This is a genomic window from Aciditerrimonas ferrireducens, from assembly GCF_023130475.1.
Lineage (GTDB): Bacteria > Actinomycetota > Acidimicrobiia > Acidimicrobiales > UBA8190 > Aciditerrimonas > Aciditerrimonas ferrireducens.
This window is the reverse complement of record NZ_JAKHEX010000010.1, coordinates 20,832-77,370: the sequence shown is the minus strand read 5'-3', so window position 1 is coordinate 77,370 and position 56,539 is coordinate 20,832. Positions and strand designations below refer to the sequence as shown.

Sequence of the window (56,539 nt, the reverse complement as noted above, 5' to 3'; positions counted from 1 at the left end):
CTCGGTATCGACGGCGAGACATTGTCCAAAAGCGCGGGTATCGGCTTGGCCGATTCTGCTCTCGCGGCACCCCAAGCGTCGTTCGGCGGCGTCGAGTTCTATCCAGCGTTCGAGCAGAAGGTCGCCGTGCTGCTCGAGCACCTCGTCAAGAATCACCCGTTACCCAACGGGAACAAGCGTGCGGCTTACGCGACCATGTGGTGATTCGTCGTCATCAATGGTCGAAGATGGACCCTGGAAGACCCCGACGAGATCGTCTCGATGATGGTCCGTGTCGCTACCGGGGAAGTCAGCACCGCGGAGCTGGCGGCGCGGGTCGCCCTGCACATCGAGGAGTGACGACGACGAGGCGCCGACTGGACCTGCAACGTGCCTGGGCACGTCTGAAAGCACGAGAGGGGAGCCGCCCACCGGGCGACTCCCCTCTTCAGCCTCCCTCCTCGAGGATCCCTCGCTCCTTCTGCAAAACTCGCAAACCGAAACGGGGAAACCGGCAAGAGGCTCAGCTCAGCTGCACCCGCTGGTGGTGCCGCAGCTCGAGCAGACGTAGCAGGAGCCGGCCCGCTGCATGACCATGCCGCACTGGTAGCAGATCGGGGCGTCCCGCTGCTCGGGCCGGGCCTGGACCCCGGGGGCCCCGGGGACCGGCCGGGCCGTCGCCGGGGAGGGGGGCACGGGGCTGACCCCGCTGTCGTCCACCAGGGGCTGGTTCACCGTCGCCGCCTCGTCCAGACCGGGGAGGGGCGGCTGGGTGCGTTCGGTGGTGGAGAGCACCCCGAGCTCCTCGCGCTCCTCCCGGCTCAGGTAGTCGAGGGCCAGCCGGCGGAAGATGTAGTCGACCAGGCTGGTGGCGATCCGCAGGTCCGGGTCGTCGGTGATGCCGGCCGGCTCGAAGCGCATGTTCGTGTACTTCCGGACGTAGGTCGACAGCGGCACGCCGTGCTGGAGGCCCAGGCTGACCGAGATGGAGAAGGCGTCCATGATCCCCGCCAGGGTCGACCCCTGCTTCGAGACCTTCATGAACACCTCGCCGGGCCGCCCGTCCTCGTACTCCCCGACGGTCACGTAGCCCTCGCAGTCGGCCACCCGGAAGGCGAAGGTGCTCGAGCGCCGCCGCCGGGGCAGCCGTTCCCGGACCGCCCCGACCACCACCGGCTCCACCTGCCCGCCCTTCGCCGCCGCCAGGGCCGCTTCCAGCTCGGCCAGCCGGCGCCGCAGCTCGGCGGTCTCCGGGACCGTCGACGCCGGGGCCTCGGCGCCCTCCTTCTTCGTGGTCTGCAGGGGCTGGGCCACCTTGCAGTTGTCCCGGTAGATGGCCACGGCCTTGATGCCCATCCGCCAGGCGTCCAGGTAGAGCTGCTCGACGTCCTCGACCGTCACGTCCTCGGGCATGTTGACCGTCTTCGAGATGGCGCCCGAGATGAACGGCTGGACGGCCGCCATCATCCGGACATGGCCCAGGTAGTGGATGGTGTTGTCCCCCATCGAGCAAGCGAAGACCGGCAGGTGCTCGGCCTTCAGGTGCGGGGCGCCCACGATGGACTTGTGCTGGTCCACGTAGGCCACGATGGCCTCCACCTGCTCCGGCCCGTACCCCAGGCGCCGCAGGGCCCGGGGGACGGTCTGGTTCACGATGGCCATCGTTCCCCCGCCCACCAGCTTCTTCGTCTTCACCAGGCTCAGGTCGGGCTCGACCCCCGTGGTGTCGCAGTCCATCAGCAGGCCGATGGTGCCCGTCGGGGCGAGCACCGACGCCTGCGCGTTGCGCACCCCGTGCTCCTCGGCCAGCTCGACCGCCTCGTCCCAGGCCTGCTGGGCGGCCCCGAGCAGCTCAGGGGGCACCAGGTCCTCGTCGATCTCCGCGGCCTTCGCCCGGTGCATCCGCAGCACCCCGAGCATCGCCTCGGCGTCCTGGTGGAAACCGGCGAAGGGCCCCATGCGGGCCGCGATCCGGGCCGAGGTGGCGTACGCCCGCCCCGTGAGCAGCGCAGTGACCGCCCCGGCCCAGGCCCGCCCCTCGTCCGAGTCGTAGGGCAGCCCCTGGGCCATGAGCAGGGCCCCCAGGTTGGCGTAGCCGATGCCCAGCTGCCGGTAGCGCCGGCTGGTCTCGGCGATCCGCTCCGTCGGGTAGTCGGCGTTGCCCACCAGGATCTCCTGGGCGGTGAAGACCACCTCCACCGCGGCCTGGAACCCCTCGACGTCGAACACCCCGTCCTCCCCCAGGAAGGCCAGCAGGTTCAGCGACGCCAGATTGCAAGCCGAGTTGTCCAGGTGCATGTACTCGGAGCAGTTCCGCACGACGACGCCGTCCACGATGTAGGAGTGGTTCCGCGGCTCGCTCAAGTTGAAGGTGAGCTCGACCCCCTCGTCAGTCCGCTCGACGAGACGCGCCGTGCGCCGAACCTCGTACCACTGGGTCCCGCCGACCAGATCGGCCAGGAGCTCCTGCTTGCGGCTGAGGGTGAAGCCGATGTGCTTCGCGAATCCCTCGATGGACTTCGAGGTGATCCGGAGGTCGTACAGGGGCGACGAGCCGTACTTCCGCAGCTCTCCGCTGCGGGTGACGTACGAGAAGCGCCCCTCGCTCTCTGGGCCCCTGGTCTGGTAGATGCGACTCGAGACGCCGAAGGTCGTCAACAGCTTCTGGACGCCCCGCAGCAGCGTCACCGACGACGAGCCGAGACCGACATAGGACCCCATGCTCTGGTTGACCACCACGCACCCGTCCGCGTCGAACAAGCCACGCAGGAACGCAGCGACAGCAGGAGCCGGGGCCTGCTCGATCGCCCACGGGACCGCCTTCTGCGGTCCTTTCACGCTCTTGACGCCGAGGGCCTCGAGGAACCGCTTGAACTGCCGGCGGCCCAGGCGCAGCTGGACAGTACCGTTTTGCTGCTCGGAGACTTTGAGTGGACGACCGCAGTTGATTCGCTCGATCAGCTCCTGGTGACGGGGAAGGATCTCGCTGCGGTCATCGGGTGAGCCATAGATCGTGGCAACGGTGGAACCGCTGGTGCTCCCGTCGCCGACGAGCCAGCCGAGGTAGTGGGCGAACTCCTCGCTCCACGTCTCGGGGAAGCTGAGCGGTTCGCCGTGGTCGCCTTTGGCTCGGTAGTGATCATGATCCGTCGGGACCGGCAAGACCAGGTCAGCGTCGACGGCCGGAGCCTCGACGTCGAGCAGCTGCACCTCGTCGTCCGTCGTCAGCTGGCTGGCTTCCACGAATCCGCGATTGACCGTGAAGATCCGATGGCCTGGCGTGCATCGCAGCTCGGCCCCGTTGTCGAAACGAAGGCGAACGATCGGGTTGTAGCCGGTGATCATGAACGCTTCGGGCGAGGTGAGCTCCACCCGCGACGCTGGTTCCTGCTCGTTCGTGGCGTCGTGGGTATAGACGAGGAACTGCTCCCCCTCTGCCACCCGGCGGACCAGCTCGACGAAGGGCACCAGGCCCTTGTTCGTGTGGACCCGCGCCGAGCCCGGGAAACACGGGTTGGACCCGTTGATCCGGCCCGCGTTCGGAGCGGTGTGCCACCGGTTGATCGTCGTGTCGTACTGCAGCCCCGGGTCGGCGCACTCCCAGGCGGCCTGGGCGATCTGCCGGAACAGGTCCCGGGCCCGCAGGGTCTTCACCACCTCACCGGTGGTCCTCGCCCGCAGCTGCCACTCCCGGTCCTCGACCACCGCCTGCATGAACTCGTCGGTCACCCGCACCGAGTTGTTCGCGTTCTGGTACTGGATCGAGAAGCTGTCCTTGCCGTCGAGGTCCATGTCGAACCCGGCGTCCCGCAGCACCCGGGCCTTGCGCTCCTCGACCGCCTTGCACCAGATGAAGTCCTCCACGTCGGGGTGGTCGACGTCGAGGATCACCATCTTCGCCGCCCGGCGGGTCTTGCCGCCCGACTTGATCGTGCCGGCCGAGGCGTCGGCCCCCCGCATGAAGCTCACCGGCCCCGAGGCCGTGCCCCCGCCCTGGAGGGGCTCCATGGACCCCCGGATCCGAGAGAGGTTCACCCCGGCGCCCGAGCCGCCCTTGAAGATGATCCCCTCCTCCCGGTACCAGTTCAGGATCGAGTCCATCGAGTCCTCGACCGAGAGGATGAAGCAGGCCGAGGCCTGCTGGGGCACGCCCTTCACCCCGATGTTGAACCACACCGGCGAGTTGAACGCCGCTCGCTGGGTGACGATCAGGTACTTCAGTTCGTCCCGGAAGGCCTCGGCCTCGGCCCGGTCCTCGAAGTAGCCGTCCTGGACGCCCCAGGCGGTGATGGTGTCCACCACCCGGTCCACCACCTGCTTCAAGGACCGCTCCCGCTCCGGCGAACCCAGGGGCCCCCGGAAGTACTTCTGGGCCAGGATGTTCGTGGCGTTCAGGCTCCAGCTGGCCGGCACCTCGACGTCGGGCTGCTCGAAGGCCACCGTCCCGTCCCGCAGGTTCGTGATCCGGGCGTCCCGGCGCTCCCAGGCCACCAGGTCGTAGGGGTGGGTGCCCTCGGTGGTGAAGTGCCGTCGGATCCCCAGGGTGCTGCGCTGCGGCGCGATGGCCATCTCGTCCTCCTCGCTGCGGGCCTCGCCTCCCGGGCTCGCCTGCCGGCCTCGTCGGCCGGGGACAGGGCGCGGCCCCGACCACAACATCTTGTGGGTTGGGGCCGCCGAGCCACGAGATCTAGGGGCAATTACAGCATCGTCATTCGGCGGGGTCAACTATCGGGGCCGGACATCGGCCCAGGTCGGCCCCCGTTCGCGAAGGTTCGCACTCGTGCCCGGGGCGACGAGGGGGCCGGGCCCCCGACCCTAGGCGGCCGGCGAGCGGTCCGCCGCGCCTTCGCTGACCAGGGCCGCCGCCTTCTTCGCGTACTGGTCGACGTACTCCTGCCCGCTCAGCTGCTGGATCTCGAAGAGCAGGGCGTCGGTCAGCCGCCGATGGGCCAGGGGGCCGGCGGCCCCCGCGGTGGCCCGCCGCACGTCCAGCGGCGGGCCGAACCGGACCTCCACGGTCCGGAAGGGCCGCAGCAGGCGGGCCCCGACGGGCTGGACCTCCCGGGTGCCGCGGATGCCGACGGGCACGACCGGCACGCCGCACTCCAGGGCCAGCCGGGCCACCCCGGTGTGGCCCCGGTACAGCCGGCCGTCGGGCGAGCGGGTGCCCTCGGGGTAGATGCCGAGGACCCCACCGGCCCGCAGGACCTCCCGGGCGGCGGCGAGCGAGCGCTCTGCGGCCGAGCCCCCCTCGCGGTGCATCGGGATCTGCCCGACCGCCCGGAAGAACCAGGCCGTCTTCCAGGACTGGAAGTACTCGGCCTTGGCGACGAAGGTCACCCGTCGCCGGACGACGAGGGGCAGGAAGAGCGAGTCGCAGAACGAGATGTGGTTCGCGGCCAGGATGACCGGCCCCCGGGGCGGCACGAAGGCCGCGCCATTGACCTTGACCCGCCAGAGCAGGCGGAAGAGGGGCGTGAGGAGGACCTTGAGGGCCCAGTAGGCCACGGGCGGACGCTACCCCAGGGACGACGCCGGCTTCGGCCCCTCGACCTGGATCTCTCCCTGTGTTTCTGGGCGATTGCCGTCGGTGGCCGATGGTGGGTTGCGAGCCTCCGGGCGCCCCGGCCCCCTCGCGCTAGCCTCCCGGCGTGGCCCGACGCCTGACCGCCCGGGGAGAGCGGCGGCGGCGCCAGCTCATGGAGGTGGCGGCCGAGCGCTTCGCCGTCGCCGGCTACCACCCGACCTCCATCGCCGACATCGTCGACGCGGTGGGGGTCGGCAAGGGCGTCTTCTACTGGTACTTCGCCTCGAAGGAGGAGCTCTTCGAGCAGATCCTCGTCGAGGCCCAGCGGGACCTGCGGCGGACCCAGCGGGCCGCCATCGCCGACGAGCCCGATCCCCTTCGCCGCATCGAGGCCGGGGTGCGGGCCTCGGTGGCCTGGCTCGACGAGCACCGGCACCTCTTCACCCTCTTCGAGCTGGCCCGGGCCGACGAGCGCTTCGCCCCGGTGATCCGCCGGGGGGAGGAGCAGGCCGTGGCCGACACCCTGCCCCACGTCGTGGCTGGCATGGACGCCGACCTGATCCGCCGGGAGGACCCGTTGGTGGTGGCCTACGCCATCTTGGGGGTCGTGGACCGCCTGACCCGGGTGCTGGTCCTCGAGGAGGACCGCCCCGCTGAGGCGGTGGCCGACGCGGCGGTCGCCTTCTGCCTCCAGGGTCTGGTCTCCCCGGCAGCCGCCCGGGCCCGCCTGGCGTTCCGCTGAACGCCCCGCCCGGGCCGGGCGTCCCGGGGAGCCGGGACGGCTCAGAGCTTCGTCAAGGTCCGCCGCAGGTTCCGGACCGCCTGGCCGATGCGCTGCTCGTTCTCGATGAGGGCGAAGCGCACGTGCCCCTCCCCGCCCGGGCCGAAGCCCTCCCCGGGCGAGACTGCCACCTCGGCCTCCTCCACGAGGAAGCGGGCGAACTCCAGCGAGCTCAGCTCCCGGTAGGGCTCGGGGATGGGAGCCCAGAGGAACATGGTCCCCCGGGGCCGCTCCACCGGCCAGCCGATCCGGCCGAGGCCGTCGCAGAGGGCGTCCCGACGGGAGCGGTAGACCTCGTTCACCGCGGCCGGGTACTCGGGGGCCTCGTTCATGGCCACGATGGCCGCGATCTGGATGGGCTGGAAGGTGCCGTAGTCCAGGTAGCTCTTCAGCTTCGTGAGCGCCGCCACGATCTGGGGGTTGCCCACCAGGAAGGCCACCCGCCAGCCGGCCATGGAGAAGGACTTCGTCATGGAGTAGAGCTCCACGGCGCACTCCTTGGCCCCGGGCACCTCGAGGATGGAGGGGGGCCGGTAGCCGTCGAAGGCGATGTCGGCGTAGGCGAAGTCGTGCACCAGGACGATCCCGTGCTCCCGAGCGAAGTCCACGATCCGCTGCATCCAGGCCAGGTCCACGCAGGCCGTCGTGGGGTTGTGGGGGAACGAGAGGATGACCACCCGGGGCTTGGGCCAGGCCGACTCCCAGGCCTCCATGAGGTTGCCGAAGAAGACCTCCGAGGTGTCCCCGCCGCCTTCGGGGACCTCGCCCAGTCGGACGTGGCGGACCTCGGCCCCGGCGAAGAGCGGGGCGTAGATGTGGATCGGGTAGGAGGGCGAGGGCACGAGGGCCGAGTCCCCCGGGCCGAGCAGGACCCACATGAGGTGGGAGAGCCCTTCCTTCGCCCCGATGGTCGTCACCACCTCGGTCTCGGGGTCCAGGTCGACCCCGAAGCGCCGCTGGTAGAGGGCGGCGACCGCCTGGCGGAGCTTCGGGATGCCGCGGCTGGCCGAGTAGCGGTGGTTCCGGGGGTTGTGGACCGCTTCGGCCAACTTCTCCACCGCCACCTCGGGCGAGGGGATGTCCGGGTTGCCGAACGCGAAGTCCACGACGTCCCGACCAGCTCGCCGGGCGGCCAGCTTCAGCGCGTCGATCTCGGCGAAGACATACGGCGGCAGCCCGGTGATCCGTCGGAACTCCATCCCCGCAGGATACCGCCGGCGCCCCCCGCCCCCCGGTCCCCCAGCCGGCGTCCGCCGGCGCCGGGCTCAGTCGGCGAGGCGGGCGGCGGCGTCGACCAGGCCCGCCAGGTCGACCGGCCAGGTGGCCACGACCCAGCGGGCCCCGGCCCGGGCCAGCTCGGCCAGCTGGCGTCGCTGGGCCCTCGGGCCCGGCCGGAGGCTGCCCCCCCAGGTCACCGGGCCGGCCCGGGCCGCGTCGGCGACGGCCGCCGGGGGGGCGGCCCAGAGGTTCACGGTGAAGCCGGCGCGCCGGGCCAGCTCGACCGTGGCCGGGGCACCGGCCCCCACCCAGACCGGCAGGCCCCGGTCGGCGAGCCGGGCGCCGAGCGCGGCCAGGGACCGGCGCCGCTGAGCGGCCGAGCGAGCGGGCACGCCGTAGGCCCGGTGCTCCGCGGCGCTCTTCGCGTCCCCGGTGCCGAGGCCGGCCACGACCCGGCCGGGGGCCAGGTCCTCGAGGGCCGCGAAGCGCCCCTCGAGGACCGGGCCGGGCACCATGCCCACCCGGGCCACCAGCGGGCCGAGCACGAGACGTTCGGTGCGGGCGGCCAGGGCTCCGAGCACGGGGAACGCCGCGAGGGCCGGGCGCTCTGGTCGGCCCATGGGCCAGAGGTGGTCGTAGACGAACACCCCGTCCACCCCGGCCGCCTCGGCCTCGCTCGCCACCGTCAGGGCCAACTCGTCGTCCCGGAAGGTCGGCAGGGCCACCCCGACCCGGAGCCGGGCCGGGCGGTCCTCGGGCGCCCCGGGCCTCACGCGGGCTCCGCCGCCCGCTGCTCCCGGGGCAGGGCCGCCGCACCGAGGGCCCCGGCCAGGGGCCCGACGGCCGCCGCCACCACCTCCACGTCCAGACGACCCTCCCCGGCCACGAGCGGGTCCCGTAGGTGCCGGCGCACCGCGGCGAGGAGCGGCTCGCCGATGGCCACCACGCCGCCGCCGAGGACCACGAGGGCGCAGTCGAGGACCTCGGCCAGGTTGGCCACCCCGATGGCCAGCCAGCGGCCCAGCTCGTCCACGAGGGCCAGGGCGTCGGGGTCCCCGGCGGTGGCGGCCGCTCCCACCAGCTCCCCGGTCACCCGCTCGGGCCGCCCCCCGGCGGCCGCCAGGGGTCCGGGCAGCCGGCCGGCCCGGGCCGCCCGCCGGGCCATCCACCCGAGGGCGGTCCCCGAGGCGTAGCGCTCCCAGCAGCCCCGCCTGCCGCAGGGGCAGCGCCGGCCCCCGGCGTGGACCACCTGGTGGCCGGCCTCCCCGGCCGCCCCCCGGGCCCCCCGGGCCAGGCGACCCCCGACGACCAGCCCGGCGCCGATCCCGGTGCCCACGGTCACCACGACGACGTCGCTGGCCCCCCGGGCCGCCCCGAAGCGCCACTCGGCCAGGGTGGCGCAGGTGGCGTCGTTGTCGGCCGCCACCTCGGCGTCGCGCACCCCGACGGCCCCGAGGGCCCGCTCCAAGAGGTCGAGCACCGGGACCCCCTCGGCCGCCTGCAGGTTCGGGGCCCGCCGGAGCCGCCCGTCGGCCCCGACGATCCCCGGCAGGCCCAGCCCGGCGCCCCGCACCCCCTCGGGCCCGCCCAGCTGGCCGAGGAGGTCCTCCAGGACCGCCTGGACCCCGTCCTCGAGCCGCTGCGCCCCCCCGTGGTCCGGCCGGACCGGCCGGCGGGCGCTCGCCACCGCAGTGCCGTCCTCGGCCAGGGCGAGCCCCAGCAGCTTGGTCCCCCCGACGTCGACCCCGAGCCAGTAGGGACCCTCGCCCATCAGGCGGTGATCTGGGACTCGACCCGGCTCTTCAGCTCGGCCAGGGCGGCGTGCACGATCCGGCTCTGGGCCCGGCGCTTGATGAAGCCTGGCAGGGGCACCCGGAGGGCGACCTCGAGGCTGTAGGTCACCTCCGTCCCTCCCTCGGGCAGGGGCCGGAAGGTGTAGGAGCCGTCCATGCGGCTCGTCAGGTCCCCGTCGAGCTGGCTCCAGGAGTCGTAGCGCAGGCGGTAGCTGGTGCTCCGGCCGAAAGCCGCGGCCCGGAAGGCCACCACCGCCGGTCGGCCCTCCTCGTCCCGGGACTCCACCTGGACGGCCTTCACGTCGGCCACCCACTCCGGGTAGCGCTCCACGTCGGCCACCACGGCGAAGCAGGCCTCAGGATCGGCAGACACGACCATCCGCTGGACGGCTTGCTCGGCCACCTGCGCTCCTCCCGCTCCCTCGGCCCGAGGAGCCGGCCCGCCGGCCCCCGGGTCCCCCCTCGCTCCTGGCTGCCCGGCCGGGCGGCTGGCGCTCCCCGGCCGGAGGTCCTCAGCCGGGCTGGCTGAGCCGGGCGAGGGCCGCCCCAAGCCTACGTGCCAGCCGGTCGTAGTCGGCGAGCCGCTCCGCTCGGCGTCGGGCCGCGGCCCCCATGGCCGTCCGGCGGCAGGGGTCGACGAGGGCCCGGCGCAGGGCGGCAGCCACGGCGGCCGGGTCCCCGGGGCGGTCGACCACCCAGCCGGTCTCGCCGTCGGCCACGGCCTCGGGCGCACCGCCGCTGCGGCCCGCCACCTGGGGCACCCCGCAGGCCGCGGCCTCCAGGAAGACGATGCCGAACCCCTCCTGCTCCAGGCCGCCCCAGCGGTCCCGGCAGACCATGCAGAAGACGTCGGCCGCCCCGTAGAGGGCCGGCAGCTCCTCGTCGGCCAGCCGGCCGAGGAACCGCACCGGCGCGCCCCGGCGGGCCGCCAGGGCGGCCAGCCGCCGGCGGTCCCGCCCGTCCCCGGCAATGGCCACCTCCAGGTCCGGGAACCCCGCCGCGAGGCGGGCCGCCGCCTCGATCAGCACGTCCATGCCCTTCCGGGGCACCAGCCGGCTCACGCTCACCACCAGGGGACCCTCGGGGCGCAGCCCCAGGGCGGCCCGGGCCGCCGGCCGCTTCCCCGGCTCGAGGGGCGAGAACCGGGCCAGGTCCACCCCCGGGGGCACCTCGACCACCGGCGGCAGGGTCCGGCATGCCCGGCGGGCCTCCGCCAGGGGGTAGCCCCCGGCGGCCACCAGCAGGTCCGCGCCGGCCAGCACCCGGGCCAGGAGCCCCCGGGCCAGGGGCAGGCGGGCCGGCACGGTCACCTCGGCCCCGTGGAGGACCACGGCGTAGGGCAGGCCGAGGGCCGGGCCGAGGAGGCCCAGGGGGAGGGCCGGGTCGAGGACCACGGCCCGGGCCCCGCTCCGTCGGGCCACGCTGCGAACCAGCTCGGCGGTCCGGGGGGTCGGGAGGAGCACGGGGCCGGGGGCCCGAAGGACCCGGACCCCGCTGGCGGCGGCCTGCCGGTCGAAGGCAGCGGCCCCGGGGTGGGAGCTGGCGGTGAGCACCAGGAACTCGGCGGGGTCGAGGCGCCGCCAGAGCTCCCAGAGGTAGCTCTGGATGCCGCCCACCTTCGGGGGGAAGTCGTTCGTCACCAGCAGGTGGCGGGCCCGCCAACGCTCAGGCACCCGGTCATGCTGGCAGACCAGCCAGCTGGGCGCGCCAGCCTGCTCCTACCATGGCCGGGTGCCCGCACCGTTCGGCCGCCCCGTCCCCGGCCCGCCGGTCGCCCCCGAGGCCGACCCGCTCCTGCCCGACCGGCCGCCCCGGGAGGCCCGCTTCGCCGTGGTCGACGTGGAGACCACCGGGGGCTCGCCCAGCGAGGCGGCCCTCACCGAGATCGCCGTCGGGGTCTTCGTCGACGGCCACTGCCTGGAGCTCTACGAGCAGCTGATCGACCCCCAGGTGCCGATCCCGCCGTTCATCACCCAGCTGACCGGCATCTCGGCGGCCATGGTGGCCGGGGCCCCGCCGGTGGCGGCGGTGCTGCCCGAGGTGCTGCGGCGCCTGGAGGGCTGCGTCCTGGTCGGCCACAACCTGCCCTTCGACCTGTCTTTCCTCAACGCGGCCCTCACGGCCGTGCGGCACCCGCCGCTGCCCCACCCCCGCCTGGACACCTTGGTCCTGGCCCGCTGGGCCCTGGCCGGCCAGGTCCCGAACTTCCGCCTGGCCACGCTGGCCGAGGCCCTCGGTCTCGACCACCAGCCGGCCCACCGGGCGGCGAGCGACGTCCTGGCGACCGCCGAGCTGCTCTACCTCCTGCTGGATCGCCTGGCCGAGCACGGCGTGCGCACCCTTTCGGACCTCCAGCGCTCCCCAGCGTGGGCCCGGGCGGTCCGCTGGGGCCGGGCCGGCCGGCCGTCGCACCCCTAGGCTCGGGGCGTGCTCCACGCCTTCGTCCTGGTCCACGCCGACCCGCCGGACATCGCCCGGGTGGCCGAGCAGCTGGCCGAGGTGCCCGGGGTGACCGAGGTCTTCTCGGTGGCCGGCGGGGTCTGCGACGTCGTGGCCATCGTGCGGGTCCGGGCCCACGAGGAGCTGGTCGAGGTGGTGACCGGGCGGGTGACCGCTGTCCCGGGGGTCCGCCGGACCACCACCCTGGTCGCATTCCAGGCCTACAGCCGCCACGACCTCGAGGCCCTCTGGGACCTCGGCCCGGCCTGAGGGACCGAGCCGGCCCCGTGACCGGCCCAGGAGCCAGCCCCGTGGCCGGCCCAGTGGCCGGCTCAGTGGCCGGCGGCCGCTTCCCGGGTGGAGACCTCGACGAGGCGGTCCAAGGTGGCCGCTGCGGCCCCGCTGTCGACCGCCTCGGCGGCACGGGCCAGGCCGTCGGCGAGGTCGGCCACCTGGCCGGCGACGAGGAGGCCAGCGGCGGCGTTGAGGAGCACGACGTCCCGCCGGGGCCCTGGGGCGCCGGCCAGGACCTCCCGAGCGAAGCGGGCGTTCGTGGCCGGGTCCCCGCCCCGGAGGTCGGCGAGGCGGGCCGGGGCCAGCCCGAGGGCCGCCGGGTCGACCACGAGCGCCGTGGTCGACCCCCCGGGGGCGGCGTCGCGGTCATAGAAGAGGGCGTGGCTCGGCCCGGTGGTGGAGAGCTCGTCGAGGCCGTCGGCCCCGTGGACCACCATGGCCCGCCGGGCCCCGTTCGCCACGAGCACGGCCAGCATCCGTTCCGCGAGGGCCGGGTCGTTGACCCCGACGAGCTGCAGGCGGGCCCGGGCCGGGTTGGCCAGGGGGCCAAGCAGGTTGAAGACCGTCGCCACCCCGAGGTCCCGCCGGACCGGGGCGGCGTGCCGCATGGCCGGGTGGAAGCGGGGCGCGAAGCAGAAACCGATGGTGGCCTCGGCGACGCAGGCCTCGACCCCCTTCGGCCCGAGGTCGATGGCCACGCCGAGGGCCTCGAGGACGTCGGCCGAGCCGGTGGCCGAGGAGGCCGCCCGGCCGCCGTGCTTGCAGACCGGCTGGCCGCAGGCCGCGACGACCAGGGCGGCGAGGGTCGAGACGTTGATGGACGCGCTGCGGTCCCCGCCGGTGCCGCAGGTGTCGAGGACCTCCACCCCGAGCCGCAGGGGCTCGGCGTGGTCGAGCATGGCCCGGACCAGGCCGGTCATCTCCTCGGCGCTCTCCCCCTTGGCTCGCAGGGCGACGACGAACCCGGCGATCTGGGCCGGGGTGGCCTCGCCGCGGAGGACCTCCCCGAGGGCGACGGCCGCCTCCTCGGCCGAGAGGTCCTGGCGGGCCAGGAGCCGCCCGAGCACCCCGGGCCAGCCGCCCAGGTCGGCCATGCTCGGCGCGGCGCTCACTGCACCGGGCCCTTCGGGCGCCGCCGGATCAGTCCCACCAGAGGTCGCCGGCCAGGACCCCCCGGGCGATGAGGCCCAGCTGGACCTGGCTGGTGCCCTCCACGATGGTGAGCTGCCGGGCGTCCCGGTACCACTGCTCGGTGGGGTGGTCCTCCATGTAGCCGGCTGCGCCGAGCAGCTGGACCGCGAGCCCCGAGGCCCGGACGGCGAGCTCGGTGGCGTGGTACTTGGCCATGGAGAGGAACGGCACCCACTCCTTCGTGAACTTGCCTTGGTCGGCCAGCCAGGCCGCCCGGTAGGTCAGGAGGCGAGCCGCCTCGATCTCGACGGCGCACTTCGCGATCTCCCACTGGATCCTTCACGTAGCGGGTGGCGTACATGAGGGCCCCCTCGGCCAGCCCGATGCCCCGGGCGGCCACGATGGGCCGCATGGCGTTCAGGCCCAGCATGGCCAGCCGGAAGCCGCCGACCTCCCCGATGACGTTCTCCGGGGGCACCCGGACCTCGTCGAGGAGCAGCTCGCCGGTGTCGACCCCCCGGACCCCCATCTTCCGGTCGGTCCGCCCGACCGAGACCCCCGGCCAGGACCGCTCGACGATGAAGGCGGTGATGGCATCGTGGGCCCGGCTGGCCGGGTCCCCGGTCTTGGCGAACACCGTGTACCAGTCGGCTTCCCGCACCCCGGACATCCAGCACTTGGTGCCCGAGAGGATCCAGCCGCCGGGCCGGTCGGGGTCCGGCACGGCCCGGGTCCGCATCCCGGCCACGTCCGAGCCGGCCTGGGGCTCGGAGAGGCCGAAGGCCGCTCGGCTGATCCCCGCGGCGATGCCCGGCAGGTAGCGCTGCTTCTGCTCCTCGGAGCCGGCGATCATGACCGGCCCGGTGGGCAGGCGGGTGAGGAGCAGCATGAGGGCCGCGGTGTTCGAGTGCTTCGCCACCTCCTCGATGGCGATGGTCAGGCCCAGGATCCCCGCCCCCGAGCCCCCGTAGGCCTCGGGGATGCAGAGCCCGAGCAGCCCGGCGTCCCGGAAGACCTCGAAGAGGTCCTGGGGGTACTCGCCGGTCCGGTCGATCTCCCGGGCCCGGGGCGCCACCTTGTCCTGGGCCAGGCGCCGCACGGTCCGCTGCAGCTCGGCCAGCTCCGGGGTGAGCTCGAAGTCCATGGGCCCGAAGGCTATTGCCCCCGCCACCGGCCCTGCGAGGCTGGGTGGCCCCCGAGGCGAACGGACCCGCCGGTACGCTGGCCTCGTGGCAGGTCCCTCCGGTGCCCCCGAGCCCGCGCTGGTCGCCCCGGGCGGTGCCGGGCCCCGCTCGCTCCTCGGGAGCCCACCGGCCGACCTGCCGGACCCGGCCGAGGCGGCCGTCTGGGTGCGGGACCTCACCCGGCGCTTCAGCAGCTTCGAGGCGGTCCGGGGCATCCGCTTCGCCGTGGCCCCGGGTGAGACCTTCGGCTTCCTCGGGCCGAACGGGGCCGGGAAGTCCACGACCATCGCCATGCTCTGCACCCTCCTGCGGCCGACCTCGGGCACGGCGCTCGTGGGCGGCTACGACGTGGTGGCCGCCCGGGCCGAGGTCCGGCGGCGCATCGGCCTGGTGTTCCAGGACACCACCCTGGACGACTACCTGACCGCCGAGGAGAACCTGCGCTTCCACGCCGAGCTCTACGGCCTGCCCCGCCGGCAGGCCGCCGAGCGGCTGGACGCCGTGCTCGCCATGGTCGGCCTGGCCGACCGCCGCCGGAGCATCGTCCGGACCTTCTCCGGCGGCATGAAGCGCCGCCTGGAGATCGCCCGGGGCCTGCTCCACTCGCCCCGGGTGCTGTTCCTGGACGAGCCGACCGTGGGCCTCGACCCCCAGACCCGGGCCCACATCTGGGAGTACGTGGACCAGCTGCGCCAGGCCGAGGCCATCACCATGTTCCTGACCACCCACTACATGGACGAGGCCGAGCACTGCGACCGGATCGCCATCGTGGACCAGGGCCGGATCGTGGTCATGGACACCCCCGAGGCCCTGAAGGCCAGCGTCGGCCAGGACCGGGTGGAGATCCAGACCGCCGACGACGCCCGGGCCGCCGAGGCCCTGGCCGAGCGCTTCGGAATCCAGGCCGCCAGGGGCGGCGAGGGCCTGACCTTCCACGTGGCCGGCGGGGAGTCCTTCGTGCCCCGCCTCTTCGCCGAGCTGCCGGTGGCCATCGCCTCGGTCCGCATCGCCCGGCCCACCCTCGACGACGTCTTCATGGCCTACACCGGCCGGAGCATCCGGGACGCCGAGGCCTCCGCCGGGGAGCGCCTCGGCGCGTCCCCCTGGATTCGGGCCAGGCGCCGATGACCGAGCTCCGTCCGCCGCTGCCCCCGGCGGCCGTCCCGCCCGGCGAGGAGGTCGGTTCCCCTCGACTGGCGCCGGTGGCGGTCCACGTGGCCGGGGGCACCCTCCGGGAGGACCTCCGGGCCGTCCGGGTGGTCTGGCGCCGCGAGCTCATCCGCTTCGCCCGCAACCGCCTGCGGATCGTCACCTCCCTGGTCCAGCCGGTCCTGTTTCTCTTCGTCCTCGGCACCGGCCTCTCGACCCTCGTGGCCCGGGGCATCCCGGGGGCCACGACCACCAGCTTCCGGACCTTCATGTTCCCGGGCGTGGTCGCCATGACGGTCCTCTTCACCGCCATCTTCTCGGCCGTCTCGATCGTCTGGGACCGCGAGTTCGGCTTCCTCCGGGAGATGCTCGTGGCCCCGGTGCGCCGCGGGGCGCTGGTGGCCGGCAAGTGCCTGGGCGGGGCCACCGTGGCCACTGTCCAGGCGGTCATCATGCTGGCCCTGGCGGGCCTGGTCGGGGTGCCCTACGACCCCCTGCTGCTGTTGACCCTGGTGGGCGAGATGCTCCTTGCGGCCCTGGCCATCACCGCCCTCGGCACCCTCCTCGCCTCCCGCATGGCTCAGGTCGAGTCGTTCCAGGTGGTCATGCAGTTCGTCGTCCTGCCGCTCTTCTTCCTCTCGGGCGCGCTCTTCCCGCTCCGGGCCCTGCCGGCGTGGCTGGCGGCGCTCACGAAGATCGACCCCTTGGCCTACGTCGTCGACCCCATGCGCCGGGCGGTCTTCGCCCACGTCCACACCTCGCCGGCCGTCCGCCGCCTCTTCGGCGCCGCCATGACCTGGGACGGCTGGCGGGTGCCGGTCGGTGTCGAACTGGGGCTCACCGCCCTGCTGGCCGCGCTGTTCCTCGGCGCCGCGGTGGCCGCGTTCTCCAAGAGCGACTGACCCTCGGCCCGCCGACCGCAGGCGACGCCAAGGCCCCTTCGTCGAGACCCGGCCGGGGGCAGAGGCCCCGGGTCAGGCGGAGCGCCGACGCTGGCGGAGGATCCGGCGGCGTTCCCGCTCGGTCGCCCCGCCCCAGACCCCTTCCCGCTCCCGGTGGGCCAGGGCGTGCTCCAAGCAGGCCTCGCGCACCGGGCAGACACCGCAGATGGCCTTGGCCTCCTCGGCGTCCTCGTCCGACGCCGGGTAGAACACCTCCGGGTCGATGCCCCGGCAGGCGGCTCGCTTGCGCCAGCTGGCGGTCGAAAGGGCGGTCATCGGGATCACATCCTCGGGTGCAGTACCCGTCTCGGCTCCAACGGTGGTCAGGACCCGTCCCGAGGGATGCCGATGCTCGCCACCAGCCTCGGGAGCGGAAGCGCGATTATCGCGAATCCGCAGCTCCCTGTCCAGGGATCCCCACCACTTGGACCCGACTGGTGACCACCGGTGGTCCTAGGGCCGCAGGTCGCCGAGCAGCTCCTCGACCGTCTCGGCCGCCAGGGCGGTCTCGTGCTGGTAGGCCGGGTGGTCAGAGGCCAGCACCACGCCCCCTTCGGCGAAGCGGGCCACCTGCGCCTCGGTCAGCTGCCAGCGGACGTAGTGGACCGAGGCCGTGACGTCTTCCCGGGTCAGCTGCTCGGCGTGACCCGCCTCGGGCACGCAGCGGACCGTCTGGCCGTCGGCCAGCCGCAGGACCAGGGACCGCTCGATGCCGACCAGCTTCGGGAGCCAGGTCCGCAGCGACGCCTCGTCGGTCAGCTCCAGGAAGAGAGTGGCCGAGAGCTCGCCGGGGTTCGGGATCAAAGGGTTGTAGACGGCCAGCTCGCCCAGGATCTGCTCGTCGCTCATCATCCGTTCCGCCCGGGCCATCTCCTGGACCTGGAACCGCACGGTCTCCCGGTTCTCGAACACCACCGAGGCCACGGGTCCGAGGGCCACCCGCCGGCGGCGCTTCAGGGCCATGATCCGCTGCCGGAAGGCGTCCCGTTCGCGCTCGTAGGCCCGCAGGTCCGCGATGTCCTCCAGGGTCAGCTGCCGCCCAGCCATGCCCGTTCCTCCCTCCTGCTCGCTGTGCTCCCCCCACCGGGGCTGGCCCCACCGGGGCTCCCCCCACCGGGGCTGGCCCGACCCGTGCTGCCCGGTTGGTGCTGCCCGGTTGGTGCTGCCCGGTTGGTGCTACCCGGTTGGTGCTGCCCGGGCGGGCCGCCCCGGGACGCAAGGCCGCTGGCCGGGGGTCGACGCCCCCGCGCCAGCGGCCCGTGCACCCACGTCGGCCGGGGGACCCGGCCGGTCGGCCCTCAGCCGCCGACGGCGCTCAGCCCCTGGCTGAAGCGGCCGGCGTGGCTCTTCTCGGCCCGGGCCAGGGTCTCGAACCACTCGGCGATCTCGTCGAACCCCTCCTCGCGGGCCGTCTTGGCGAACCCCGGGTACATCTCGGTGTACTCGTAGGTCTCGCCCTCGATGGCCGACTTCAAGTTCTCGACGGTCGAACCCACCGGTGCGCCGGTCACCGGGTCGCCGACCTCCTTCAGGAAGTCGAAGTGCCCGAAGGCGTGGCCCGTCTCACCCTCGGCCACCGACCGGAACAGGGCGGCGACGTCCGGGTGTCCCTCCACGTCGGCCTTCTGGGCGAAGTAGAGGTAACGGCGGTTCGCCTGGCTCTCCCCGGCGAAGGCCTCCTTCAGGTTGGCTTCGGTCTTGCTGCCCTTCAGCTGTGCCACGACGGCACCTCCTCCTGCTCGTGCTCCTGTCCGTCCACCGTCTCGCTGTGCGGCGCCCCGTCGGGTCGTGGCTCGGCCCGGCCGTCTCGTCCCTGGCACGCCGGGCAGAGGCCCCGGAAGACCACCTCGGCCGGACCCACCACGAAGCCCTGGGCGGCCTCGGCGGGCAGCTCGGGCAGGTCGGCCAGTTCGGCGTGGAGGTCCCGGACCTCCCCGCAGGACCGGCAGACGAGGTGGTGGTGGGCCCGGGTCACGTTCGGGTCGAAGCGCACCCGGCCGGTTCCCAGGTCCAAGGCGGCCACCTCCCCGAGGTCCACCAGCTCGTGCAGGGTCTGGTAGACGGTCTTCAGGGAGATCGTCCCGATCCGGGCCCGGACCCGCTCGTAGACGGCCTCGGCCGTGGGGTGGCTGGCGTCGCCCTGGAGCACCTCGAAGATGCACTGCCGCTGGGCCGTCACCCGCCGACCCTGGGCCCGGAAGGCCTCGACCAGTTCCCCGGGAGTCCGCACGCCGCCAGTCTATGGGGCAGCGTTTTCCTCTTGACACTCGTTGTCGACAAGGGGGCCGGGGCACTGGGGCGGGGCGGCCCGGCTGTGGGAGGCTGGGGTCGTGGCACCTACTCCTGTCGCTCCCCCGCCGCCCAGCTCGGGCTTCGACCGCGCCCAGGCCCTCCGACGGCTGGCCGAGCAGCCCTTCGACGTGCTGGTCGTCGGCGGGGGCGTGACCGGCTGCGGGGTCGCGCTGGACGCGGCGGCCCGGGGCCTGCGCACCGCCTTGGTGGAGCGCCGGGACTTCGCCTGGGGCACCTCGTCGCGCTCCTCGAAGCTGGTCCACGGCGGCCTGCGCTACCTCCAGCAAGGGGACCTGGGGCTGGTCGCCGAGGCCCTCCGGGAACGCCAGCGGCTCCTGCGCAACGCCCCGCACCTGGTCCAGCCGCTCACCTTCCTCATCCCCCTCTTCGGCCGGGGCGGGGTGGTGAGCGCCTCGGTCCGCCGGGCCATCGGGACCGCCCTGTGGCTCTACGACCTCGCCGGCGGGATCCGCATCGGCAAGGTCCACCGGCGGGTCGGCGCCGACGAGGCCCAGGCCCTCCTGCCGAGCCTCCGCCCCGACCGCCTGGTGGCCGGTTTCCTCTACTACGACGCCACGGCCGACGACGCCCGCTTGGCCCTCAGCCTGGCCCGGACCGCGGCCTGCGACTTCGGGGCGACCGTGGCGAACTACTGCGAGGCGGTGGCCATCCGCCACGACGAGACCGGGGCGGCCTGCGGCGCCACCCTGGCCCTGCGGGGACCCGGCGAGCGGGGCGAGCTCGAGGTCCGGGCGAGCGTGGTGGTGAACGCCACGGGCGCCTGGGCCGACGACGTGCGGGCCCTCGACGAGGGCACCCATCCCCGGACCACCCGGCCGGCCAAGGGCGTCCACCTCACCCTGCCGGCCGAGCGCCTGCCAGCGAAGGCGGCCGCTGTCCTGCCGGTGCCCGGCGACCGGCGGACCATCTTCGTGGTGCCCTTCCCCGACGGGGCCGACACCTACGTCGGGACCACCGACACCGCCTACGACGGTCCCCTCGACGACGCGGCCTGCGAACCCGAGGACGTCGAGTACCTGCTCTCGGCCCTTCAGGAGGCCACCACCGCCGAGGTCGGCCCGGGCGACGTCACCGGGGTGTGGGCCGGGGTCCGGCCCCTCCTCGCCCCCGAGCAGGGCGGGGCCCCCGGCGGACGGCGGGCGGCGGCCAAGGCGGCCCGGACTGCGGATCTCTCCCGCCGCCACCGGGTTCTCCTGGCCCCCTCGGGGGTCGTCACGGTCACCGGCGGCAAGCTCACCACCTACCGGCAGATGGCCGAGGACACCGTCGACCTCGTGGTCCGCCGCCTGGGCCCGGCCGCGCCCCCCGGGGTCCGCCGCTGCCCGACCCGCCGCTTGCGCCTCCGGGCCGCCAGCCCCCGGCCGGGCCCCGAGGCCGATCCCCTGACCCGCCACCTCCACAGCCGCTACGGCAGCGAGGCCCCGGCCGTCCTGGCCCTCGCCGAGGGGCGGCCCGAGCTGCTCGAACCCCTCGTTCCGGGCCTGCCGGACCGGCGGGTCGAGGTGCTCTGGGCGGCCCGCCAGGAGATGGCCCTGACCGTCGAGGACGTCCTCACCCGCCGGACCCGCCTCCGGCTCCGCCGGGCCGAGCAGGCCGCGGCGGTCGCCGAAGACGTCGCTCGGCTCCTGGCCGAGGCCCAGGGACGGCCGATCGAGGAGCTCCTCGACGAGGCCCGTGCCAGCGCGGCGGCCATCCGGGCCGAGCTGGCACGGGCGCTCGCCGGCGTGGAGGCCAGCCGGCCGGGGCCCGCGACGCAGGACACGGCGTCCCCCACCGGGGGTGCCCGGTGACCGGCGAGCGGGGCGCCGCCGCCGCCCAGGTCGGCCAGCTGCCACCGCTGGGCGGCCCCGGGCAGCTCCCGGCCGAGCGCCTGGTGGCCCCCCGGGTCCCGGTGCCCGGGCCGGTGCGGCGCCGGCTGGCCGAGGCCTGCGACCAGGTCGACGACGCGCCCGAGGCCCGGGCCGAGGCGGGGCGCGACTGGTGGCCCCTGGCGGTCCGCTGGGCCGTGGCGGGCCTCGTGCCCGCCCTGCCCGAGGTGGTGGCCCGGCCCCGAACCCTGGAGGAGGTCGCCGGGGTGATGGCCGTCTGCCACGACGCCCGGGTGCCCCTCACCCCGGCCGGGGGCCGCTCGGGGGTCTGCGGGGGTGCCGTGCCGGTCTTCGGGGGTGTGGCCCTGGACCTCCGGGGGCTGCAAGGGGTGCAGGACCTCGACGAGCGCTCCCTCCTTGCCGAGGTGTGGGCCGGGACCAGCGGCCCGGACCTCGTCGAGGCCCTCGAGGGCGCCGGCCTGGTCCTCGGCCACTGGCCCCAGTCGCTGGCCATCTCGACGGTCGGGGGCTGGGCCGCCTGCCGGGGAGCCGGCCAGGCCTCGACCCGCTACGGCACCCTGGCCGACCTGGTCCGGGGGGCCACCGTGGTCCTCCCCGACGGCCGGGTCAGCCGCCTCGGGGGCCACGGGCCCCGGGCCGCCCTCGGCCCGGACCTGCTCCAGCTGTTCGTCGGGTCCGAGGGCACCCTGGGGGTCCTGGCCAGCCTCCAGCTCCAGCTCCGGCCCCGGCCCGCTGCCGAGCTGCGCCGGGCCTACCGCCTGCCCGGGTTCGCCGCTGGCCTCGAGGCCTGCCGGCTGGCGCTGCGCGCCGGGGCCACCCCGGCGGTCCTGCGGCTCTACGACCCGGCCGAGTCGGCCCGCCACTTCGGTGCCGAGCAGGTCGACCCGGAAGAGGCCTGCCTGGTCGTCCTCGACGAGGCCGAGCCGGCCCTGCTCGAGGCCACCGCTGCCCTGCTCGACCAAGCGGTGGGGGCGGCCGGGGGCCAGCCGGGCGACCCGGCGTGGGTCGAGCACTGGCTGGCCAGCCGCAACGACGTCTCGGCCCTCGTGCCCCTGGTGCAGGCCGGCCTGGTGGTCGACACCGTGGAGGTCGCCGCCCCCTGGGCCGCCCTCCCCGCTCTCTACCAGGCCGCCCGGGACGCGGTGGCCACCGTGCCCGGCACCCTGGTCTGCTCGGCCCACCCCCGGCCGACCCGGACGCCTGGGCCGAGGCCTACTACCAGGCCTGCTGGGAAGCCGTCATGGTCGAGACCATCCGGGCCGGGGGGGCCCTGAGCCACCACCACGGGGTCGGCCTCCACCGGGGCCAGTTCCTCGGGGCCGCCCCCGGGGTCGACCTGGGGCTGCTCCAGGCGGTGAAGCAGGCCCTCGACCCACGGGGGATCTGCAACCCCGGCAAGCTCGGCCTGGCCTCGCCCTTCGGCGAGGTGGCCTGGCCCCCCGGCCGGCACCTCGACGCCCCTTTCGACCCCATGAGCCCCCGGAGGCAGCCGTGAGCATCCTGGTTGTCGACGTCGGCACCTCCTCGGTCCGCACCGCCGTCGTCCGGCCCGACGGGCGCCTCGACGCGGTGGTCCGTCGGCCCATGCCGCCGAGCAGCCCCGCCCCGGGTCTCGTGGAGTTCGACGCCGCTGCCCTGGCCCGGGCCGTCCTCGAGGCCGCCCAGGCCTCCTTGGCCGAGGCCGGCCCCGTCGAGGCCGTCGGGGTGGCCAACCAGCGGGCCACGACCGTCGTCTGGGACCGTCGGAGCGGTCAGCCCGTGGCCCCGGCCATCGGCTGGCAGGACCTCCGGACCGTCGGGACCTGCCTGGCCCTCCGCGAGCAGGGCATCCGGGTCGGACCCAGCGAGTCGGCCACGAAGCTCGCCGCCATCCTCGACGCCGTGGACCCCGATCGGCACGCTGACCTCTGCTTCGGGACCATCGACAGCTGGGTGGCCTGGACCCTCTCGGCCGGCCAGCTCCACGTGACCGACGCCACGAACGCCGCGGTCAGCGGGCTCCTCACCCCCGACGCCAGCGGCTTCGACGGGACGGTCCTCGAGGCCCTCCGCATCCCCCCGGGGGTGCTGCCCCGCATCGTCGACTCCAGCGGCGCCCTCGGCCCGGCCGCCGCCCTCCCCGGCGCCCCGCCTCTGGCCGGGCTGGTCGGTGACCAGCAGGCCTCCCTGGTTGGCCAAGGGTGCCTGCGGCCCGGCACCGCCAAGGCCACCTTCGGCACCGGGGCCATGCTGGACTGCTGCGTCGGGCCCGACCGGCCGGCCTTCGCCCGCCTGGGCCCCCAGGGCACCGTGCCCATCGTGGCCTGGCGCCGCCAGGGGCAGGACACCTGGGGGGTCGAGGCGGTCCTCCTGACTGCCGGGGCCTGCGTCAGCTGGCTGGTCGAGGACCTCGGCCTCCTGCCCGACCCGGCGGCCGCCGACCAGGTCGCCGCCCAGTGCCCCGACAGCGGCGACCTCTGGTTCGTCCCGGCCCTCTTCGGCCTGGCCACCCCCCGCTGGGACTACGGGGCCCGTGGCCTCCTCCTCGGCATCACCCGGGGCACCGGCCGACCCCAGGTGGTCCGGGCGGTCCTCGAGGGGGTCGCCCACGCCGGCGCCGACCTGCTGGAGGCTGCGGAGGCCGACAGCGGCCTCCGGGTCCCCGAGCTGCGGGTCGACGGGGCCATGGCGGCGAACGGCACCTTCCTCCAGGCCCTCGCCGACAGCATCGGCCGGCCCGTGGCGGTGGCCGCCGAGCTCGAGGCCACCACCCAGGGCGCGGCCTTCCTGGCCGGGCTCGCCGTCGGCACCTGGGCCGACGCCCAGGACCTCGAGGCCTGCGCCCGGCCCGCCCGCCTCGTCGAGCCCCGCCTGTCCGAGGCCCAGCGATCCGAGCGCCGGGCCCGCTGGTTGGCCGCCCGGGCCCGGGCCGAGGCCACCGTGCCCGAGCTCAGCGCCCTCGAGTTCTAGGACCGCCCTACCCCACCTCATCCCACCATCCCGAGCGAAAGGAGGTCCCGCCGGTGCGAGCCGCGCTCTACCGCCAGCTCGGCGACCCGTCGGTCCTCAGCGTCGAGGAGATCCCCACGCCCGAGCCCGGCCCGGGCCAGGTCCGGGTCAAGGTGGTCTGCTCGGGGGTCAACCCCACCGACTGGAAGAGCCGTTCGGGCCGCACCGCCGGCCCGCCCGACGGTTTCCAGGTCCCCCACCAGGACGGGGCCGGGATCGTCGACGCCGTCGGGCCCGGCGTCACCGACCGCCAGCCCGGCCAGCGGGTCTGGGTCTACCTGGCCGCCGCCAACAACCGCTACGGCACCGCCGCCGAGTACTGCCTCGTGCCCGCCGAACGCACCGTGCCGCTCCCTGACCACGCCAGCTTCGAGCTCGGGGCCTCCCTCGGTGTCCCGGCCCTCACCGCCGCCCACTGCCTCGGCGGGGACCCCGCAGCGCTCCGGGGCGCCACCGTCCTCGTCGCCGGGGGGGCCGGTGCCGTCGGCCACGCCGCCATCGAGCTCGCCCGCCACGCCGGGGCCCGGGTCGTGGCCACCGTCAGCACCGACGAGAAGGCCGAGCTGGCCCGCCGGGCCGGGGCCGACGCCGTCGTCTTCTACCGCGCCCCCGACGCCGTCGAGCAGGTCCGGGCCGCGGCCCCCCGGGTCGACCGCATCGTCGAGCTGGCCCTCGGGGCCAACCTCGAGCTCGACCTGGCGGTCAGCGACGCCGGCACCACCATCGCCGTCTACGCCAACGAGCCCACCGACCCGGTCCTCCCCGTCCGTCGCTGCATGACCGCGAACGTCACCCTCGCCTTCGTCCTCCTCTACGGGGTCCGCCCGGCGGCCCTCGCCGCGGCCCTCGCCTGGGTCCGCCGGGCCGTCGACGACCAAGCCCTCACCACCTTGCCCCTCCACCGCTACACCCTCGACCAGGTCGCCGACGCCCAGCGCGCGGTCGAGGCGGGGGCGGTCGGCAAGGTGCTCGTCCTGCCCCACGCCGAGCCGTCCTCGACCAGCTCGTCGTAGAGGGTCCGCACCACCTCGTCTCGGAGCCTGGCCAGGGCTCGCTCGGCGGCGCAGGGCCCCACGAGCACCACGGCGAGCGCCAGGTCGACGACCGGGTCGGCAAGGCCCACCACCGTCCCTTCCCGGTCCTGGCAGCCGAAGGCCAGCGGCGAGACCACCCCGGCGGCCCGGAGCCGCCACCCGCTCACCATGCCGGCCCCCGCACCTGGTCCGCCCCCGCGGGCCGGGGGGGCCACCCCCGCCGGGGGAGCCAGCATCGCCCGGACGAGCGTCCCCCGGGCCAAGGGACCGGGGTGCTGTCCCGCCAGGACCCCCAGCAGGCATCGGTAGAGGCGCTGGAGGGCCCGGGCCGTGCCGACCGGCCCCGCCGGGGCCTCCTCCCAGCCGACCGCCCGACCAGGCGGGACCCCGTCGGCCGAGGGCCACAGCTCGCCGCCGCACCAGGGTCGGGCCACGACCGTCTCGAACCACCGCCGGGCCTCCGCCTCCGAGCCCGCCCCCGCTGCCCTGGCCAGCAGACCCCACACGGCCGCCCAGCCCGCGCCCCCCGCCGGTGCGTGCCCGTCGGCCAGCGCCGTCGACACCTCTTCGTCGGCTCGGGCAGCCCACCACCGGTCGCTCGCGCCGGCCAGCACGTCGCGCAGGCCCCAACCGGCCCCGTCGCGCCCGCCCACCGGGGCGTCCCAGTGCAGCCGACCGTCTTGGACCAACAGGCCGGCGCCCACCCCGAGCGCCGGCAACGCCCCCTCGCCCAGCCCGACCACCGTCTGGACCCGGAGTGGTTCACCGCCCGATGTCTCACCGAGCGCCAGGTCGACCTGCCGGCCCTGCCGGCTCGCCGACACCTGGATGCCTCGAGCGAGCAGACCCCGGCCGACCACCTTCGCCAGGCGAGTCCGCACCTCCCACCCGCCATCGTCTCGGGGGCCCCGTTCCCCGGGTTCCCCGCCCGCCATCACCGCCACCACTGCTCCTCCCTTCGCGCCCGACCCCGTCCGTCGGGTCGCTACCGATGAGTAGAGCAAGGGGGTGGTGCACTGTCAACGGGCCCAGGGCGAGGTCCAGGCCCCTCGGGGGCGACTACCCCTGCCAGGGCAAAGCCAGGTCGACCCCGAGGGCGCCCTCGTCGCTCACGCCGACCTCGGCCTCCACGCTGGCGGGGCCGAGCCCGTCGACGACCACCCGGACCCGGCCCGGGGGCACCTCGGCGATCCGGTAGCGACCCTCGGCGTCACTGACCGACCGGGCCAGTTCTCGTCCTTGCGCGTCGAGCACCCGCACCGGCGCCCCCGGCAAGGGCCGACCACCGTCGAAGGTCACCCGTCCCTCCAGACGGCCGGCCGGACCAAGGGCCACCGCCACCTCGCGGGTCTCCCCGGGGGCCAGCACCACGGTGGTGGCCGCCGCCGCCCGAGCCGGCGCGGTCACCGCCACCGTGTAGTCGCCGGCCGCCAGCTCCTCGAAGCGGAAGCCGCCGCGCTCGTCCGTGGTGGTCCGGGCCAGGACCCGCCCCTCGGCCCCCACGAGAGCAACCAGCGCACCGGCCACCCCACTCTTGCCATTCGTGGCGCTGACGTCGCGCACCGAGCCGGAGAGGACCCCCGAGGGCCGCAGGGCCACCTCAAGGGTCGCCCGGTAGCTGCCCAGCTCCAGGGCACTGACCTGGGAGGCAAAGCCGCTGGCCGCCACCACCACGGTGTGGCGACCCGCCGGCAAGCCCTGGAGGAGGAAGCTCCCGTCGTCCGAGCTGGCCTGCCGTGCGACCTCTCGCCCCTCGGGGTCGACCACCGTCACGCTGGCGCTCACGATCGGCTCGCCATCCGCCCCGACCACCCGGCCGACGAGGGCCGGCAGGGCGACTCGGGCGTGAGGGCCGGCCGGGATCTCGCTCGTGTCGCGCGATGCCGTTCCAGCACGGGTCGCGAGGGCCACCGTGCCGGCGCCACCCGGTTCGGGCTCGGTCCCCGAGGTGGTGGCCGACCCGCCGTGGTCGTTGTGGAGTTTGTGTGCAACGTTGTGCAAGCGGTCGCTCGTCAAGTCGCCGAGGGGTGCCGGTTCGGAGACCCGGTGGCCGTTCCCGTTGGTCCCGTTCGTCCCGTTGGTCTGGCTCGCACCCGTGCTGGTGCTGGCGAGCACGCCCAGGCCGTTGCCGGCGTGGCCGTTGCCGCCCGCCTCGGTGCTGGCCCCGACGAGGGCCGGCACCGGCCCGGTCACCGGCTCGCTCGGGCTGGCGGCGGCCGGGGCCGCCTTCGCGCCGAGCTCAGCGCCCTCGACGTAGTGGTACTTCCCACCCCGCAGCCAGGAAGCCACCGCGGCCACCGCGCAGGCGGCCAGGGCGAAGTAGAAGGCCTCGTGGAGCCCGTTGCCGAAGGCGTGGGAGATGAGGTGGGGGAAGAAGGACCGCCCGGTCAGGTAGGCGGCCCGCTGGGCCGGCAGCTTCTGGAGCAAGCCACCGAGCAGGTTCTTGATCGGGTTGTAGCCGAGGAATGCGGCGAAGACGGTGGCCGTGGGCGGCAGGTGGGAGATCTTGGCCGCCGAGCTGGCCGGGACGCCTTGGTGGACGAGGCCGGCGAACATCTCGCCCGGGAGGCGGGCAGCCAGCCCGGTGATGATGAGGGTGAAGAAGATGCCGATGGAGAGGACCATGGCGGAGTTCTGGAAGGTGGCCACCATGCCCGCCCCGGCGCCGCGCTGGTTGGGGGGGAGGCTGTTCATGATGCCGGCACGGTTCGGCGAGGCGAACAGGCCCATGGCCAGGCCGTTCAGGAGCAGCAGCAGGGCGAACCAGACGTAGCCGAAGTTGATCGGCAGGAACGTCAGCAGCAGGAAGCTGACCGCGGCGGCGACCATGCCGCCGGTGGCGAAGGGCCGGGCCCCGAAGTGGTCGGAGAGGTAGCCGGAGATGGGACCGGCAGCGAGGAACCCGGCGGTCAGGGGCAGCATGTAGATGCCGGCCCACAGGGGCGTCTGGCTGAAGCTGTAGCCGTGGAGGGGCAGCCAGATGCCCTGGAGCCAGATGATGAGGATGAACATCATGCCGCCTCGACCCAGGGAGGCGAGGAGGCTGGCGAAGTTCCCGGCGGCGAAGGCCCGGATGCGGAAGAGCGGCAGCCGGAACATGGGGTTGGCCACCTTCGTCTCGATGTAGCCGAAGAGGATGAGGACGACGACTCCGCCGGCCAGGCAGCCGATGACCATGGGGTTGGACCAGCCCATGGTGGAGTGGCCGTAGGGGATGATCCCGTAGGTGATGCCGACGAGGACGGCCACGAGGCCGACGGCGAAGGTCAGGTTGCCCCACCAGTCGATGGTCGAGGGCACCCGGACGCCCCGCTCCTCGAGCTTCAGGTAGGACCAGACCGTCCCGAAGAGGCCGAAGGGCACCGAGACGATGAAGACGAGGTGCCAGTTCACCGGGCCGAGGAGGCCGCCGAGGATGAGGCCGATGAACGAGCCGGCGATCCCGGCGACGTTGTTGATGCCGAGGGCCAGGCCCCGTTGGTCCTCGGGGAAGGCGTCGGTGAGGATGGCCGAGGAGTTGGCCATCAAGAAGGCGCCGCCGACCCCCTGGAGGATCCGCATGACGATGAGCCACAGGGCCCCGGTGGTCCCCGAGAGCCAGGTGACCGACAGCATGATCGAGAAGAAGGTGAAGGTGACGAAGCCGAGGTTGTACATGCGGACCCGGCCGTACATGTCGCCGAGGCGACCGAAGCTGACCACCAGCACGGCCGTGACCACCATGAACCCCATGAGGAGCCAGAGCAGGTAGCTGGTGTTGGAGGGCACCAGGGGGTTCAGGTGGATGCCCCGGAAGATGTCGGGCATGGCGATCAGCATGATGGAGGAGTTGATGGTCGCCATGAGGATGCCCAGGGTGGTGTTCGAGAGGGCGATCCACTTGTAGCGGTCCGGATGGGTGGCCCCGGAGGTGCTGCCGCCCGGGGCCTGCCCCGCCGGCGGGCTGGCGGTGGTCGTGGTGCTCATCGCGCCTCCCTGTCCTCGTCGTCGGTGTCGTTCGAGAAAGGTCGTGGGGACGTCCCGGTGCCCGCCGCGCGGTGGGCTCCCCCGGGGACGGCCACCAGGTGCCGGGGAGCGAGGTCCATCTCGGCGAGATCCTCCAGGGCCCCGAGGGCGGCGGACAGGCGCTCTGCCTCGGCGGGCGCCAGTTCCCGGATCCGGGCTGCCAGCAGTTGGGTTCCGGTGTGGCGTCGCCGGGCCAGGAGGGCCTCGCCCGCCGCCGTGATGGCGACCAGGACGGCCCGCCCGTCGGCCGGGTCGGGGCTGCGGGCCACCAGCCCCTCCTCTTCCAGACGGCTCACGAGGGCCGTCATGGAGGGCTGGGCCACCCCTTCGAGCTGGGCCAGCTGGGTCAGCCGCTGGGGACCGCAGCGCTGGAGGTCCCCGAGGGTGGCCAGGGAGGTCAGGCTGAGCTCCCGGGGCAGGCGACGGACCAGGTTGACCGCCAGCGCGGTCAACGCCTCGGCGACGGCCTCGGCTGCGTCGCTCCCCGTGGACACCTCTGGGGCGCCGAGCGCCCCGGCTCCGGCCGGCAGCGGCCCGCTTCCCTTCCTGTGTCGTCCCACGCCCATCAGTATAGGGCAAACTATATAGTGTGATGAAACATTCTGGGGGTGGGGCACGGCGCTGGGCACCGAGCGGCCCGCCCGTGGTCACCATCTCGGCCGCCTACGGCGCGGGCGGCGCCTTGGTGGCACCCCGGGTGGCCGAGCGCCTGGGGGTGGCCTTCGTCGACCGGGCCATCCCGGCGGCGGTGGCGGCCCAGCTGGCGGAGGACCCCGAGGAGGTGCTGGCGGTCGAGGGGGAGCTGAGCGGCGGGGCCAGCCACTGGCTGGCGTTCTTCGCGCCGATGGGGGCCGCCTGGACGGGTCTCCCGGGACCGGTCGTCGGTCCCCTCGACGAGGACGCCTACCGGCGCCACGTGGCGGCCGTCCTGGCCGAGGTGGCGGAGCACGGGGCGGTGATCCTGGGCCGGGGGGCCCAGGTGGTCCTGGCCGATCACCCTCGGGCCCTGCACGTCCGGCTCGACGGGCCGGTGGAACGCCGGGTGGCCCAGGCTGCCGACCTGCTGGGCATCGGCCTGGAGGAGGCCCGGCGGGCCCAGCGCCAGACCGACGGGGCCCGGCACCGCTACGTCCAGCGCCTGCACCACGTCCACCTCGAGGACCCCCGGCTGTACCACCTCTGGCTGGACGCCACGGTGCTTCCTCTGGCGACCTGCGTGGAGCTGGTGGTGGCGGCCGCCCAGGGCTGCGCCGCGCTCCGCGCGCTCAGCGAGCGGCTCGACCGGGGCGGGGGCCGGGAGCGCCCTGGCTGAGCAGCTCGACCGCCTCGGCCAGGGGCGCAGCACGCTGCACCAGGGGTCGGAGCAGCATGAGGGGTCGCGGCAAGCCGATCCCGATGGCTCCCTGGAGCCGACCTCGGCGGACGACCCCCGCCAGGAGCCGACGGGTCTCGACCAGGTCCTCGGGGTCCAGGGACCCTTGGAGGGCTACCAGCTCGTCCTCCGGCCCGGGCCAGCCCAGCACCTGGATCTTCAGGTCGTACTGGTCCGACCAGACGTAGGGCACGGTCTGGAAGGGGGGCGGCTCGGCGCCGGCAGCCTCGGCCAGCAGCGCCCGGGCGGCCTGGGTGCCCTGCTCGGCGGCGTTCGTCCAGTGCTCCAGGCGGACGAGGCCCTGGCCGTCGGGGTGGGGCCAGCGGGCCAGGTCGCCGCAGCCCACGATCCCCGGGGCGGCCCGCAGGGCGGGGTCGAGGACCAGGCCGTCGTCGAGCTCGAGACCCGAGCCGGCCAGCCAGCCGGTGGCCGGCGCCACCCCGACGGCCACCAGGACCGCGTCGGCCTCGACCTCCTGGTCGTCGAGGACGACGGCTTGCACCCGCTCCTGGCCCTGCGGTGCCCGCGCCGACCCGCCCCCGGCGGGGCTCGCGCCGGCGGCCGCCGGCGCGGGTCCTGCCGCCACCAGGGTGCTCGGCCTCCCGAGGGGCAGACGCCGGCCGTGGTCGGTCAGGAGGGACTGGGGCACCTTGCCGAGCAGGAAGCGCACCCCGTTCGCCTCGTGGACTGCCTGGAGGGCCCGGCCGAAGGCCTCGGGCAGGACCCGGCCGAGGGGGACCGCCAAGGGGTCGACGACGGTCACCGCCACGCCCCCCCGTTCCCGCACGGTGGCTGCCACCTCGCAGCCGATGAACCCCGCACCGAGGACGACCAGCCGGCGGGGCCGCTCGGGTGCTCCGGCGGGGGCCGGGTCGAAGAGTGCGGCGGCCAGCTGGTCGGCATCCTCGGGCCGGCGGAGCACATGGAGGCCCCGGAGCGGGGGCAGAGGGAAGGTCTTGGGCAAGGCCCCGGTGGCCAGCACCAGACCGTCGGCAGCGAGCTCCTCCCCGTCCTCGAGCACGAGCCGGTGGTCCGAGGCCTCGAGCCCGGCCGCCCGACGGCCCAGCTGGAGGTCGAGGTCGAGCTCGGCCAGCTTCTCCGGCGGGCGGAGGGCGAGACGCTCGGGGGGCAGGTTCCCGGCCAGGTAGGCCTTGGAGAGCGGGGGACGGTCGTAGGGGGGGTGGTCCTCGTCGCCGAGGAGGACCAGCCGGCCTCGGTAGCCCTCCCGGCGAAGGGCCTCGGCGGCCCGCAGGCCGGCCAGGCCGGCGCCGACGACGGCGACGCAGGCCTGGGGGTCCTCGAGGGGGCGCGGGGGCATGGGGTCAGCGGCCCCCGAACATGGCCAGCCACTGGGCCGGGTCCTTGACCCGGAAGACGACGTTGTGCTCCCGGACCGAGCCCAGGGTGGCGGCCGAGGCCGGCGAGTAGCGGTGGCCCGGGTAGAGGACGGTGCCGTCGTCGAAGCGGGCCAGGCGGGTGGTCAGGGACTCGTAGAGGGCCTCGGGGTCCCCGCCGGGCAGGTCGGTCCGGCCGCAGCCGTCCAGGAAGAGGGTGTCCCCGGCCACCAGGCGGTCCGACACGGCGAAGCACTGGCTGCCCGGCGTGTGGCCCGGGGTGTGGACCAGCTCGACCTCGACGTCGCCGACCCGGACCCGGTCGCCCGAGCGGTGGCCCACGAGCTCGCTGGCCCCGAGGCCGGTGACCCGCTGGACCCAGGGCACCTCCTCGGCCTGGAGGTGGACCGGCACGTCGACCAGGCCGAGCAGCTCGGCCACGCCGGCCACGTGGTGGCCCATGAGGTCCCCCCCGACGTGGTCCGGGTGGTAGTGGGTGGCGAGGACGCCGACCAGGCGCATGCCGTCGGCAGCCAGGACCGCCAGGAGCCCCTCGGGGTCGTAGGCCGGGTCGACCGCCAGCGCTTCCCCGCTCACCCGGTCCCCGATGAGGTAGACGAAGTTCACCATCTGCGTCGCCAGGGGGTCGCCGACGGCCAGGTCCCGGCCGGCCAGCAGCTGGCGGAAGTAGAGGCGATCGTCGGGGGCGTCGGCCACGCCGGCCATGGTAGGGGCCGGGGGAGCCACCGGCCACGGCCCGACGCAAACCGGGGGGCCGGTCTCAGCCCCGGGGGACCCAGAGGCTCGCGCCCTGGGCGGCCACCTGGTCCAGGGCCGCCTGGACCACCTCGGGCAGGCCCCGGCGGAAGTCGGGCTCCTCGAGGGCCAGCAAGTCCTTCGTGGCCGGGTCCTGGAGGACGTCGGCGACCCGTTCGGCGGCGCGGCCGTCGCCGTAGGGGCAGGGCAGCCCGGCCACCCGCGCCTGCTCCGCCGGCGTGGCGAGCCGCTCGACCGCGGCGAGGGCCTCCTCGGGGTCCAGGCCGCTCAGCACGGCAGCGCCCAGGGCCACTCCTTCCCAGCGGGGCGTCGAGCGCCGCAGGACCACCACCGGCACCCCCAGGTAGGCGGCCTCCTCCTGGATCCCGCCGGAGTCCGTGACCACCACTTGGCAGGCGGCCATGGCCTCGAGCATGGCCTGGTAGCCCAGGGGCTCGCTCAGGACGACCCCTTGCGCCTGGGCGAGGCGGTCCGCCAGACCGAAGGCCCGCAGGCGGTCGGCGGTCCGGGGATGGACGGGGAACCGGACCGGGGGGTGCCGGCGGCCGAGGGCCTCGAGGAGGGCCACGAGGTTGGCCAGGCGGGCCGGGTCGTCGACGTTCGTGGCCCGGTGGGCGGTCACCACGATCCCCTGGCGGGCCTCGGGGGGCTGGCGGGTCACGCCGGTGGCCCGGGCGACGTCGAGGACGGGGTTCCCGACCACCTTGATCCGTGCGGCCGGGACCCCTTCGAGGAGCAGCAGGCCGGCGGCCAGCTCGGTCGGTGCCAGGTGCAACGAGGCGCAGGCCGCCCCGACCCGCCGGTTGACCTCCTCCATGGAGGTGGGGTTCAAGGATCGCAGGCCGGCCTCCAGGTGGGCCACCGGCAGGCGGCTCCGGCGGGCTGCCAGGGCGAAGACCGGAACGGTGAAGGTGTCGCCGAGCACCAGCACCAGCTCGGCGCCCCCTCGGGCCTCGTCCTCGACCACCCGGGCTGCCTGATGCAGCAGTTCGCCCAGGCGGGCGGCGGGCTCCTCGGGCAGCTCGATGCGCTGGTCCGGCACGAGGCCCAGCTCCTCGTAGAACCGGTCGGCCATCGTCGCCGTGGCCTGCTGGCCGGTGGCCACCGTGCGGACCGTGAGGCCCCGGGAGCGCAGGGCGGCCACCACCGGCGCCAGCTTGATGACCTCCGGCCGGGTCCCGAAGGGCACGAGGACGCGCTGCAGACCGCCCACCGTCACCCGACCCCGACCTCGCTGGGTCGCGCCGCCGCTGACCCCGGTCGGTCCCCGGTCGACCAGCGGGCCAGGACCTCGCCCACCTCGGCCACCGCCCGGACGGTGGCGTCGGGACGGACGACGTCCGGGGTCCCCTGGTGCTCTCCCTGGGTGACCCGCACCGTGGCCAGCCCCAGGGCGGCGGCCCCGAGGAGGTCGGTCTCGGGCCGGTCTCCCACGAAGACCGCCTCGCCGGGCAGCAGCCCGAGCTGGGCCAGGGCCCGGCGGTAGGGCTCGGGGTGGGGCTTGCGCCTGGCCCGGCCCAGCTCGTCGGCGAGGACCACGACCTCGAACCACCGGCCCAGGCCGCTGGCCGCCAGCTTGGCCCGCTGGATCCCCGGGTCCCCGTCGGTCACGAGCGCCAGGGCCCATCGGCCGGCCAGGTGGTCCAAGAGGTCCTCCACGCCGGGGAACGGGGCGAGCTCGGGCGCGCGGTAGGCCCGGAAGGCCGCCACCAGCGGCCCGACCGGCTGGACGGACCCGACGGCCGCAAGGGCCCGGTCGATGAGTCCGCCTCGGGCCGATCCGGCGGCGGCCTCGGCGGCGAGGGCTCGCCGGAACGCCTGGGCGTCGAGCCCGGGCTCTTGGGTCTGGGCCTCGGCCACCACCGCCTCCAGGCAGCCGGCCAGCCAGGTCGCCTGGGGCACCAGGGTGTCGTCCAGATCGAACAGCACGCCGCGCAACCCTGCCGTGGTCACGACGGTGCCTCCGCCGGCCCGGTGGCGGCGCCTCGGGCGCTCGCCGACGGCCCCGCCAGGCCCTCGAAGACCTCAGCGAAGTAGCGGGTCATGCGGACCCCGGGCCGGGCCCGCAGGCGCTCCGGCCGGATCGGCTGGCCCCGCACCGCCCGCAGGTACTCCCCGACGAGATCGCACCCGGCTGCCAACGAGAGCGGCAGGCCCCCGGAGAACCGAGGGTTGATCTCGGTCACCAGCACCTGCCCGGTCGCCGGGTCGGCGAACCCTTGGAGGTTGGCCGGGCCCCGGTGGCCCACGGCCCCGAGAGCGGCCCGGGCCACCTCGACCACGGCGGCGTCCTCGAAGGTCTCGCCTCGGGTCGAGATCCCGCCCCGGGTCTCCAGGCGCCACCGGGCGGCCCACCCGCAGAGCTTGCCGTCTTGCCCGACCAGGAGGTCGGCGGTGAACTCCCGGCCCGGGGCCCGGTGCTGGACGATCGGGTCAGGCACCAGGGCCAGGGCAGCCCGGAGCTGCTCTTCGTCGCGGGCCACCAGGACGTCCCGGGAGCCTCGGCCGGCCCGGGGCTTCACGACCCAGGGGCCGGGGACCGCTTCGGCCGGTCCCCCGACCTCGCCCTGACCCGCGACCTGCCAGGCCCCCCCCACCCGCCGGGCGGTCGCTGGGGCCGGCACACCGGCGTCAACGAGGACCTCGGCGAAGCGCCACTTGTCGAGGCAGGTCTCGACCGCCCCGAGGGGGGGCAACCAGGTGGCCACGCCCAGGTCCCGCAGGGCAGGTTCGGCCGCCACCAGGGCCGCGAGCTCCTCGGCCACGGTCGGCACGAGCGCGGCGACCTCGTGGGTCCGGGCCACGGCTGCCAGGGCGTCGCCGAACCCCGGCTCGTTGGCGGCCGGCACCACCGCCCAGGCATCGGCCAGGTGGAAACCGACCGCCCCCGGGTCGCAGTCGACGGCCAGGACTCGCTCCCCGGCTCGCCGAAGGGCCTGCACGACGCTCACGCCGGCTGGCCCCCCGGCCCCGGTCACGAGGACCGGCCCGGTCTCCTCGACCTGCCCGTCAGCCAGGGTCACTGGGCGGACCCTAGCCGTCCACCGAGGTTCGGCCGATCGACCCCAACCCATCCGCCGGACCGCTCGCCACTCGCCAGCGAGGGGCCCCGGCGAGGGATCCGACCGAGGCCAGTGGGCGGCTCACCCGCTTCGCCGGGGGTCGGCCGACGACAATGGTGGGCGCCAGGACGGCGTTCGGTGCGCGGTGGTCGGCACCCACCACGGCCCGGCACCACGTCCCGACCAGCCCCGCACCAGCCCGCTCGGCCGCTTCCAGCGCCGGCGAGAAGCCAGCGGCGAGCGCCACCAACCGAACGGGTCGCCCGCCCCCGACCCACGCCAGGGCATGGATCGGCCCCCGATAGCCACGACCTTGGACGCACGCGTCGAGCACCGTCACCGCCTCGGGGCTTTCGAGCACGACTGCCCGGAGGGGATGGACAGCCGCGCCGCTGGGCCCCGTCGGCCGCTCGGGAACGAAGGCGATGGTGGCCGCCCCGAGCAGGCCCCGGTCCCCGACGACCGCTTCGACGACACAGGGCAGGCGCTCCTTCGGTGCAACGGCGAGACGATCCACCCGGGAGCGGTCCCACCCGCGGTCCAGGACCTCCCCCCGCACCAGCGGTCCCTCACCGGCCACGGGGAGGTCAGCGGACGAGCTCGCCGCTCCAAGGCGCTCCGGCAGCACCGCAGCGATCCCGAGACTGCGCAGCTCCCGCGACCGGTCCATGGCTTGGACGACGCTCCGACCGGTGGGGGCCAGAAGCCACAACCCCGCCGGGCCCCTCCCGTCGGACCGGGGCCGCCGGACGCCCAGGGCCCGGACCCCGGCAGCGTCGAACGCCTCGAAGGACACCCCGCGCACTTCGAGGCCGAGGCGCGCCAGCGCCGCCGTGACCACCTGGCCGACCGCGCTCCCCGCATCCAGGACGATCACCCGTCCCCTCGAGCGCTCATCGGCACCCGAGGGGACGAGCACCTCGCGACGGACACCGTCGAGGAACCCAGGGCCCCGAGCCACGGCAGCACCCCCGGCGACCAGCTCGGCCAGGGCCGAAGCGCCCGCGGGCGACCACCGGTGCAACGCCAGGGCGTCGAGCAGGGCGCGCGCCACCTCATGGTCCGTCTCCGATCGCAGGGCGACGGCCAACCGGCCGAGGACCGCGTCGTCCCCCAGCTGGCGGGCCAGGGTGACCGCCTCCAGGCGAGCCCTCGGGTCGGCGGAGGCCAGCCCGGCATCGACGTCGGCCCGCAGCCGGCGGTGGACAGCCCGACGCCACTGCCAGGCGCTCGCGATCAAGACCGCGCCGACACCGGCGCTGGCGATCGTGACGTCATCCATGCCCGACTCCCACCGAGGTACGCCGCCAGGTCCTCGGGGGTTCGCTCAGGGCCGCTCCGAGAGGGGAAGCACCCGACCAGCCGGTCCGCCAGCAGCCGGCGGTGGACCCGGCCGCCCCGATCCAGCCACGTCCCGGTCGGCGGGCAACTGCATCCGGACCATCAGGATCCAGCCGAGGAGCACCGCCGCGAAGTCGAAGATCGCCGCCACCCAGGTGTGGAACAGCACCAAAGCGATGAACCCGAAGAACACCCCGACGAAGATCACTGCGTCGGTCCGCACGATGTTGCCGACCAGCGCGATCGCCGAGGCCAGCGCCGCTCCCTTGTAGATCCGGGGACCGGTGACCCGGGCCATCGGGTAGGCCAAGCCGAAAATGGCAAGCACGGCCGGCAGCGACGAACACTGGGGCGCGAGGATCAGCTCGATCTCTTGGGAGGTCCCGGCGTGGTGGACGAACATGTCCACGCCGCTTGTCCCGAGCACGTCCGGCACGTGCAGCGCCGCCAGCAGGCCGCCGGACAGCGCAACCTCCATCAGGCGGAAGGGCATCTCGAGGATCAAGAACCCCACCCCGACGAAGACCATGACCAGCAACACCTGCCGCATGGCCATCCGCCCTGTGCTCATCGCTTCTCCTTCGCGGATCCCCCGACTCGACAATGCAACGCGCAGCGTTCGCAACGTCTCCCACGCAACGTAGTTATCTTACACCGTGATCCGACGCTGCGTCACCACCGATGGTCGGCCCTGGCGACCGGGGTCGCTAGACCCTGGTGGCGCGGTGGACCGAGGCGGCCCAGCGCCGGAGCTTGGCGATCTCTGGCGAGGCGATCGGTTCCCACTGGAAAGCCGCGACCAGGGCAACGAGGGCTTGGATGCACTCGTCGTCACGCTCGGTCCGTGCCTCCTCGAGGAGGAGGTCCCCGTAGGGCTGGAGCGCAGGTTCTCCTCGGAGGAGGGACAGCCCCTGCAGCCGAACGTCCGGCGCAGGATCGGCGAGCAGCTCCGCCACCCGGGCCCGCTGGAGCCGGATCGCGTCGCTCTTGCCCCGGAAGGTCGCCCGGATGTCCTTCTTCGCCCGTTCAAGGCGCCGACGAATCCTTCGCGGAAGGGGAACGCCGATGAGGTACGCACCAAGCACGACCAGCGCCAAGAGCGCCGTCACGATCGTCGCCCATTCGCTCCCCGAGAGCTCGTACTGGAAGCGCACGGTCGCTGGCGACGACGAGCCCTCCAAACGGAGATACATGTACCCGAGACCAGCCGGGTAGACCGATGAGGGTCGTCCGTCGACGTAGGCATGCCATCCGGGGCTGTCGTCCTCCTTGAAGAGCACGCCTTCGGCCCCGGCGGTCCGGAGGAGATCGGCGTCCGTGGTCACGAGCGGGCGATCGACGAGAGGAGCAGGCGAGCCAAGAGGGACGACTCGGTCGTGTTGGAGAACGTGTCGTCGTGATAGGGCAGGTTCAGCCCACTCTCGATGACCGTGCTCTTCCCGACGTGTTCGTCAACCAGGACCGGCCGCCCGTCCGACAACAGGTCCACGCTCGAACCGGGGGATCGCTGGCTCGCGCCCTCGACGAGGTACGGGAACGTCTGGGCGTAGACGGCTGGGGAGAACTTGGCCAAGTCGATGCCGCGCAGCAAGGAGCTCTTCGACGGGGCGAAGTGCCACGACTGGTAGAGCTCGAAAGACCGCCACTTGGTCACGGGAAGGGGCGCCCCGTCCTTGGCCAGCTCGGCTGCCAACCCGGCCGCGCCACCCACGTCGATCACCAGCCCCCCGCCATGGCGCACGTAACCACGGAGGAGCTTCGCTGCCTGCCGCGGATTCGAGGCTTGGAAGCCGTAGAGGAAGATCTCGGGGAACTGCTCCAGCTCCTTGAGGCTGTAGTCGTTCAGGTTTGCCTCACCCTGGACCGGGATCAAAGTGTTCGGTCCGACGTCGGTCAAAGCCAACGCACGAAGTAAGAGGTTGTAGTTCTCCGCGCTCCCGACGATCAGGACGGGTGGCGCGTCGGTCGCCGCGAGGATGGGACTGGTCTGGCGAACGACGAAGTTGTGGTAGGTGTTGTCCGCGCTCGGACCGACGTAGCGGAACAACGCGGGGTGGTCCTGATAGAAGCCGTACGCACTCGGTCCGGAGCCCGCCTGGATCCAGCGAACCGCGTTCCAGTTAAGCATGAACTTCATCTCAGCGACGCTCGGCGGATCGTTGGAGAGCACGCTTTCAGCCCAGAACGACCAGGTGAAGTTCACCGCTCCTTGGTTGAATGGTCCACCGACCTCGGGCACGTTCGTGAAGAAGTTGATCCAGCTGGTTTCGGTCGCGTCGGTCAATGCCAACCGATACTGCTTCGTGCCGTTGCTCCCGGGCATGATCGGGAGTTGGATCTCCGCGGTCTGCTGGTAGGAGAAGGCGTCCCGCTTGAGGACGGGAACGGTAGCAACCAGACAGACCACTGCTGCGAGGGCTGGTGCCACGTAGAGCGCGCTCCGCCAGAGGTAGCGGAGCCGGCTCCGCAGCTCCGATGCCAACGCCGCCAGGAGCAGACCGCAGGTCGTGGCCAGCGGCCACGCCGCATAGGTGAACATGTCGTTCGGGTAGATCCCGACGATCTCGAGGTCGGCGTGTGTGAACCGGCCGATGTAGGCGTAGGTGAGGACGACGAGTGCCACGATCAGCATCGCGGCCGACGCACCGACGCACTGCCTGAATCGTTTCGACGAGAACGAGGAGCGCCGCCACGCGAACCATGCGGCGGCTGCCATGAGCAGCAAGGTAAGAGGGAGGAGAAGAGGCGAGAAGGCTTTCAACGAGCTGCCAACGGTCTCGAAGAGCCGTCGATACGACGTGCCCGTGTTCGGTACGAACCTCGGCTGGGGGATGAGGTAGTACGCGTGGAATCCGACGAGGGTGGGGAGGTACAGCCAGAGCACCATGGCAGCGACCGCTGCGGCCACCCCGGCAACCACCTTGATGCGCTCCGCGAGGGGCCGGTAGTTGACGAACAGCAGCACCCCGAGCACCTGCAGGACACCGAGCCCGCCGGTCAGGTCGTGCGTCGACATGCCGCACGTCGCTGCGATGATGACAGCCGTCAGGCGAAGCCTGCCCGGCTTCCTCGTGTAGAGAGCGGCTAAGAATGTCGCTAGGCAGGCGAATGCCATGGCGATCAGGCGTGGGTACTCACCTGATCGCAGGGACGGCTGCCAGAACGCCGGCACGGCGAGCACCACGGCACCGGCGACGGCCGCAGCGGCGGAGCTGCGGGAGATGAGCCGGACGAAGCCGTAGGCACTCGCCGTCATGACGAGGAAAGCGACTGCGGTGCACACCACCATGGCGTGCTCGATCGTCGTGCCCGAGGCGGCGACCGCAGTCGCAATGATCAAGTGGTACAGCGGCGGGTAGATGCCAGGGAGCAGCTTCATGCCGCTGAACCAGGCTGGGTTCCACAGGACGTGGGGGAAGTCCTGCATGAGGAGCTTCACCGTCGACGCGTGATCGAGGGCGTCAGCTCCCTTGGGCGTCCCCACGAAGTCCGTCGAGCGAACCCCCACTTCCCAGGTCGCAACAAGCAGCGCTGCGAGGAGGACGAGGTCAAGGGCGAGCCGCCCAACCTTGGCAGGCCACCGACGCCGCTGCTCCTCGACCTGCCGCTCGCTTGCCGTCCTCGACCTGGCGCCGAGGACCAGGACCCCTGGGGAGTCAACGGTCGCCGGTTGCATACCAGAAGCGGGTTCGATGGACGACCATGCTAGCAGGGATGCGGTCTACTTTCACCACATAGCGTGGCCACATCATTGCGCAGAGCCACCTTTCGTTCTGCCTGGCATCCCCGAGTCCCGGCGTGCTCTGAGGAGCCGCACAGCACATCGAACCATGAATGGTCCTGCCATCCCCATGAGCAGCGCGGACGACGGGCACCGGTTCCCGGCTCGCCGGCTCGCCGACTCGCCAGCTCGCCGTGAACCGGACTCGGGACGTCGAGGGTCAGGGCCTGGCGGGTGCCGGAGCCGCTGCGGGAAACGCCCCATCCACGGCAGGGACATCACCAATCGCGCTGGTCGTACCGCCCAGCGACGATTCGGCCAGGGCCCCGCTGCTCTCATCCGGGCTCCAGAGAAAGCGGTGGACTTCGAAGGCCTCCGCCATCCTGCCCCGGGCCTGGAAGCCCCGGTAGCGCGCCTGGGCCTCCACGGCGTCCAGGTCGACCAGGCCACAGCCGAGGACCTGGGACAAGTGCGCCCGGACCAACTCGAGCTTGGCCTCAACCAGCCCGTCGATGTCCAGGTAGACCACCGGTGTGAAGTCCACGCTCGAGGGTGCTTCGTAGGAAAGGACCCGGCTCACCCGCCGCGCCGCGGCGAAGGTGGCTCGGGCGGTCGCCCGGTGGTCCTGGTGGGTGTCGTGCAGGCTGTGGGTGTAGACGATGTCGGCGCCGACCTCGTCGATGAGGTTCTGGATGCGCGAAACCGCCTCGACGCCATCGGGCACTGCCCCGTCCCGGAACCCGCCCCAGACCAGCTCGGCACCGAGGAGACGGGCCGCCTCGGCTTGCTCCTCGCGTCGGGAGTTCGTCCCCTGAGGTCCGATCGAACCATCGGTCATCACCAAGAGGGTCACCTGGTCACCGGCCCGCCGATGGGCCAGCAGGGCTCCCCCGCAGCCCAGTTCGATGTCATCGGGGTGGGCTCCCACCGCTACAACCTGCAGCCCGCTCATGCTCCTCGCATCCTTTCTGTCGCCGTGACGACCGNGCTCGTCCGGCACCGCCGCGAAGGCACTTGCTCCAGCGGTCCGTGGCTGGAAGCCGGATTCACCGACCCGCTGGATCCCCGCCCCGTGTCGTTCGGCGCTCCGAGCCGTTTTCACCCAGGAGTAGTGCCGACCGACGATGCCGTCGAACCAAGCCTTGGTGCAGATCGCCATCGAGACGAAGAACAACGGTAGGAACCAGGCCAACGATGCTGCCGACCGCTTGGTCTCGCCAGCCAGGATCATGCCGCCCCCGATCTCGACCAGCGGCCCGAGGAACAGCATCATCGTGTAGACGAAGAGCAGCGATGCCACCGCCGGCGCCGCGATCCCGAGGCCCCAGAGGATCATCACCACGAGCCCCAGGGCAGCGACCGCCGGCATGTGGAAGGCGTAGAGGAACATCGTCGTCTCGATCTTCTCCGCGAGCCCCAGGTGGGGGGACTGCCAGACCGCCCGTCGGTAGTCCCGCCAGCACTGCTGATGCCCCCGAGCCCAGCGGTAGCGCTGCCGCCAGAAACGGCGGAACGTGACGACGCCTTCCTCTTCGTCGACCGCGGTCACGTCGTAGCGAACCAGGTAGCCGTGCAACAGCAGCCGAATCGTCAGGTCCGTGTCTTCGGTGACCGAGTCCTCGTTCCAGCCACCCATCGAGCGGAGGAGCGACGTCCGCACCGCGCCGTTTGCCCCGCCGTAGGCCGGAAGACCGCCAACCGCTTGCCTGCCGTACTCGTTGACCAAGTAGCCGCCGTAGTAGTCCAAGGCCACCAGGGAAGCGAGGGGGGAGTCCTGGGCATTGGAGATCACGCAGCGGCCCTGGACAGCCGCAACCTTGGGATGAGCGAAGTGGCGAACGAGCCGCCGAACGGCATCCGGCCGGGGCCGGTGATCCGCGTCGAAAACCACGGCAATCTCACCGCTCGCCACGGCGAGGGCCTCGTTCAATGCCCCCGACTTCCCCCCGGTGCTCCCTGGCGGACGGTGCAAGACGGTGAACCGAGGCGTACGGCGGGCTTGTTGATCCAGGCGCCACCCCGTCCCGTCGCTCGAACCGTCGTCCACCAGGATCCACTCCATGCGGTCTCGCGGGTACTCCAGCGCGAGCAGAGCGTCGAGCAACCGATCGAGCACAGCCTCCTCGTTCTTGCACGCAACCAGCACCGATACGGTCGGGAGCCGGGCTGGGTCCTCGAGCAGCGGCAAGGACGCCCCAGCAAGATCCGCAGGACCGCTCTTCAGCGCGGCCACGGCGAACGAGAAGTGCCGAACGAAGTAGGCCATGAACAAGACGAGCAGGACCGAACCGATCAGCGATCCCATGGTCGGGACGCCGAGGACCGCCACCCCGAGGATTCCCAGGCCGGCCATGGCCAGCAGGACCCAGGTGTAGCGTCGCTCTGCCCGCAACAGTCGGAGTCCCCGCCGAACCAACGAAAGTTGCTCGGCAACCACGGTCGGCGAGGTTCGCTCCTCTTGCCACCGGATTCCCGTGATCGCCATCAGATCCCGCTCACTTCCCGTGTTGTAACCATGCCGTCCCTAGCGATTTCACCCGCCGAGCAGGTGGGGTGCCGCTCGTCCGTGAACGGCACCCCACTGCCCGTCTTGCATCAATCCTCAGCGGATCCCGTTGGCCACCGGGCTGGTCCGCCGACGCCGCACCACGTAGGCCACGCCACCGCCGACGCCGAGAAGACCGGCCAGCGCAGCGCCGCCCACAGCACCGACCGGGACGGTCGACGTGCCGGACGACACGATGTCGACGGTGCCGATGGTGTTGTTGCTCGGCGGGGTGCACGTCAGCGTGGCGTCGTCCCCGTTCAGCGAACCACCGCTGATGACGGACACGACGGTGATGTCACCAGCCGTGAAAGTGGCCGTCCCCGGGGTGTTCCCTGCGGTGAAGCTGAGGGGTGCCAGGGCTACCGAGATCGGGCTCGTGAGCTCCGAGGTCGTCACCGTCGGGGTCTGGGTGTTCGTGTCCGTCGTGCTCGTCGGGGTCACGTTGGTGGCGTCGACCTCGGCCTTCACCGACTGGACGGTCACGCTCGTGATCCCGAGGCCCGAGGCCGTCGCAGCAATGATCGACGGCAGCGTCGTCTGAGAGGTGGCCTGGACCGTGAAGCTCTGCCCGGGGCTCACCTCCTGCGGGGCGGTGACGTCCAAGACCACCGTCGCCGTCTGGTCGGTCAAGGTGATAGCTGGGGTCGACACCGTGCAGGTGTAGTCGAAGGTGTCGGTGATGCTCTGGGTGCCGCCATTGGTCTGGGCACCCGCGACCCCGGCCATGCCGGCCGCGAGGCCGAGGGCCCCGACCGCTGCCATGCCTCCCTGGATCGTCCGGCGGGCCAGTCGCTTCCCGCCGTTCGTGGGCTTCCCCATCGTCGTTCTGACCTCCTGCTTCGGCACCTGCCGGCTCGCCTCCTCGGCAACGGGCGGGTGCTGTGTCGTTCTCCGTCGTTCTTGCGATCTCGTGCTCCGCACCGCCGGTGCGGCCCCCGCAGACGTCCTGCCTTGGCATCCCCCCTTCGGGCTCCCCGCCGGGACACCCCTTGTGCCCCGCTCCCACGCTGCCGGGCTGTTCCCGACCCGACGTCCGCACTCTACGATGACCACTCCAAGTAGTCAACCTTGGGATGGTCTTGATTCAAGGCGCCGAGAACCGGATCGGCCCTGGTCGGGGAACCATCCTGGTCAGGACCCTCGTTCGCCAGCGAACGAGAAGCACAACATTGCGCGCCGAGCGGTCGCCGGGCAACCCGGCTGCCGACCGGCCAGACTGGAGCCATGCTCGAGGACGTCGCGCCCTTCGCGCCGGCCACGTTCCTCCGTCAGCAGGTCGAAGCCCACCCCGAGGCCCCGATGCTCCTGGCCGGGGACGACCAGCGGACCTGGGCCGAGTTCGCCTCGCGGGCCGCCCAGGTGGCCCAGGCCCTGCGGGCCGAGGGGGTGGGGCCGGGGGACCGGGTGGCCTTCGTGGACCGCAACGGTCTCCCCCACTTCGAGACGCTCTTCGGCTGCGCCCTGCTCGGCGCGGTCCACGTGGCGGTGAACTGGCGCCTGGCCCCCGGCGAGGTCGGCGCGGTCCTGGCCGACGCCCAGGCCCGTGTGGTGGTGGCCGACCCGGGGGCCGGAGGGGTGGGAGGTCGGCTCCTGCCCGACCAGCTGGCCGCCACCGGAGCCCGCCGGCTGGTCCTCCTCGGTCCGCTGCCCGAGGGCTCGGCCCCCGACGTCCCGGTGGTCGGCTACGAGGCCTGGCTGGCCGACCGGCCCGCCGAGGACCCCGGGCACCAGCCGGCCCTCGCCGAGCCGGCCATCCAGCTCTACACCTCGGGCACCACCGGACAGCCCAAGGGGGTGGTGCTCAGCCAGGCCAACCTCGCCACCGCCATGGCCACCGCCCGCCGGGTCTTCGGGATCCGGGCCGACACTGTGAGCCTCGTGGCCATGCCCCTGTTCCACATCGGCGGCATCGGCTGGGCTCTGGCGGCCATGTCCCAGGGCGGCACCTCGGTGGTCCTCCGGGACGTCGACCCGGGCGTCGTGCTGGACCTCGTCGAGCGCCACCGGGTCACCGAGACCTTCGTCGTGCCGGCGGTCCTCATGGCCCTCCTCGCCCACCCCCGCATCCAGGACGCCGACCTCTCGAGCCTCCGGACCGTCTTCTACGGCGCCTCACCGATCGCCGAGGACGTCCTGGTCCGCTGCCTCGACCGCTTCGGCTGCGGCTTCGCCCAGCTCTACGGCATGACCGAGACCACCGGGGCCATCACCATGCTGGCCCCGGAGGACCACGACCCGAGCGGGCCCCGCCGCCACCTCCTGCGCTCGGCCGGCCGGCCCCTTCCGGGGGTCGAGCTCCGCGTCGTCGACCCGGCCGACGGCCGGCTGCTGCCCCCCGGCCAGGTCGGGGAGGTCCAGACCCGGTCCCCCTTCACCATGCTCGGCTACTTCCGCAAACCCGAGGAGACCGCGGCGACCATCGACCCCGAGGGCTGGCTCCGCACCGGCGACGCCGGCTCCCTGGACGAGGAGGGCTACCTCTTCCTCCACGACCGCATCAAGGACATGATCGTCTCGGGGGGCGAGAACGTCTACCCGGCCGAGGTCGAGAACGTCCTCCTCGGTCATCCCCAGGTGGCCGACGCCGCGGTCATCGGGGTGCCCGACGACCGCTGGGGCGAGACGGTGAAAGCCGTCGTGGTGCCCGCCCCCGGGGCGCCGCCGGCCGACGAGCTGGCCCCGGCCCTCCTCGCCTACTGCCGGGAGCGCCTGGCCCACTACAAGTGCCCCACCTCGGTCGACCTGGTGCCCAGCCTGCCCCGCAACCCGACCGGCAAAGTCCTCAAGCGGGTCCTCCGCGAGCCCTACTGGCAGGGCCACGAGCGCCGGATCCGCTGAGGGGCCCGCTCAGACGCGCCCGGCCCCCGCTGCCGTCGGGGGCTCGTCGGCCGGTGGCGACGCGTGGGCCAACAGCCGCGGCACGAGCTCCTCGACCTGGGCTCCTGCGGCCCGGACCCGCCGCTCGAGCTCCTCCACCAGGGCCGTGGCCCGCTCCAGCTTGGCCACGAGCTGGTCGACGTCGACCTCGGCACCCTCGAAGAAGGCCACGATCCGGTCCAGCTCGCCGCTGGCTTCGGCGTAGCTCAGCTCGCCCACCGGCTTCACCGGCGCCTCGTCCGCTCGCTCCCCGCTCATCCTCCGACCCCTCCTGGTTCGCTCGCCCCGCCCGATCCTCGGGCAGGCAGCTCGTCCTCCACCCGCGACAGGACCGAGCCGTCGGCCAACCGGGTCCGCAGGCGCCCTCCGGCCAGCGCGTCGGCGACCTGCCGCACCAGCCGGCCGTCGGGACCGTAGGTCAGGCTGTAGCCCCGCTCCAGCTGCCGCTGCACGTCGTAGGCGGCCAGCAGACGCCGCCAGGCGGCCACTCGGTCGGCTTGGCGCGCCGCGGCCATCCGGGCCCCCGGCGCCAGCCGGCCCGCCTGGGACCGCAGCCGGGCCTGGGCCTCGGCGACCTGCCGGGGCGCCGCTCGGGCCACCCGCTCGGCCCGGACCGCCAGGAGGTCCCGCTGGCGGCCCACCTGGCCCCGCACCGACCCGGCCAGCCGGCGCCGACGCAACTCCTGGGCCGCCTGGGCCCCGGCCAGAGCCCGCTCGGCTCCTCGGGCCACCCGCTCGGCCCGCTCGACCACCGAAGCCCAGAAGCTGCCCACCCGATCGACCAGGGCCCGCCCGCAGGCCGTCGGCGTCCGCCAGGCCTGGTGGGCCACCAGGTCGGCGACCGACTCGTCGCCACTGTGGCCGATGCCCGTCCACACCGGCACCGGGCAGCTGGCCACGGCCCGGGCCACCGCCTCGGCGTCGAAGGCCACCAGGTCGCCCCGGGCGCCCCCGCCCCGCACGACGCAGACCACGTCACACCCCTGCTCGCCGAGTGCCGTGACGGCCGCTGCCACCTCGCCAGCGGCGGTGGCGCCTTGCACCGTTACCGGCCAGAGCCGGACCGAGAAGGCGAAGCCCGACTCTGCGAGCTGTCCGAGGAAGTCGCGACACCCCTCGCTGCCGGGCGAAGCCACGAGCCCCACCCGGAGGGGCACCGCGGCGAGGGGCCGGCGCTTGTTGGCCTCCAAGAGCCCCTCCTTGGCCAGCTGCCGGACGAGGGCCCGTCGGGCCGCGGCGAGGCGCCCGAGGAGGGCGTCGACGTCCAGCTCGTCCACGATCAGCTGGAGCTGCCCCCGGCCCTCGTAGAGCTCCACCCGCCCCCGCACCACCACCACCATGCCTGCGGTCAGGGTCACGCCCTCCTCGGCCAGGAGCCGCTTGAGGGGCTGCCAGGTGGAGCGCCAGCAGCTGGCCTTCAGGACCGGGGGGTGGCTGCCCTCCGCCTCGGGGTCCACGAGGTCCAGGTAGCAGTGGCCGCTTTGGGCCTCGGTCGCCTTCTGGAGCTCGCCTCGGACCCAGACCCGGGCGGTGGTCGGGAAAACCCGGGCGACCGCCTCCTTCGCCCGGAGGAGCACCTCCCCGACGCTCAGGACCTCCCGGGCGGCGTCGCCCTCTCCGCCCTCCTCCGCCTCGGACAGCAGGTCGAGCAGCCCGCCCTCGGTCCCGGCCAGCGGCTGCCGCCTCGGTCGGCCCACGCCTTCACGCTACCTGGCACGAGCAGCGCCGGGGAGCTGCCAGAATGCGGGAGGCAGCGAGTCGGCCGGGTGGCCGCGGCTCGGGCCGGGGCAACCCGGCGCCGGGTCGAGGAAGGTCGGGACTCCGCAGGGCAGGGTGCTGGCGAGAGGCCAGTCGGGGCGACCCGCAGGACAGTGCCACAGAGAACAGACCGCCGATGGCGCCAGCGGCGCACAGGCAAGGGTGCAACGGTGCGGTAAGAGCGCACCAGCGGCCGGGGTGACCCGGTCGGCTCGGCAAACCCCACCCGGAGCAAGGCCAAGCAGGGGGCATGGGCGGCCCGTCCGGCCGGTCCTGGACCGGCAGCCCCCAGGTCGGCCGCGTAGATGGATGGCCACCGGCGCCGCTTTGGCGGCGTCACAGAATCCCGCCTACAGGCCGACTCGCTGCCCCCGGCCCTGCTCAGCCCGCTCGGCCCGGGTGCGGGACCGGGACGGCTGCGCGACACTGAGCAGGTCGTGGGTGCTGCTGCTCGAACCTGGTTGGGCCTCGTCCTGGCGCTCTGCTCCGCCCTGGTGGTGGCCTGGGCCTACACCCGGGAGCACGACGCGGCCACGTCGCTGCCGCCAGTGTCGGCCGCCCACCCGTTGCGCTCGGCTCGCTTGCTCGTGACGGACCGGCGCTGGATGGTCGGCTTCGCCGCCGAAGGTGGGGGCTGGGTGGTCTACCTCCTCGCCCTCCGCCTGGCCCCCCTGGCCCTGGTCCAGGCGGTCAGCGCCTCGGGGGTCGCCCTCCTCGCCGCCCTCACCGTCGGCGGCCACCTCGGCCGGCTCTCCCGCCGGGAGCGCACCGCCGTCCTTCTTGCGGTCGGGGGTTTGGTGCTCCTCGGCGCCTCCCTGGCCGGGACCCTGCCCTCCGAGCGCCTCCCGCGGGCCGTGCCCGCCGCGCTCTGGCTCGGGGCTTCCCTCGGCCTGGCTCTCCTCCTCGCCGCCGGCTGGCCTCGGCTCCTCCAGGCCTCCTCGCTCGGCGCGGCCGCCGGCCTCCTCTTCGCCGGCGGGGACACCTCGGCGAAGCTGGTGGTCCAGGGCGGGGGTTGGCTGCTGGCGGCCGTCCCCCTCGTCCTCTGCTACAGCCTCGGTTCGCTCGAGCTCCAAAGCGCGTTCCAACACGGGCGAGTGCTGGTGGCTGCGGGGACGGCGAACCTGGTCACGAACGCCGTGCCCATCGTGGCGGGCTTCCTCCTCTTCCACCAGGCCCTCCCCGGCGGGTGGCGGCTCGGGGTCGAAGCGCTCGCCCTTGCGGCCATCGTCACCAGCGCCATGCTCCTCGGGGACCGGGCCCGGGGGGTGGGGGCCGAAGCCGAGCAGCCCGCGCCCTCGGTTGCCGGGCACCCCTGCGCCTCGGGCTGAGCGGGGTCCCGGGGACCCATCGGGCCGGGCGGGCGACGTTCCCGCCTCAGGACCCGGCCAGGAGCTCGGCCAGCCAAGGGCCGGGAGGCACCCCGAAGACCGACAGGACCGGACCCCTCGGGCCCTGGTCGAGCAGCGTGACGGCGCCCGGCGCCAGGTGCAGCCGCCACGCCAGGTCGTCGCCGGCGTCCAGTGCCCAGGCCACCGCCGCCTTGATCGGGCTGACGTGGCTCACCACCAGCACGTGGCCCGACCCGCCCTCGTGCACCAGCTCCGTCAGCGCCGACCGGACCCGCCGGCCGACCGCGGCAAGGGACTCCCCACCCGGCGGGGCGGCCTCCGGGTCGGCCTGCCAGCGTCGCCACTCCTCGGCCGGCACCGCGCTCAGCGGCTGGCCGTCGAAGCGACCGTAGTCGGCCTCGGCCCAGCGGTCGTCCACGTCGATGGGTGGACCACCGGCTGCCCGAATGGCGGCTGCCGTCTCCCTCGCCCGCCCCAGGGGACTGCAGAGCACCCGCTGCACCCGGCCAGCCACGGCAGCGGCGAGCACTGCGGCCTGGGCCCGCCCCCGCTCGGTGAGCGGCGACTCCGTCCGGCCGAGCAGCAGCTTCGCCCGGTTGCCCTCGCACTCGCCGTGCCGGGCCAGCACGATCACGACCACCCGCCCCCGTCGACGACCATCGCTGGCCTCAGTGCACCGGCACGAGGATCCGGCCGCACTGCTCGCAGGTCCCGAGGGTGCCCCCCGGGGCCCGCCGCAAGCGGTCGACCTCCATCGCCGGCAGGGTCAAGTGGCAGCCCTCGCAGCGCCCACCGACCAGCCGGGCCGCTCCCGGCCCTCCGACTCGCCGGCGGATCGCCTCGTACCGGGCCAGGACCTCGTCGGGCAGGGCGCGGGCCCGAGCCTCCCGCTCGGGCAGGAGCGCAACCTGCTGGGCCTCGACCTCCCGCTCCGCTGCCGCCAGCTCCGCCGCCCGGCCTGCCCGGCGCTCCTCCAAGTCGGCCAGCTCGGCCGCCAGGCCGGCCAGCTCGGCCTCCAGGGGCTCCAGGGCCTCCATGAGCGCCAGCTCCTGGTCCTCCAGGCCGGCCACGTGGCGGGCCAGCTGCTGCATCTCTTCGTCGATGGCCGCCAGGTCCCGGGCAGCTCGGATCTGGCCGCTTCGAGCGCGGGCCTCCAGCTGGTCGCGACGGACCCGGGCCGCCTCGGCCTGGGCCTCGAGCGCAGCCTGCTCGCCCGCCAGCCGGTCTCGTTCGGCTGCCAGCCCGGCCTGCCGCCGGCGACACGCCTCGAGTTCGGCGTCCAGGGCCTCCAGGGCTCGTCGGGCCGGCAGACCCGCCAGCTCGTGGGCCAGCCGGTCGAGGGCCTCGTCCAGCGCCGCCAGGGCGAGGACCTCCTCGCCGAGCTCCCCGGGTTCACCAGCGCTCATGGCGACCTCACCGTAGCGGGTGGGGGTCGAGCCCCGAGCGGCCGCCCAGGAGCCCCTCGACGGCTCGAAGCGCCCCCATCAGGGCCTCGTCGGCCAGGGCCAGGGCCGTCGGCCAGTCGAACCAGGCCACGGCGGGGCTCTCCCCCGGGGCTGGCGCCGGGTCCTGGTCGGCGCCGAGGAGCAGATAGCGCAGGTCCAGGTGGAGGTGCTCGCCCGCCGGGTGGACGTCCACGTGGACCAGCCGCGGCCCACCGGCGGGGTGCCGCACCGCCACTCCGGTCTCCTCGAGCGTCTCCCGCAGCGCCGCCTCGACCGGCCACTCCCCGGGCTCGAGGTGGCCGCCGGGCTGCAGCCAGCGGCCGAGGCGCCGGTGGCGGTGGAGCAGCACACCCCGGGGCCCGACCACCACCGCCGAGCCGGTCACGTGCTCCGGCCCGGCCTCCCGGTCGAACGGCGCAGGGAGTGCAGCGAGGAGGGCCAGCATCCGGGCCTGGCTGGCCCGCTCCCGGTCGTCCCCCGCCCGGTGTCGCCGGACGGCGTCGAGCAGCACCTGGCGGCGCTCCTCGTCGCTCGCGCCTCCCGGGTTTCCTGCGAGGCTCACGGCGCTGCCTCGACCCCTGCCGGCGCAGGCGGCGCGGGCGCAGCGGCCAGCCCGGGCCCGGGGGGCGCCTCGGCTGGCTCGGATCCCGGCCCGTCGCCCCCCGCCAACCGCTTGGCCGGCAGGAGGGGGAGCCGGACCCTGAACAGGGCACCGCCCCCCGGTCGGTCCTCCACCGCCACCTGGCCACCGTGGGCCCGGACCAGGGCGGCCACGATGGCCAGGCCCAGCCCCAGGCCGCCGGTGGCGCGCTGACGAGAAGGATCGAGGCGCTGGAAGGGCTCGAAGATCCGCTGGCGCTCCTCGGGCGGGATGCCCGGGCCGCGATCCGCGACCATCAGCACCGCCCAGCCGGCCTCCTCCCCCACGGTCACCTCCACGGGACTCTCCGGCGGCGTGTGCACCAGGGCGTTGGCCACGAGGTTGTCGAGGACCTGCCGGAGACGCAACCGGTCGCCCTCGACCTGGACCGCAGCTCGGAGATGCACGAGCCGGACCTCGCGGTCCGGGTGGGCGGCCCGGGCAGCCGCCACGGTCTCCTGGGCCAGCTCGACCAGCTCCACCGGCTGGCGTTCCAGGGGACGCTTCTGGTCCAGGCGGGCCAAGAGCAAGAGGTCCTCGACCAGCAGGGCCATCCGCTCGGCTTCCGAGCGGATGTGGCCCATGGCCACCGCCAGGTCCTCCGGCCGGTCCCGGGCCCCCCGGTCGAACAGCTCGGCGTAGCCCCGGATGGAGGTCAAGGGGGTCCGCAGCTCGTGGGAGGCGTCGGCCAGGAAGCGCCGCAGCCGGTCCTCCGAGGCCGCTTGGGCGGCGAAGGCCCGCTCGATCTCGGTCAGCATCACGTTCAAGGCCTCGCCCAGCTGCCCGACCTCGGTCCTCGGGTCGGCGTCGTCGACCCGACGGCTGAGGTCGCCACCGGCGATGGCCCCGGCCGTCTTCGCCATGGCCCGCAGCGGGCGCAGGCCGCGCCGGACGATCAGACCGGCTGCCACCCCCAGGGCCACCAGGGCGCCGGCGCTCACGAGCACCTCGACGAGGAGCAGGTGGCCGAGGTCGTGGTCCACAGCGGTGAGCGGCGTGCCCACGACCACGGTCTCCCCGTCGGGCAGCTGCGCGGCGAGGACCCGGTAGGCGGGGCCGTTGGCCACCGACGCGGTGAAGGGACCGTCCGGCGGGTCCGCCGGCAGCTTCGGCAGCTGCTGGGGCGGCCCGAACCACAGCGTCGCCTCGACCCCGCCCGGCCCACCCAGCTGGGCGAAGTCCCCGGGCGGCAAGGTGCCCGAGGAGTCCAGCGGCACCTGGCAGCTCTGGCCGGCCGAGAACAGGGCCTGCTGCCGGCAGAACGCCACCGTTCGGGCCACCGACCGCAGCGGCACGGCCTCGAGCTGCTGATCGACCTGCCCGACCAGGTAGGTCCGCAGCTCCGTGTAGGTCAAGACGTCGGCCACCGCCAGGCCCACCACGAGGAGGGCCAACAAGGCCAGCAGCAGCCGGGTCCGGAGGGTCATGGAGCGCCGGTCACCTCGGGGGCCGCAAGCTGTACCCCACGCCCCGCACCGTCGCGATCATCCGGGGGCCCAGGCCGTCGATCTTGCGGCGCAGGTAGCTGATGTAGATCTCCACCACGTTCGCGTTGCCGTCGAAGTCATAGTTCCAGACCCGGTCCAGGATCTGGGCCTTCGACACCACCCGGCCGGCGTTCAGCATCAGGTAGTGCAGCAGCTTGAACTCCGTAGGGGTGAGCTCCACGACCTGGCCGGCTCGGCGCACCTCGTGCGCCTCCTCGTCGAGCTCCAGGTCCCCCACCACCAGTCGGCCCGAGTCCTGGTCCTCGGGTCGGACCCGCCGCAGGATGGCCCGCACCCGCACGATCAACTCCTCGACACTGAAGGGCTTCGTCATGTAGTCGTCGCCCCCCAGGGTGAAACCCCGCAGCTTGTCGTCCAAGGCGTCCCGGGCGGTGAGGAAGAGGACCGGGAGCCGGGGCTGGTCCGTCAGCCCCGAGAGCCGCCGCAGGACCTCGTACCCGTCGAAGTCCGGCAGCATGACGTCCAGGACCAGCAGGTGGGGCCGGAACTCGGCCACGGCCCGAAGGGCCTCCTGCCCGCTGGCCGCCGCCCGGACCTCCATCCCCTCGTAGCGCAGCGCCATCGACAGCAGGTCGGTGATGCTCCGCTCGTCGTCCACCACCAGAATCCGGGGAGCAGGGCCGCTCGAGCTGCCCGAGGTCTGGCCGGCAGCCAGGGTGCTGGTCATACCCCCATCGTGCCGGACCTCCCTGTGACGATGCTGTGAAGATTCCTGGAATCTCGTCGACGCTCGAGGGTGGCCAGCTGCCCACACGCCGCGCTGGCTTGGCGACCCCGGGTGACCCGGACGGTGACGTTCACCCCCCGGGCCACCAGGTCGTCCCGGAACCGCCGGACCCGCTGCGGGGGACTGCCCGTGGCCGGGTAGCCCGGGGTGGGGTTCAAGGGGATGAGGTTCACGTGCGCTTTGAGCCGCCGGGCGATGCCGGCCAGCCGCTTCGCGTCCTGGGGCCGGTCGTTCACCTGGTCGATCAGGGCCCACTCGAAGCTCAGCCGCCGACCGGTCCGGGCCACCCAGAACTCGCAGGCTTCCAGCAGGGCCGCGAGCGGGTAGCGCCGGTTCAGCGGCACCAGCTGACTGCGCAGCTCGTCGTCGGCAGCGTGGAGGGAGACCGCCAAGGTCAGGGGGAGACCGGTCTCGGCGAGCCGCCGGATCCCGGGCACGACCCCCACGGTCGAGAGGGTCAGCCGCCGGGGGGAGAGGCCCAGGTCGCCCACGATCCGCTCCAGCGCGGCCCAGGTCCGGTCGAAGGCGGCCAGGGGCTCCCCCATGCCCATGAAGACCACGTTCGTCAGACGCCGGGGTCGGCTCGCCGCCATGGCCCGGGCCACCTGCTCGACGATCTCGCCCGGGTCCAGGTGCCGGACGAAACCGGCCTGGCCGGTGGCGCAGAACTGGCAGGCCATGGCGCACCCGGCCTGGCTGGAGACGCAGACCGTGGTCCGCGCCCCCGCCGCCATGAGCACGGTCTCGATGGTCGCCCCGTCCTGGAGCTCGAAGAGCCACTTGCGGGTGGCTCCCCCGTCAGCCGGCGTCTCCCGTCGCAGGGTCAGCTGGGGAACGAGGGCCACGGCCAGCTGCGCCCGGAGCGCCCCAGGCAGCTCGGTCATGGCGTCCGGGGGGGTCAGGCGCCGGTACAGGCCGTCCCAGACCTGCCGCACCCGGTAGGCCGGCTCCCCCGCCAGCAGGGCCGCGAGATCCTCCCGGCTGGCGCTGTACCAGCCGAGCGGCGCGCCCGGCATCGTTCCCGCGTGCAGCTCGGCCACCGTCCCAAGCCTACGGCGCCCCGCCGAGGGCCTGGCCGGGCGCCTTGCCCGGAGCAAGGACCCTGGGTTCCCATGGGAAGATGCCCGCTCGAGACCCCGTGCCTCCCCCATTCGGTCGCCTCGCCGAGCCCCAGGCGGCCCCGGCCACCGGCGAGACCGTGACGGTCCTCGTCGAGACGGCGGGAGCCCGGGTCGAGCACATCCTGAGCGGCCAGCTCGCCCTGCCCCTCGACTACGACCAGGACCACGACGAGTGGGTGCTCGTCCTGGCCGGGCGGGCTCGGCTGGCGGTCGAGGGCACCGAGGCCGTGCTCGGTCCCGGCGACTGGCTCCTCCTCCCCGCCCACCGCCCCCATCGGCTCCTGGCCGTCGAGCCGGGCACCGCCTGGCTGGCCGTCCACCTGCCGCCGGGAGGGGAGGAGCCCACCGCCTAGGGTCCAGCGTCCCCGGGAACCCCGGCGGCACTCGCTGCCGGGAACTCGGCCAGGGAGCTCGTCGGCCCGAGGGGCAGGCACCACCGGCCTTGGCGGAGCACCAGCCGCCACAGGGCGATCCCCTCGTCGGCCGGTCCCCGCAGCCGAGCGCCGCTCTTGAGGTCGAACTGGCTCCCGTGGCCCGGACAGGTCAGGACCGACCCTTCCAGGACGCCCTCGGCGAGGGCTCGGCCCGCATGGGGGCAGCGATCCACGAAGCAGACCATCGCCCCTTCGACTCGGTAGACGGCCAACGGTCCGACCGGGGAGTCCCCGAGCCGCGCCACCAACCCCAGGTGCCCCGCCGCGTCCGCGTCCGCCAGCACCGGGAACCAGCGACGACCCCTTCCGGCCGTGAGCAGCTCCTCGAGGGCTCGGCCGACCGCGCCCCGGTTCACGACCCGGTCGAAACCGGCCCGCTCGGCCGAGAGCCACCGGTCCCGATCGGGTCGGCTGGCGACCCCGAGGACCAGGGTCTCCGGCCAGCGATCGCGCCAGGCGGCCACGTCGGCGGCCACGCCGGGGGCTTCGATGTCGAGGACCACGACGAGCGGACCGCTGTCCTGGTCGCCCAGCCCCGACGGGCCCGCAGCGACGGTGACGACCTCGGCACCTCGTCGTCCTGCGGCGCGCCGCACCGCCCGCTCGACCAGCCCGTCGGCCACGCCGAGAGCCACCCGGTCCACTCCGGCCGGGACCTCGTCGCAATCGGTCGACGGCAGGGCGATCCTCAGATGAACAGGGTGATGTCGGACTCGCAGGCCATCTCGATGAAGCTGGCCGCCCCCATGCTCGGCTCCAGGCCGTCGATGAAGTCGTCCTTCGTCAAGCCGTAGAGCTCCATGGTCATCTGGCACGGGTACAGCTTCACCCCGAGGTCCTTCGCCATCTCGAGCAGGTCGCTCGGCGAGGCCACCTTGTACTGCTTGGCCAGCTTCTTGATCATCGCGGTGCCCATGCCGCCCATGTGCATCTTGCCCAACCGGAGGTGGTCGGTGCCGCCTCGGTCCATGAGGGACTCCCCGATCTGCATCCAGTTCTGGCCCGTCACCCGCTTGTCGTTCTTCTGCAGCACCCGCAGGCCCCAGAAGGTGAAGAAGACGTTCACCTCCAGGCCCGACGCGGCGGCCGTGGTGGCCAAGATGAGCACCGGCCACACCCGGTCCAAGTCCGAGCTCCAGCAGACCATGGCCATCCGCTTCGGCCGGTTGCCTGCCGGTCCTTCGCGGCCAAGGGCTTCGAGCGTCTCAGACAGCTCGTCGGACATACCCTCCCCCTTTTCTCGCGCCCGCCGTTGCCTTCCGATGCCGTTCGCTCGAGGTGGCCCTTCCCGCCAGCGAACGGCCGCTTTTCCCCCGATGGCGGCGCCTTACTGCTGCCTGGCAGCTAGTGTTCGCCACTTTGAATATTAGCAGACGAGCACGCCAGTGGCTAGGGGCCGGGGGGCGCACCAGCCTTCCCAGGGCAGGAGCCGCCCGGCTTTGCGCGGGCCCGGCTTTTTCCGGGCCCAGTGCAGGCGGGCCCGGTTCAGTCGGCACACCGCATGCACGTGATCCCCTGCTCGTCCAGCAAGCGCCGGTAGTGCTCGTAGGCCTCGGTCGCCGAGAGCAGGAAGGCCTGTTCGCCGGCGAGGTCCTCCGGAGCGAGCCGGTAGAACCAGCCAACGCCGTAGGGGTCCCGGTTGGCCACGGCGATGTCGGCCTCGAAGGCCTCCCGATTGACGGCGACGATCGCCCCCGACAGGGGGCTCGGCATGGGACCGACCCACTTGGCGCTCTCCACGACCGCCAGGGGCCGGTGCCGCCGGACCCTCGTCCCCGGCCGCTTCCAGGTCACCCCGACGAGTCGTCCGCATCTCGTCTGGGCCGGATCGGTCATCCCGAGGACCGCCTCGTCGCCTTCGAGCCGGACCCAGACGTCGGCCTCCACGTCGTAGAGCAGGTCCTCGGGGAAGGCGCAGCC

General features: G+C 73.8%; 53 protein-coding genes and 1 other RNA gene (1 of these 54 running past the window's edge). 16 read left to right on the top strand and 38 right to left on the bottom strand.

Features of this window, described 5'->3' with window-relative positions:
* On the top strand, window positions 1-204 hold the 3' portion of the coding sequence (locus Acit_RS07615) for a type II toxin-antitoxin system death-on-curing family toxin (protein WP_248107635.1). 51 nt of this gene lie to the left of the window's left edge; only the last 204 of its 255 coding nucleotides appear in the window; its start codon lies beyond the left edge, outside the window; it ends in the stop codon at window positions 202-204.
* 303 nt (window positions 205-507) lie between these two features.
* On the opposite strand, the gene Acit_RS07610 is transcribed toward Acit_RS07615, so the two are convergent.
* Together Acit_RS07610 and Acit_RS07605 are read right to left on the bottom strand one after the other, a co-directional pair.
* On the bottom strand, window positions 508-4,548 hold the full coding sequence (locus Acit_RS07610) for a ribonucleotide reductase barrel domain-containing protein (protein WP_248107632.1): 4,041 nt from the start codon (window positions 4,546-4,548) through the stop codon (window positions 508-510).
* Window positions 4,549-4,794: 246 nt separating this feature from the next.
* Window positions 4,795-5,487: a lysophospholipid acyltransferase family protein gene (locus Acit_RS07605; protein WP_248107629.1), complete on the bottom strand. Its 693-nt coding sequence runs from the start codon at window positions 5,485-5,487 to the stop codon at window positions 4,795-4,797.
* A 143-nt stretch (window positions 5,488-5,630) separates the two neighbouring features.
* On the opposite strand from Acit_RS07605, the gene Acit_RS07600 reads away from it, so the two are divergent.
* Complete coding sequence (locus tag Acit_RS07600) at window positions 5,631-6,248, top strand: TetR/AcrR family transcriptional regulator (protein WP_248107626.1); 618 nt, start codon at window positions 5,631-5,633, stop codon at window positions 6,246-6,248.
* Window positions 6,249-6,289: 41 nt separating this feature from the next.
* Here the strand turns inward: Acit_RS07600 and Acit_RS07595 are convergent, their stop codons facing one another.
* From Acit_RS07595 to Acit_RS13070, 5 genes are all read right to left on the bottom strand, one after another.
* Window positions 6,290-7,486 carry an aminotransferase class I/II-fold pyridoxal phosphate-dependent enzyme gene (locus Acit_RS07595; RefSeq protein WP_248107623.1) on the bottom strand — a complete coding sequence of 399 codons (1,197 nt, stop codon included), beginning with the start codon at window positions 7,484-7,486 and terminating at the stop codon, window positions 6,290-6,292.
* Window positions 7,487-7,552: 66 nt separating this feature from the next.
* Window positions 7,553-8,278 carry an LLM class flavin-dependent oxidoreductase gene (locus Acit_RS07590; RefSeq protein ID WP_248107620.1) on the bottom strand — a complete coding sequence of 242 codons (726 nt, stop codon included), beginning with the start codon at window positions 8,276-8,278 and terminating at the stop codon, window positions 7,553-7,555.
* Window positions 8,275-9,276 (bottom strand): ROK family protein, encoded by a 1,002-nt coding sequence (locus tag Acit_RS07585; RefSeq protein WP_248107617.1) that lies wholly within the window; start codon window positions 9,274-9,276, stop codon window positions 8,275-8,277. The genes Acit_RS07590 and Acit_RS07585 overlap by 4 nt, the downstream gene beginning before the upstream one ends.
* The gene (locus Acit_RS07580) at window positions 9,276-9,701 is read right to left on the bottom strand and encodes an SRPBCC family protein (protein WP_248107614.1); all 426 of its coding nucleotides are present in this window, start codon (window positions 9,699-9,701) and stop codon (window positions 9,276-9,278) included. The genes Acit_RS07585 and Acit_RS07580 overlap by 1 nt, the downstream gene beginning before the upstream one ends.
* Before the next feature lie 109 nt (window positions 9,702-9,810).
* A complete protein-coding gene (locus Acit_RS13070; protein WP_312710165.1) occupies window positions 9,811-10,971 on the bottom strand; it encodes a glycosyltransferase family 4 protein in 1,161 nt (386 codons plus the stop codon).
* A gap of 58 nt (window positions 10,972-11,029) precedes the next feature.
* Here Acit_RS13070 and Acit_RS07570 point away from each other — a divergent pair, with 58 nt between their 5' ends.
* Together Acit_RS07570 and Acit_RS13065 are read left to right on the top strand one after the other, a co-directional pair.
* On the top strand, window positions 11,030-11,716 hold the full coding sequence (locus Acit_RS07570) for a 3'-5' exonuclease (protein ID WP_248107612.1): 687 nt from the start codon (window positions 11,030-11,032) through the stop codon (window positions 11,714-11,716).
* Between the two features lie 9 nt (window positions 11,717-11,725).
* Entirely contained in the window at window positions 11,726-12,007 is a 282-nt protein-coding gene (locus Acit_RS13065; protein WP_312710161.1) for an Lrp/AsnC family transcriptional regulator, read from the top strand.
* Between the two features lie 62 nt (window positions 12,008-12,069).
* On the opposite strand, the gene trpD is transcribed toward Acit_RS13065, so the two are convergent.
* Complete coding sequence (trpD, locus tag Acit_RS07560; protein ID WP_282436553.1) at window positions 12,070-13,125, bottom strand: anthranilate phosphoribosyltransferase; 1,056 nt, start codon at window positions 13,123-13,125, stop codon at window positions 12,070-12,072.
* A 14-nt stretch (window positions 13,126-13,139) separates the two neighbouring features.
* Window positions 13,140-14,306 (bottom strand): acyl-CoA dehydrogenase family protein, encoded by a 1,167-nt coding sequence (locus Acit_RS14050; protein ID WP_248107606.1) that lies wholly within the window; start codon window positions 14,304-14,306, stop codon window positions 13,140-13,142.
* 175 nt (window positions 14,307-14,481) lie between these two features.
* Here Acit_RS14050 and Acit_RS07550 point away from each other — a divergent pair, with 175 nt between their 5' ends.
* Together Acit_RS07550 and Acit_RS07545 are read left to right on the top strand one after the other, a co-directional pair.
* The gene (locus Acit_RS07550) at window positions 14,482-15,474 is read left to right on the top strand and encodes an ATP-binding cassette domain-containing protein (RefSeq protein WP_376746030.1); all 993 of its coding nucleotides are present in this window, start codon (window positions 14,482-14,484) and stop codon (window positions 15,472-15,474) included.
* Window positions 15,471-16,397: an ABC transporter permease gene (locus Acit_RS07545; RefSeq protein WP_282436532.1), complete on the top strand. Its 927-nt coding sequence runs from the start codon at window positions 15,471-15,473 to the stop codon at window positions 16,395-16,397. The genes Acit_RS07550 and Acit_RS07545 overlap by 4 nt, the downstream gene beginning before the upstream one ends.
* Window positions 16,398-16,469: 72 nt before the next feature.
* Here Acit_RS07545 and Acit_RS07540 read toward each other — a convergent pair whose 3' ends face one another.
* The 4 genes from Acit_RS07540 to Acit_RS07525 all read right to left on the bottom strand — a co-directional run bounded on the left by Acit_RS07540 (window position 16,470) and on the right by Acit_RS07525 (window position 18,666).
* A complete protein-coding gene (locus Acit_RS07540; RefSeq protein WP_248107594.1) occupies window positions 16,470-16,712 on the bottom strand; it encodes a WhiB family transcriptional regulator in 243 nt (80 codons plus the stop codon).
* Between the two features lie 177 nt (window positions 16,713-16,889).
* The gene (locus Acit_RS07535; protein WP_248107592.1) at window positions 16,890-17,483 is read right to left on the bottom strand and encodes a DUF3501 family protein; all 594 of its coding nucleotides are present in this window, start codon (window positions 17,481-17,483) and stop codon (window positions 16,890-16,892) included.
* Window positions 17,484-17,734: 251 nt separating this feature from the next.
* Window positions 17,735-18,157 (bottom strand): rubrerythrin family protein, encoded by a 423-nt coding sequence (locus Acit_RS07530; RefSeq protein ID WP_248107591.1) that lies wholly within the window; start codon window positions 18,155-18,157, stop codon window positions 17,735-17,737.
* Window positions 18,145-18,666, bottom strand: a complete 522-nt coding sequence (locus Acit_RS07525; protein WP_248107588.1) for a Fur family transcriptional regulator — start codon at window positions 18,664-18,666, stop codon at window positions 18,145-18,147. The genes Acit_RS07530 and Acit_RS07525 overlap by 13 nt, the downstream gene beginning before the upstream one ends.
* Window positions 18,667-18,766: 100 nt before the next feature.
* On the opposite strand from Acit_RS07525, the gene Acit_RS07520 reads away from it, so the two are divergent.
* From Acit_RS07520 to Acit_RS07505, 5 genes are read left to right on the top strand one after another with little or no spacing between them, the layout of a single operon-like run.
* On the top strand, window positions 18,767-20,539 hold the full coding sequence (locus Acit_RS07520) for a glycerol-3-phosphate dehydrogenase/oxidase (protein ID WP_248107586.1): 1,773 nt from the start codon (window positions 18,767-18,769) through the stop codon (window positions 20,537-20,539).
* On the top strand, window positions 20,536-21,852 hold the full coding sequence (locus Acit_RS07515) for an FAD-binding oxidoreductase (protein ID WP_312710152.1): 1,317 nt from the start codon (window positions 20,536-20,538) through the stop codon (window positions 21,850-21,852). Before Acit_RS07520 ends, Acit_RS07515 begins: the two co-directional genes overlap by 4 nt.
* The gene (locus tag Acit_RS13060; protein WP_282436530.1) at window positions 21,819-22,073 is read left to right on the top strand and encodes an FAD-linked oxidase C-terminal domain-containing protein; all 255 of its coding nucleotides are present in this window, start codon (window positions 21,819-21,821) and stop codon (window positions 22,071-22,073) included. The genes Acit_RS07515 and Acit_RS13060 overlap by 34 nt, the downstream gene beginning before the upstream one ends.
* The gene (locus Acit_RS07510; protein ID WP_248107583.1) at window positions 22,070-23,527 is read left to right on the top strand and encodes an FGGY family carbohydrate kinase; all 1,458 of its coding nucleotides are present in this window, start codon (window positions 22,070-22,072) and stop codon (window positions 23,525-23,527) included. The genes Acit_RS13060 and Acit_RS07510 overlap by 4 nt, the downstream gene beginning before the upstream one ends.
* A 53-nt stretch (window positions 23,528-23,580) precedes the next feature.
* Window positions 23,581-24,579, top strand: a complete 999-nt coding sequence (locus tag Acit_RS07505; RefSeq protein ID WP_248107582.1) for an NADPH:quinone reductase — start codon at window positions 23,581-23,583, stop codon at window positions 24,577-24,579.
* On the opposite strand, the gene Acit_RS07500 is transcribed toward Acit_RS07505, so the two are convergent.
* The 3 genes from Acit_RS07500 to Acit_RS07485 all read right to left on the bottom strand — a co-directional run bounded on the left by Acit_RS07500 (window position 24,471) and on the right by Acit_RS07485 (window position 29,099).
* Window positions 24,471-25,544, bottom strand: a complete 1,074-nt coding sequence (locus Acit_RS07500) for a hypothetical protein (RefSeq protein ID WP_248107579.1) — start codon at window positions 25,542-25,544, stop codon at window positions 24,471-24,473. The two genes, Acit_RS07505 and Acit_RS07500, sit on opposite strands and share 109 nt — an antisense overlap.
* A 115-nt stretch (window positions 25,545-25,659) precedes the next feature.
* Window positions 25,660-28,566: an MFS transporter gene (locus Acit_RS07490; RefSeq protein WP_282436529.1), complete on the bottom strand. Its 2,907-nt coding sequence runs from the start codon at window positions 28,564-28,566 to the stop codon at window positions 25,660-25,662.
* A complete protein-coding gene (locus Acit_RS07485) occupies window positions 28,563-29,099 on the bottom strand; it encodes a MarR family winged helix-turn-helix transcriptional regulator (RefSeq protein WP_248107576.1) in 537 nt (178 codons plus the stop codon). Before Acit_RS07485 ends, Acit_RS07490 begins: the two co-directional genes overlap by 4 nt.
* Window positions 29,100-29,248: 149 nt before the next feature.
* Between Acit_RS07485 and Acit_RS07480 the strand changes: the two genes are divergently transcribed.
* The gene (locus Acit_RS07480; protein ID WP_248107573.1) at window positions 29,249-29,917 is read left to right on the top strand and encodes a cytidylate kinase-like family protein; all 669 of its coding nucleotides are present in this window, start codon (window positions 29,249-29,251) and stop codon (window positions 29,915-29,917) included.
* On the opposite strand, the gene Acit_RS07475 is transcribed toward Acit_RS07480, so the two are convergent.
* The 11 genes from Acit_RS07475 to Acit_RS07425 all read right to left on the bottom strand — a co-directional run bounded on the left by Acit_RS07475 (window position 29,871) and on the right by Acit_RS07425 (window position 43,579).
* A complete protein-coding gene (locus tag Acit_RS07475; protein ID WP_248107570.1) occupies window positions 29,871-31,295 on the bottom strand; it encodes an NAD(P)/FAD-dependent oxidoreductase in 1,425 nt (474 codons plus the stop codon). The genes Acit_RS07480 and Acit_RS07475 overlap by 47 nt on opposite strands.
* A 4-nt stretch (window positions 31,296-31,299) precedes the next feature.
* The gene (locus Acit_RS07470; RefSeq protein ID WP_376746028.1) at window positions 31,300-32,037 is read right to left on the bottom strand and encodes an MBL fold metallo-hydrolase; all 738 of its coding nucleotides are present in this window, start codon (window positions 32,035-32,037) and stop codon (window positions 31,300-31,302) included.
* 55 nt (window positions 32,038-32,092) lie between these two features.
* Entirely contained in the window at window positions 32,093-33,307 is a 1,215-nt protein-coding gene (wecB, locus tag Acit_RS07465) for a non-hydrolyzing UDP-N-acetylglucosamine 2-epimerase (protein WP_248107564.1), read from the bottom strand.
* A complete protein-coding gene (locus Acit_RS07460) occupies window positions 33,304-34,017 on the bottom strand; it encodes an HAD family hydrolase (RefSeq protein ID WP_248107561.1) in 714 nt (237 codons plus the stop codon). The genes wecB and Acit_RS07460 overlap by 4 nt, the downstream gene beginning before the upstream one ends.
* A gap of 20 nt (window positions 34,018-34,037) precedes the next feature.
* Window positions 34,038-35,111 (bottom strand): ATP-grasp domain-containing protein, encoded by a 1,074-nt coding sequence (locus Acit_RS07455; protein ID WP_248107558.1) that lies wholly within the window; start codon window positions 35,109-35,111, stop codon window positions 34,038-34,040.
* Between the two features lie 10 nt (window positions 35,112-35,121).
* Complete coding sequence (locus Acit_RS07450; protein ID WP_248107555.1) at window positions 35,122-36,432, bottom strand: hypothetical protein; 1,311 nt, start codon at window positions 36,430-36,432, stop codon at window positions 35,122-35,124.
* Between the two features lie 45 nt (window positions 36,433-36,477).
* Window positions 36,478-37,062, bottom strand: a complete 585-nt coding sequence (locus tag Acit_RS07445) for a hypothetical protein (RefSeq protein WP_248107552.1) — start codon at window positions 37,060-37,062, stop codon at window positions 36,478-36,480.
* Window positions 37,063-37,198: 136 nt separating this feature from the next.
* Entirely contained in the window at window positions 37,199-37,816 is a 618-nt protein-coding gene (locus Acit_RS07440; protein WP_248107549.1) for a hypothetical protein, read from the bottom strand.
* Window positions 37,813-40,167 (bottom strand): DUF6541 family protein, encoded by a 2,355-nt coding sequence (locus tag Acit_RS07435; protein WP_312710138.1) that lies wholly within the window; start codon window positions 40,165-40,167, stop codon window positions 37,813-37,815. The genes Acit_RS07440 and Acit_RS07435 overlap by 4 nt, the downstream gene beginning before the upstream one ends.
* A 265-nt stretch (window positions 40,168-40,432) precedes the next feature.
* On the bottom strand, window positions 40,433-42,478 hold the full coding sequence (locus Acit_RS07430) for a glycosyltransferase (RefSeq protein ID WP_446650470.1): 2,046 nt from the start codon (window positions 42,476-42,478) through the stop codon (window positions 40,433-40,435).
* 336 nt (window positions 42,479-42,814) lie between these two features.
* On the bottom strand, window positions 42,815-43,579 hold the full coding sequence (locus Acit_RS07425; RefSeq protein WP_248107542.1) for a hypothetical protein: 765 nt from the start codon (window positions 43,577-43,579) through the stop codon (window positions 42,815-42,817).
* A gap of 405 nt (window positions 43,580-43,984) precedes the next feature.
* Between Acit_RS07425 and Acit_RS07420 the strand changes: the two genes are divergently transcribed.
* Window positions 43,985-45,598, top strand: a complete 1,614-nt coding sequence (locus Acit_RS07420; RefSeq protein WP_248107540.1) for a long-chain-fatty-acid--CoA ligase — start codon at window positions 43,985-43,987, stop codon at window positions 45,596-45,598.
* Between the two features lie 9 nt (window positions 45,599-45,607).
* Here the strand turns inward: Acit_RS07420 and Acit_RS07415 are convergent, their stop codons facing one another.
* Both Acit_RS07415 and xseA read right to left on the bottom strand, forming a co-directional pair.
* Window positions 45,608-45,895 (bottom strand): exodeoxyribonuclease VII small subunit, encoded by a 288-nt coding sequence (locus Acit_RS07415; RefSeq protein WP_248107539.1) that lies wholly within the window; start codon window positions 45,893-45,895, stop codon window positions 45,608-45,610.
* The gene (gene xseA / locus Acit_RS07410) at window positions 45,892-47,334 is read right to left on the bottom strand and encodes an exodeoxyribonuclease VII large subunit (RefSeq protein ID WP_248107537.1); all 1,443 of its coding nucleotides are present in this window, start codon (window positions 47,332-47,334) and stop codon (window positions 45,892-45,894) included. The genes Acit_RS07415 and xseA overlap by 4 nt, the downstream gene beginning before the upstream one ends.
* A 57-nt stretch (window positions 47,335-47,391) precedes the next feature.
* Here xseA and rnpB point away from each other — a divergent pair.
* Together rnpB and Acit_RS07400 are read left to right on the top strand one after the other, a co-directional pair.
* An RNA gene (gene rnpB / locus Acit_RS07405) (RNase P RNA component class A) lies at window positions 47,392-47,764 on the top strand.
* A gap of 68 nt (window positions 47,765-47,832) precedes the next feature.
* On the top strand, window positions 47,833-48,723 hold the full coding sequence (locus tag Acit_RS07400; RefSeq protein WP_248107535.1) for a hypothetical protein: 891 nt from the start codon (window positions 47,833-47,835) through the stop codon (window positions 48,721-48,723).
* 46 nt (window positions 48,724-48,769) lie between these two features.
* Here the strand turns inward: Acit_RS07400 and Acit_RS07395 are convergent, their stop codons facing one another.
* The 6 genes from Acit_RS07395 to rlmN are packed head-to-tail and all read right to left on the bottom strand — an operon-like array spanning window position 48,770 to window position 54,104.
* On the bottom strand, window positions 48,770-49,384 hold the full coding sequence (locus Acit_RS07395) for a histidine phosphatase family protein (protein WP_248107533.1): 615 nt from the start codon (window positions 49,382-49,384) through the stop codon (window positions 48,770-48,772).
* A 28-nt stretch (window positions 49,385-49,412) separates the two neighbouring features.
* The gene (locus tag Acit_RS13055; RefSeq protein ID WP_282436526.1) at window positions 49,413-50,150 is read right to left on the bottom strand and encodes a zinc ribbon domain-containing protein; all 738 of its coding nucleotides are present in this window, start codon (window positions 50,148-50,150) and stop codon (window positions 49,413-49,415) included.
* Between the two features lie 7 nt (window positions 50,151-50,157).
* The gene (locus Acit_RS07385) at window positions 50,158-50,751 is read right to left on the bottom strand and encodes an NUDIX domain-containing protein (protein WP_248107531.1); all 594 of its coding nucleotides are present in this window, start codon (window positions 50,749-50,751) and stop codon (window positions 50,158-50,160) included.
* Window positions 50,748-52,256, bottom strand: coding sequence for a sensor histidine kinase (locus Acit_RS07380; RefSeq protein WP_248107529.1), 1,509 nt, complete (start codon window positions 52,254-52,256; stop codon window positions 50,748-50,750). The genes Acit_RS07385 and Acit_RS07380 overlap by 4 nt, the downstream gene beginning before the upstream one ends.
* Before the next feature lie 10 nt (window positions 52,257-52,266).
* A complete protein-coding gene (locus Acit_RS07375; RefSeq protein ID WP_376746029.1) occupies window positions 52,267-52,992 on the bottom strand; it encodes a response regulator transcription factor in 726 nt (241 codons plus the stop codon).
* 8 nt (window positions 52,993-53,000) lie between these two features.
* Window positions 53,001-54,104, bottom strand: a complete 1,104-nt coding sequence (gene rlmN / locus Acit_RS07370; protein ID WP_248107524.1) for a dual-specificity RNA methyltransferase RlmN — start codon at window positions 54,102-54,104, stop codon at window positions 53,001-53,003.
* Between the two features lie 80 nt (window positions 54,105-54,184).
* Between rlmN and Acit_RS07365 the strand changes: the two genes are divergently transcribed.
* Window positions 54,185-54,538 (top strand): cupin domain-containing protein, encoded by a 354-nt coding sequence (locus Acit_RS07365; RefSeq protein ID WP_248107522.1) that lies wholly within the window; start codon window positions 54,185-54,187, stop codon window positions 54,536-54,538.
* Here the strand turns inward: Acit_RS07365 and Acit_RS13630 are convergent.
* From Acit_RS13630 to Acit_RS07350, 3 genes are all read right to left on the bottom strand, one after another.
* Window positions 54,535-55,263 (bottom strand): Rieske (2Fe-2S) protein, encoded by a 729-nt coding sequence (locus Acit_RS13630; protein WP_312710120.1) that lies wholly within the window; start codon window positions 55,261-55,263, stop codon window positions 54,535-54,537. The genes Acit_RS07365 and Acit_RS13630 overlap by 4 nt on opposite strands.
* A 44-nt stretch (window positions 55,264-55,307) precedes the next feature.
* On the bottom strand, window positions 55,308-55,844 hold the full coding sequence (locus tag Acit_RS07355) for a DsrE/DsrF/DrsH-like family protein (RefSeq protein ID WP_248107518.1): 537 nt from the start codon (window positions 55,842-55,844) through the stop codon (window positions 55,308-55,310).
* 260 nt (window positions 55,845-56,104) lie between these two features.
* Window positions 56,105-56,539, bottom strand: a 435-nt coding sequence (locus tag Acit_RS07350) for a biotin/lipoyl attachment domain-containing protein (protein WP_248107516.1), incomplete at its 5' end; no start/stop codon positions are given.

Coding starts and splice junctions, on each gene's coding strand:
- Acit_RS07535 (WP_248107592.1), bottom strand. CDS start 17,483: ATGGCTGGGCGGCAGCTGACCCTGGAGGACATCGCGGACCTGCGGGCC.
- Acit_RS13055 (WP_282436526.1), bottom strand. CDS start 50,150: ATGAGCGCTGGTGAACCCGGGGAGCTCGGCGAGGAGGTCCTCGCCCTG.
- Acit_RS07355 (WP_248107518.1), bottom strand. CDS start 55,844: ATGTCCGACGAGCTGTCTGAGACGCTCGAAGCCCTTGGCCGCGAAGGA.
- Acit_RS07490 (WP_282436529.1), bottom strand. CDS start 28,566: ATGAGCACCACGACCACCGCCAGCCCGCCGGCGGGGCAGGCCCCGGGC.
- Acit_RS07470 (WP_376746028.1), bottom strand. CDS start 32,037: ATGGCCGGCGTGGCCGACGCCCCCGACGATCGCCTCTACTTCCGCCAG.
- Acit_RS13060 (WP_282436530.1), top strand. CDS start 21,819: ATGGTCGAGACCATCCGGGCCGGGGGGGCCCTGAGCCACCACCACGGG.
- Acit_RS07445 (WP_248107552.1), bottom strand. CDS start 37,062: ATGAGCACAGGGCGGATGGCCATGCGGCAGGTGTTGCTGGTCATGGTC.
- Acit_RS07595 (WP_248107623.1), bottom strand. CDS start 7,486: ATGGAGTTCCGACGGATCACCGGGCTGCCGCCGTATGTCTTCGCCGAG.
- Acit_RS07610 (WP_248107632.1), bottom strand. CDS start 4,548: ATGGCCATCGCGCCGCAGCGCAGCACCCTGGGGATCCGACGGCACTTC.
- Acit_RS07545 (WP_282436532.1), top strand. CDS start 15,471: ATGACCGAGCTCCGTCCGCCGCTGCCCCCGGCGGCCGTCCCGCCCGGC.
- Acit_RS07420 (WP_248107540.1), top strand. CDS start 43,985: ATGCTCGAGGACGTCGCGCCCTTCGCGCCGGCCACGTTCCTCCGTCAG.
- Acit_RS07435 (WP_312710138.1), bottom strand. CDS start 40,167: ATGCAACCGGCGACCGTTGACTCCCCAGGGGTCCTGGTCCTCGGCGCC.
- Acit_RS07425 (WP_248107542.1), bottom strand. CDS start 43,579: ATGGGGAAGCCCACGAACGGCGGGAAGCGACTGGCCCGCCGGACGATC.
- Acit_RS07540 (WP_248107594.1), bottom strand. CDS start 16,712: ATGACCGCCCTTTCGACCGCCAGCTGGCGCAAGCGAGCCGCCTGCCGG.
- Acit_RS07450 (WP_248107555.1), bottom strand. CDS start 36,432: ATGGATGACGTCACGATCGCCAGCGCCGGTGTCGGCGCGGTCTTGATC.
- Acit_RS07475 (WP_248107570.1), bottom strand. CDS start 31,295: ATGCCCCCGCGCCCCCTCGAGGACCCCCAGGCCTGCGTCGCCGTCGTC.
- Acit_RS07585 (WP_248107617.1), bottom strand. CDS start 9,276: ATGGGCGAGGGTCCCTACTGGCTCGGGGTCGACGTCGGGGGGACCAAG.
- Acit_RS07415 (WP_248107539.1), bottom strand. CDS start 45,895: ATGAGCGGGGAGCGAGCGGACGAGGCGCCGGTGAAGCCGGTGGGCGAG.
- trpD (WP_282436553.1), bottom strand. CDS start 13,125: ATGGCCGACCTGGGCGGCTGGCCCGGGGTGCTCGGGCGGCTCCTGGCC.
- Acit_RS14050 (WP_248107606.1), bottom strand. CDS start 14,306: ATGGACTTCGAGCTCACCCCGGAGCTGGCCGAGCTGCAGCGGACCGTG.
- Acit_RS07365 (WP_248107522.1), top strand. CDS start 54,185: ATGCCCGCTCGAGACCCCGTGCCTCCCCCATTCGGTCGCCTCGCCGAG.
- Acit_RS07380 (WP_248107529.1), bottom strand. CDS start 52,256: ATGACCCTCCGGACCCGGCTGCTGCTGGCCTTGTTGGCCCTCCTCGTG.